The organism is Mesorhizobium sp. CNPSo 4671 (genome assembly GCF_057784245.1).
On record NZ_JBWLUW010000008.1, the window covers coordinates 1 to 52,780 of the forward strand.

Below are 52,780 nucleotides of genomic sequence, written 5' to 3' on the forward strand. Positions count from 1 at the left end.
TGAAGGAATCCGACATTATGGGCATCATCGGCTGATCATCGGCCTCACCGTCAACTGAATTCCGGGCTTACCCCAAGCCCCTGCCAGGAGCTAAAAATGGCTGCTAAAGACGTAAAATTCTCCCGTGATGCCCGCGAGCGCATGCTGCGCGGCGTCAACATCCTCGCCGACGCGGTGAAGGTGACCCTCGGCCCCAAGGGCCGCAACGTCGTCATCGACAAGTCGTTCGGCGCCCCGCGCATCACCAAGGACGGCGTCACCGTCGCCAAGGAAATCGAACTTGAAGACAAGTTCGAGAACATGGGCGCGCAGATGGTCCGCGAAGTCGCTTCGAAGACCAACGACATCGCCGGCGACGGCACCACGACCGCGACCGTTCTGGCGCAGTCGATCGTCCAGGAAGGCCATAAGGCGGTTGCCGCCGGCATGAACCCGATGGACCTGAAGCGCGGTATCGATCTGGCCGTCAGCGAAGTCGTCACGGCTCTCGGCAAGGCTGCCAAGAAGATCAAGACCTCCGAGGAAGTTGCCCAGGTCGGCACGATCTCGGCCAATGGCGACGAGTCGGTCGGCAAGATGATCGCGGAAGCGATGCAGAAGGTCGGCAACGAAGGCGTCATCACCGTCGAGGAAGCCAAGACCGCCGAGACCGAACTCGAAGTCGTCGAGGGCATGCAGTTTGATCGCGGCTATCTCTCGCCGTACTTCGTCACCAACGCCGACAAGATGGTTGCCGATCTCGAGGACGCCTACATCCTGCTCCACGAGAAGAAGCTCTCCAACCTGCAGGCCATGCTGCCGGTCCTCGAAGCCGTCGTGCAGACCTCCAAGCCGCTGCTCATCATCTCGGAAGACGTCGAAGGCGAGGCTCTGGCCACGCTGGTCGTCAACAAGCTGCGTGGTGGCCTGAAGATCGCTGCCGTCAAGGCTCCGGGCTTCGGTGATCGCCGCAAGGCCATGCTGGAAGACATCGCCATCCTCACCGGTGGCCAGGTCATCTCGGAAGACCTCGGCATCAAGCTCGAAAACGTCGGCCTCAACATGCTCGGCCGCGCCAAGAAGGTGTCGATCTCCAAGGAGAACACCACCATCGTCGACGGTGCCGGCAAGAAGGCCGAGATCCAGGGTCGCGTTGCCCAGATCAAGCAGCAGATCGAAGAGACCACCTCGGACTACGACAAGGAGAAGCTGCAGGAACGTCTGGCGAAGCTCGCTGGCGGCGTTGCGGTGATCCGCGTCGGCGGTGCGACGGAAGTCGAAGTCAAGGAAAAGAAGGACCGCGTTGACGACGCTTTGAACGCGACCCGCGCGGCCGTGGAAGAAGGCATCGTTGCTGGCGGTGGCGTGGCCCTGCTGCGCGCTTCGGCCAACATCAAGGCCACCGGCGCCAATGCCGACCAGGCCGCAGGCATCAACATCGTGCGTCGTGCGCTGCAGGCTCCGGCCCGCCAGATCGCCTCGAACGCCGGTGCGGAAGCTTCGATCGTTGCCGGCAAGATCCTTGAGAACAAGGGCGCGACCTTCGGTTACAACGCCCAGACCGGCGAATATGGCGACATGATCGCCATGGGTATCGTCGACCCGGTCAAGGTTGTCCGTACGGCTCTCCAGGACGCGGCTTCGGTCGCCGGCCTGCTCGTCACCACCGAAGCCATGATCGCGGAGGCTCCGAAGAAGGAGTCGGCTGGCGGCGGCATGCCCGGCGGCATGGGCGGCGGCGGCATGGGCGGCATGGGCGGCATGGATTTCTAATCCAGCCAACCTGGCTTATGCGTACGAAAGGGCGGCAGCGATGCCGCCCTTTTTGTTTCCGTGGTCATGTCGCCTTAGACAACCTCGGCGAGTTCGATCAGATTGCCGAACGGGTCGGCGAAGAAGGCCAGCTTGCGGCTGATGTCGTCGAGCTTGAACGGCTCGGTGACGATGGTGACGCCGCGCTTGCGCTGTTCGGCGACCGTCGCTTCGATGTCGGCCACGTTGATGCAGAAATGATGATAGCCGGAGTAGTGCAGGCTATCGGCGAGATCCTTGCAGGCCGGCGCATCGATCGGCAGCGGATCACCGCCGCCCAGCAATTCGATCATGAAATGATCGTCATTGGCCGGCGCCAGATAGGCGAGCTGCTCGTCGGCGAATGGCCATTCGTGAACGACACGGAAATCGAGCTCGTCGACATACCAGTTCTTGGCGATCTCGTAGTTGGGGACGCGCAGCGCCACGTGACCGCGCCCTACACATTCGCGACCGTGCTGCCGGCCTTCCTCACATCGCTGGCGAATGGCCCGAACCTCAGCGCCGGCGCATGCTTTCCGAACCAGGGGGCCTACCTTCAGACAGTGGCATCCGCGCGTTGCCGCACCTCACCGGCAAGTACCGCGGCTTCGATCAGCGCCGCGACCTCGTCGGCCACCGCCTGTAGCGGAGCGCGGTCGCGGGTGGCGCGGGCGATCACCATCAGCCCTTCCAGCGACGATTCCACCAGCAGCGCCAGAGCGTGGGCGCGGCGTTCAGGCACCCCTGCCCGCATGAAGGCCTCGCACAGCAGGCCTATCCACTGCTCGAATGCGGCGCGGCAGATCTCGGCCAGGTCTGGCACGTCGTTCGGCGCGTCGAGCACCACCGGCGCGATCGGGCAGCCGAGCGAGAACTCGTTCTCCTCCAGCATGCGGGCCACCGACTGGTAAATGTGATGCACAGCGACCGCCGGATCGTGTTCCGCCGCCAGCGCCGCGCCAAGACGCTCCGTCACGCCGGCCACGCTGTCGCGTGTCACCTCGATGACCAGTTGGTCCTTGCCGCCCGGAAAATGGAAGTAGAGCGAGCCTCGTGGCGCGCCACTGGCGCTCAAAATGTCGTTCAGTGATGTGCCGTGATAGCCGCGCCGCCGCAAAAGCAGCGCCGTCGCTTCGATCATACGGGTGCGTGTGTCTGTCGCCATGTCAGCCTCTGTCAGGAATGCGCATTATAGGCCTTGCTCCGAATATGACAACCGGTCTACATAATATGTAGATCGGTCTACATATTATGGAGACAACAATGCAGCGCTACCGACTTGAGGGTTTTGGCGGGATCGAGAAGCTGGCAACGCGCGAAGAGGCAATACCCGAGCCCGGCGCGCATCAGATCCTGGTGCGAGTGCACGCCACGTCGCTTAACCGCCGCGACGCGATGATCCTCAAGGGCACATACCCGCTGCCACCCCGCGCTGGCATCGTTCCATTGAGCGACGGAGCCGGGGAAGTGGTGGCGATCGGCGACGGCGTCACGCGCTTTGCGGTCGGCGACCGTGTCACCGGCAGCTATTTCGCGCGCTGGATCGACGGCCGGCTTCGTCCCGAAATCATCGACCAGCTGGGCTGCACGCTGGACGGCATGCTCAGCGAATACGCGCTGCTCGACGAGCAATGGGCCGCGCGGTTGCCCGTGCATCTCTCCTGGCAGGAAGCCGCGACCTTCACCTGCGCCGGTTTGACTGCCTGGAGCGCATTGACAGGAGCGGAGATTCCGCAGCCCGGACAATGGGTTTTGACCATCGGCTCAGGCGGCGTGGCGCTGTTCGCGCTGCAGTTCGCCAAGATGCTTGGCTGCCGCGTCGCCGCCGTCACCTCGCGCGCTGAAAAGACTGACCGGCTGCGCGCGCTTGGCGCCGATATCGTCATCGCCGCCAGCGAGACGCCGGAATGGGGCATGAAGCTGCGCGAGGCGACCGGCGGCATCGATCTGGTGGTGGAGACAGGCGGTCCAACGACCTTCACGCAATCGCTGATCGCAAGCTCCCTTTATGGCCGCATCGTTGTGCTGACCGTTCAGGATGCGAAGGGCAATTCGATCGAGATCCCGGGCGCTATCTATCAGCGAAGCCTCGCCACCATTGGCCGCGTGTTCGTCGGCAACCGCAATGGGCTGGAGGCGATGCTGGCCGCAGTCGGCAAGCACCAGCTGAAGCCGATCATCGACAGGGTCTTTCCGTTCGCCGAGGCGCGCGAGGCCTATCGGCATTTCATGCAGGGCGATGTCATCGGCAAGGTTGTCATCGACTGCGCATGATCCCGCATTCCATCAACCAGAGGAGAGCAAGCAATGACTGTTCGCGATGCATCGGCCGAATGGCGCGGCACACTCAAGGAAGGATCCGGCCGGCTCAGGCTGGGCAGCGGTGTCTTCGAAGGCGCCTACTCGTTCCCGTCCCGGTTCGAGAACGGTCCCGGCACCAACCCGGAGGAACTCATCGCAGCAGCCCATGCCGGCTGCTTCTCGATGGCGCTGAGCGCCATCCTCGGCAGCGAAGGCCACACGCCCGACAGCATCCGCACCATCGCGAAGGCGCATCTCGGCGCGACCGCAGCCGGGCCGACAATCACCCGCATCGAACTGGAGACGGAAGCCAGCGTCGCAGGGATTGCCGCCGAGGATTTCGAGCGGCTGGCGCAAAAGGCCAAGGCGGCCTGCCTGGTCTCGCGGGCGCTGGCCGGCGTCGCCAGCATCACGCTCAAGGCAGCGCTGACCTGACACCTCGACGACTGAAACGGAAGGAGCAAATCCATGGAACTGATCATCGACAGCACCGCTGCCGCGCGCTCCGGCGAGACGGCGCAGATGATGCGGCGCTTCAACGACGTCTTCCAGCACCACGACCCGTCGGCGCTTGCCGATCTGGTTGCTGAAGACTGCGTGATCGAGAACACCACGCCCGCGCCGGACGGCGCGCGCCGCGCCGGCAAGGCGGCTTGCATCGAATTGTGGTCGGCGATCGTCACCCAGCCAGGCACGCGCTTCGACCTCGAGGAGACCTTTGTTGCCGGCGACCGGGCGACGATACGCTGGCGCTACTGGCTGGCCGACCACACCTCCGTCCGCGGCGTCAATCTGATGCGCGTCCAGGACGGCCGCATCGTCGAGGCGATGGGCTATGTGAAGGGATAGTCGGCCGATCGCCGCTACCGATCAGCCAATGCCAGCTTGGCGCCAAGCATGACGAAGGCGCCGGCAAACGTCCGGCGCATCCAGGTCAGCACCATCGGCCGTGAGGCGACATGGCTGCGGATCGAAGCGGCGAAGATGCCGTAGCCGACGAAAACCACGAAGGTCAAAAGCATGAAGACGGAGCTGAGTTCCAGCATCTTCGACAGCGCATTGGGCTCGGTGGTGCTGACGAATTGCGGCAGGAAGGCGAAAAAGAAGATCGATAGTTTCGGATTGAGCACGTTGACGAGGATGCCGGTGGCGATCACCTTGCCGGCCGAGCGCGGCGCGACATCGTCCTCGACGCTGAGCCCGCCCTTCTCCTTCAGCGTGTTCCAGGCCATGTAGAGGAGATAGGCGACGCCGAGATATTTCAGCGTCTCGAAGGCGACCGCGCTGGTGTGCAGCAGCGCCGCGAGGCCGGTGATGGCGGCTGCCATATGCGGGACGATGCCGAGCGTGCAGCCGAAGGCGGCGATGATGGAAGCCCGCGCACCGCGCGAAAGTCCGGCGCTCAGCTTGTAGAGAACGCCGGTGCCGGGCGAGGCCACGACGATCAGCGACGTCAACAGGAATTCGATGCTCACGATGGTTCCTCCACGGCCCTGCCCTGACGCAGCGTAGCCAGCAAGGAGGCTTCGTCAAGCCGCCCACAATTCTAGGACGTCGGCAATCCGTGCTCCCGGCGCGCTATCAAGCACTCTTCGTCGCCAGGCATGCACGCGCGGCAGACATCCGGGCGGACGTCGTAGACGCCGCAAGCGGTCGACTTGCCGACTTCGCCCGACAGCGCCGAACAGCGCACGCCCTCACAGCGCATGCCCGACAGGTCGGCCGCTACATATTTTTCTGGGATGCGGTCGAGTTGCGCATCGTCCTCGGTGGAGAAGCGCGGCCATTCGGCCGAATAGGAACAGCACGCGCCGCAGCTCTGGCAGTCGAAGAGCGGAGCGGTCTCGTGTTGCGACGACGAAAGGCTTGCGGCAGCGACCAGGGCGAGCAGCCCCGGCGCGGCAGGATTACGATCGGCGTCCTGCGGCAAGGCGCTATTTCTTCTTGCCTGTCTTGCGCGCCGGCGCTTCGACCGGCGACTTGAACAGATCGGTCGCGGCGTCGGCGGGTTCGCCGGGCTTCGCGGCAACCGGCTTGGCCGGTTTCGCAGCGGGAACCGGCGCTGCCGGCTGGTCCTTGGCGGAGAATTTAATGGCCATGTCAGTCCTCGTCGGCGAAACGCGATGATGGTGCGCGCGGATTGCGCAAGCGGCCGATCAGCGCCGAAACCGCCGTGATGTTCATTTCCTCGGGCGACCAGTTCCTGGCTTCCGCGATGTGATGCGGCGCCAACTCACGATGCGTGCTGCCGCTGTAGGCGGCATCCTGGTAAGTCACACGCTCCTGGGTCCTTTTGTCCTCGCGGACATATTCGATCAGGTAGTTCGGGGCTTCGGCGCGGCCGCGCACGCCGACACGAACCTGTGCATCGCCATGGGCGCGCCTGCAGCGCTCGAGTTTTTCCAGCACGCGCCGGACATATTCGACCGGCTTGTCCAGGGTTTCGACCATGTCGGCGATGGTCGCATCGGCCGCGATTGGCGTTGGCGGTACGCGCTTGGTGGCCATCAGCGTTTTCCGGCTCGTTTCGGCAGCGCCGCGAGCGCTGCGGCCGCCGCCATCTCGTCCGCTTCCTTTTCCAGGCGCAGTTCGCGCAAGCGGGCGGTCTTGGCTTCCCGCGCCTCGCTGACGGCATCACGCTCGGATAGGATGCGGCCGAGCGACATCGACTGGGTCTGCGTCTTGCTGAACAGCGACACCGCCGGATCGGCGGCCTTCGGATTGGCGGTCAAAATCTTTCTCCTGTCAGGAGCCTGGTGCCGATAGGCGAGACCGGGTCTTCGGTCAGGACCACGCACAAAGCAACACTGCATTGGGGCAATACGGCAGCGGATTCAAATTGCTAAGGCGTTCCTTAGCACGTTCAGCCCGACGCGCAGCGCATTTTCGGCGGCAACAAGCGTAAAATGAAAAAGGCCAGGCACCGCCTGACCTTCCATGGGAGCACCGCGCATCCAATTGGATGCGCAGGAACACTCCTCTCATGCGCATGATGTGCCTTGGAAACTTAGGTTTCCAAGGCCACGCGCCCGAATTCGCCCTTCACCGGTGCCAGTACATCCGTGGTCACCGGGAGGACTGAATTCTTTCTTCAGGCCGCTTTCAACTGGTCGGCGGACATCTTGCCCGACTTGTTGTCGCGGACCATCTCGTAGCCGAGCTTCTGGCCCTCGACGATGTCGCGCATGCCGGCGCGCTCTACGGCCGAGATGTGGACGAAAACGTCGGCCGAACCGTCGTCAGGCTGAATAAAACCAAAACCCTTGGTGGCGTTGAACCATTTAACTGTGCCGGTGCTCATAAACGAACCCTTTCCATGGCAAATATTCGTTAATCGCAGTGCGAATGCACAACGATTTTTGTCTCGATTTTTGATGGGGAAGTTCGTCAAAGGCGCGCATGCGTGCGCGGATAACAAAAGTCAGTCAAACAAATATCGACATGTTTCTTTTAGACTGCTTTTGCAGCCGAGTCAATTTCTGGTTTTCCAACGCTCTGAGTTCAATTCTGGGTTGCTCGACGCAGGGGCCTCAACTGACGAACCGGCTGAAAGACCGTGCGTCAAAAAAAGCACCGAGCCCGGAACCAAATCAGCGCCAGCGCATTTCAATGGTGTCAGCAATTTTGAAGAGCAATCTCAGGAATGCTGGCAAAAGGACGCCTCCCGCACAATAACCGGTGCGAGGGGCGTTCTTGTATCTGACGGATGCCGGGAGACTTGGCCGAAGCCGGCCGCGTGCCCATGCCGGTTGCCTACATGATCGTGCTGATCATGGGCAGGATCTCATAGCGAAAGCCGCGACCTGACTTTGCCACTGGATCGCCATCGGTCACCGCCTTTGCCTCGGCCTCGCTGCCGGCGCGCAGGATCAGCAGGCCCCAAGGGCCGGCCGGATCGGCAACGGGACCGGCCATGATCATCACGCCCTCGCGCAGCTTGCCGCGCAGGTAGTCGGCATGCCGGCCCATCAGCTCCCTCTCCTCCTCCGTCATGGTGAAGGCAAAATCCGGCCGCGGCGGAATCAGCCGGCAATGGAAGATTTTTGTCGTTGCGGTTTCATGCAGTGCTTTGTTGCTGGCCATCGGTCCTCCTCCAGGAGCGAAACCTTATTGCCACCTGTTGTCCGGCTTATTCGTCGGGACCGGGTTCCGGCCACGGCTCCTTCGCCGCCTCCGCATACCAGTGCCGCATCGCCGGTATTGCCAGAACAGCGTCGACATAGGCTCTGGTGTCGGGCGCGAGGTCGCCGCCATAGGTGTCGAAGCGGGTGACGACCGGCGCGTACATGGCATCGGCCGTGGTGAAATGACCGAACAGGAACGGGCCGCCTTTGCCATATTTTTCGCGACACTCGCGCCACAGCGCCTCGATGCGGGCCCGCTGCACTTCCCCTTCGGCGTCGAGCGGCTTGTGCCCCTTCGGCCGGCGCAAATTCATCGGCCAGCCATAGCGGACCTCGCGAAAACCGGAATGCATCTCGGTTGCCACCGCGCGCGCCAAGGCACGGGCGCCTATATCATCGGGCCAGAGTTTCTTCCCGGGAAACAGGTCGGCAAGATACTCAAGGATAGCAAGGGTTTCCCAGATAATCCTTCCATTGTGATCCAAGACCGGCACCTGACCGGTCGGCGACACTTTCGCCAGATTGGCAAAGGTCTCGGGCGTGCGCAGCCGCACAAAGCCCTCCTCGAACGGGATCTCCAGATGCCTCATCGCCACCCATGGCCTGAGCGACCATGAGGAGAAGCATTTGTTGCCGATGTAGAGTGTGAATTCCGCCATTTTTCTCCCCGTGCGCGCGATTGGTCGGCGCGTATCTACAGCCTAGCCTGCCTGCCTAGCCGCCGGAAGCCGCCTCGCGCGTTTCGTCTGCTTCCGCGTGGGTGCCTGGAACCTAAACGATGCCAGTCCGTTTATCCGCGCGGATGAATTCCCCGGAATTCAAAGACTCCCAGGAGATGCGAAAGTGGTGAACAGGGATCAGGTTGCTGGTATGGCCAAGCAGATTAAAGGCTCGGTAAAACAGGCGGCCGGCAAGGCGACCGGCAACAGGCGGACCCAGATTGAAGGCATGGTCGACAAGGTCGCCGGCAAGGTGCAGAAGGCCTATGGCGACGTGAAGGACAAGGTCAAGAAGGCGTTCTGATCGCGCATCCAGAAACGCTCCTATCGGAAAAGGCGGTCACCAAGGCCGCCTTTTTCACGTGCTCCAGCCCTTGCTGAAAGCGTTGGTGAAGGTGACCTCGCCATGGTCATCGGTCGCCTCGCCTAACACGACGTCCATGCCATCGCTGGTCACCCTGGCCACGGCGAACCCTCCCATATAGGCGGCCTTCGGCTTGAACAGATCAATCCCGTCACGACGATAGATCAGTGAGGCGTCATGCTGGTGGCCGTGGAAGATGCCGACGACATTGTAGCCCTTCAGCGCCGCCAGCAGCGCTTGCCTGTCAGCCTCGCCCCACCAGTGCGGCGGGCCGGCGCCCTCATCGTCGTAGGTTTTCTTGGCGGGATCCCACCGCTCCGTCGAAAATGTGTCCCAGCCATAGTGCTGGAACAGGATGACCGGGCGGCCGTCCGCCGCATAGGTCGCCAGATCCTGCTTCAGCCATGGCAGGCTGCTCTCGGCGCCATGGCCGGTGTCGCCGGCGAAACGATGCGTCTGGACGAGATGCAGGCCGCCCCAGTCCCATGAATAGCAGTCGGTGTCGACATCGTAGTCGGTGGCCGGCACGGGCGGCTTGAAGAACACGCCGGGGCGGTGGTTGACCTCGACATAGTCGCGCATCTCGCGCCGGTACCAGTCGACATGGTGCGGCGGACCGTTCTGGTCGAGATCGTGGTTGCCGAGCCCGACATAGACCGGCATGTGGACGCGATCCGGGCCAACGCCTTGGCTGTAGCGCTGGCTGAACTGCAGCAATTGCGTACCCTCGCTGGGCTGGGTGATCTGGCCGCCACCATCGTCGGTGATGTCGCCGCCGACGACAAGGCCGAGCGGCATGCCGATCCGGCTGCCGGCCGAACGCAAGCCGGTGGCGACGCCGTTGATCTCGGCCGGCCAGTCCTTGTCGCCGATGGCGTTCAATGCCGCGACATTGCGCAACAGCGCGGCGTCGGTCTTGCCCTCCTGCTGGCAGTTGGGGCTCAGGCCGCTCGCCATGCGGCAGGCATGGACATCGGCGATGAACAGGAAGGTCGCGTCGATCGGCTGTATGCGCTGCCCGGTCTGGCTGAACGCCGGGCGTGACAGCGCACCAGCCGCGGCAAGACCGACGGCCTGCGTCAGGAAGCTGCGTCGTGAAAACAATCTTGGCGATCGGTGATTCATCATCGGCGGAATTTCAGCACAAGCGGCGTCCGTCCGTCCAGTTTCGGCAATATCGCGACGGCCTTGAATCGCGACTGCGTCGACCATCGACATCGCACTGCACGTCTGCCACTTCTACCTGCACTTGCATTTTATTTTGAAAGAATCGGGGGAATGCTATGAAGAGCGCGTTTATCGGCATGGCATTGGCGGTTTTGCTGCCGGCAAGTGGTGCGTTTGCCGGTCCATGCGTCGATGCCAAATCGGCAAAAAATGGGTTCATCCTGGCGAGGCCCGGTATCCAGAGCGAATTTCGGCCCGTTGCCGGAGGGATGATCTCCGTCACCAACAACTACGAGTCTCAATCACCGCAAAAGCAGTTCCTGTTTGCCGGCCTGATCGAGGTTTTTCGCGACAGCTACACTGGGCGGCTGGCAATGATCCCGTTTTCCGACCTGCGAAAACTGTTTCCGCTGAGGGCCGGAGCAAAGAGCACGATCGAGTTTGTCGAGTTGTCGCCGGACAAGCAGCCTAAGGCCACCAAGACGCTGACGCTGGTGGTCAAGGGCAAGGAGACGTTCAGCCTGGGCGACTGCAAATACAATGTACTGGCCGTCAACGAGACCTTCAAGAACGCGGCCGGCGAGACGCTCGATGCATTCACCGCGCTTTATTCGCCTGACCTGCAGGCTGCTCTTGCCCGGCGCTATGATGAAGGCACCAGCGCGCAATCGGTCAATGGCTACGAGACGATCAAGCCGCTGGCCGAATAGAGGGTCTATGGTGCGCAAGAAGCCTTTGGACTGGTCTGATCAAAAGCGGCCTGGACGGAAGTTCGCAAGCAGCGGATGCTCATTGCCGTTGGCGATCTCGCCGGCGAGCAGTTCGCCCGCAATCAGACCGAGCGTTGCGCCGCTGTGGCTGAAGGCAACGTAATATCCCTGTATATCCTTCAACTGGCCGAAGACCGGCTCGCCGTCTCCGGGAATCGGCTTGGGGCCGACACCGTAGCTCTCCAATTCCAACTTTGGATGGCCCTCGAGAACCTTCGAGGCTTCATCGAGAAGCCCCTGGACGGTTGAACCCTTCACACCATAAGTGCCGTCGGAATTGACGACCACCTCTTCTTCCGACCAGGCGGAATCGAGCGCGAGGGCTCCGTCCGGCGTCGGCCGGATGGCGACGCGCGGTGTGTTGAGCACGGCCCGAAGCGGCGAGCCCACCGGCTTGGTCCTGACGAGCAGCGCGATCGGCGTCCCGTCGGCGATATGCCGGCCGGCGTCCGCAACCATTCGCGGCACGTCGCCGCCGGTCGCCAGGAGTACAGCATCGGCAGCAAGGCTGATGCCGCTTGTCGTGATGACGCCGGTGGCGCGACCGTCGACGACAGTGACCGCAGCGCTTCCGGCATCGGTGACGACTTGCCCGCCACGCTCGACGAATTCCGCGATCAATATCTCGATCAGCGACGGCAGATCGACCCAGCCCTCGCCCGGATTGAAGATCGCGCCTTGAGGCGTGACAGCGCTTGCGGCGACACCTGGCGTGGCTGAGGCTATGGCGCCGGCGGACAGATGTTGCGCATCATAGCCGATGGCTTTTTCATGAGCGAAGACATCGACGATCTCGTTCGAGGCATTGTCCGCATCCCATGTCAGGCCACCGTCGAAACGCAGCCAGGCGGCATCCGGATATCTCGCCGATAGCGTCCGGTAGCGGTCGATGCCGATCATGCGCAGGCGATGATACTCGGCCGATCGCTTGCGCGCGGAGTTGAGCCAGGCGAGCGAGCGGCCGGAAGCGCCCTTGGCGAGCGGCCCATCATTGACCAGAACGGTTTGGATGCCGAGCCTTGCCAGATGAACGGCCGAGGAGACACCGAAAATGCCGCCCCCGACAACAACGACCTTTGAGACGAAATGTGCTGTAGCCATGGGATATTCTTTCACGGGTGGAGATTGGATTGGGCGGCCATCCCAGGGGTCATGCGGATGGTGCGACTAGAGCACTTCGGCAAGGAAGTGCTTCAGACGCGTGCTTTTCGGCGTGTCGAAAATCGCTGCAGGCGTGCCGGCCTCGATGACGCGACCTTCATCCATGAAGACGACCTGATCGGCGACCTTGCGGGCAAAGCCCATTTCATGGGTGACCACGACCATTGTCATGCCGCGCCGGCCGAGATCCGCCATAAGGTTGAGAACGCCCTTCACCAGTTCGGGATCAAGAGCGCTCGTCACCTCGTCGAACAGGATAACTTCCGGGTCCATTGCCAGCGCACGGGCGATCGCCACACGCTGCTGCTGGCCACCGGATAGGCTGCCGGGACGATGGTTCTTGCGGGCCGCCAGCCCGACATCGGCAAGGCGCGCCTCGGCGATACTCTCGGCCTCCTGCACCGGAAGGTGCTTGACCTTGGTTAGCGACAGCATGACGTTTTCCAGGGCTGTGTGGTCGGGAAACAGGTTGAACTGCTGGAACACCATGCCGACCCGCCGGCGCAGTTTTTCCGGCTTCATCGCCAGGATGCTGGCACCGTCGAGCAGCACGTCACCGCCTTTGGGTTCAACCAGGCGGTTGAGGCAACGCAGCAAGGTCGACTTGCCCGACCCTGACGGACCAATGACACAGGTGACCGTCCCCGGCCTGACCGTCAGGCTGACACCCTTGAGAACATCGAGATTGCCATAGGCCATGTCGAGATCGGTGATGGTGAGACTGCCGCCCTTGAAGCGGGGAAGCGCAGAGTTGCCCTCAAGACTGGTCTGCGCCGGTGGATTGCTGATGGCGTTTTCCAGTTCATCGACCTCGGCGAGACCGCTGGTGACGAGACCGGCCTTTTGCTTTCCGGCGCGTAGCGAGTTGTCGATGTAATTGACTACGTGGGTCAAGGGGACGGTGATGACGAGATAGAATACGCCGGCCAGAAGCAATGGAGAGAGGTTTCCGGTGACCACCGCCTGGTCCTGGCCGACACGGAAAATCTCACGCTCCGACGCGAGCAGACCGAGGAAGTAGACAAGGCTCGAATCCTTGACGTTGCCGATGAACTGGTTGACCAGGGCCGGCAAGACGCGGCGGATGCCCTGCGGGATCACGATCAGCCGCATGCCTTGGCCGTAGCTCATGCTGAGCGCCCTGCAGGCCTCCATCTGCCCGCGCTCGACGCTCTGGATGCCCGAGCGGAAGATTTCGCCGATATAGGCACCCGCGATCAGGCTGAGGGCAAGAATGCCGAGCGGATAGGGCGAAGGTCCAAAGATTTCACGGCCGATGCGGGCAAAGCCCTGGCCGATCAGCAGAATGGTGACGATCGCCGGAAGGCCACGGAAAATATCGGTGTAGACCCGGGCGGGAAGGCGCAGCCAGCGCGATTGCGAGATGCCCATGACAGCCAGGATCATGCCGAGAACGACGCCCAGCACCGTGGACGCGGCCGCGAGGATCAAGGTGTTCTTCAATCCGATGGTGATCATGCTCGGCAGCACGTCCGCCATGGCCTGCCAGTCAAGGAAACTGCGCCGCAGGTTTTCAAGCCAGTTCATTCGGTCCCCTTTTCCACTGCGCCATTCGTGCCATCAGGAAATCAGGCGCAACGGCGTGTCGTCCAGCCGCCGGCCGTCAAGGCCGGTGGCTGGAGGCGCGGTTACTTCTTGGGGAGATATTGATCGGGCATGGGGGAGCCGGGGAACCACTTCTCGTAGAGCGTCTTCCAGGTGCCGTCCTGCATGGCCGCGTGAAGGGAAGTGTTCAATGCCTCGCGGAACTTGTCGTTGCCCTTGCGCACGACAAAGCCGGCCGGCGCGTCAAAGGAAGGAATGTTGACCGCGATCTTCAGGTTCGGATAGCGAACGCCATAGTCCTTGGCGGCCTCGTAATCGAGGAAATGCGCGTCGACGGTTCCGTTGTTGAGTGCTGAAACGGCGGAGTTGTTGTCGGGGAATTTCACGAGATCGGTTCCGACAAAGTTCTTCGCCGCGTAGATTTCCTGGAGCGTCCCCTGCACGACGCCGAGGCGCTTGCCCTTGAGCCCGTCCGCCGATGTGATCGCCTTGTCCGAGGTCAGCACGGAGAGATAGCCCGCAAGGTACCCGTCGGAAAAGTCGACGGTCTTCTTGCGCGCTTCCGTCGTGCCGATTGCCGCGACCGCGACATCGAAGCGTTCGTTCGCAACCGAAGGCATCAGCGCCGAGAATTCCTGGCCGGTGAAGATCACCTGGTCCGGCTTGAATCCAAGGCGGCTCGCGACGTTGCGGAACAATTCGATATCGAAGCCGGTGAAGGTGCCATCCGCCTGGGTGAAAGCGTAAGGTTTGGCATCGCCCATGGTGCCGACGCTGATGACTTTCGCATCGATAAGACCATAGGGATTGTCCTCCGCGGCGGCGGCCGAAACCAATCCGGCGCCGATGCACACGGCCATGAGAGCCATTGCGCCGGTCCGGACCGGCGACATCAGCGACTTGAGAATTCCTATCCTGCGCATGTCTTCTCTCCACTCTGAAGGTCTGTTTCTTCTTGATCTTTGCGTCGAGCCCCGATCTCGCGCCCGATACCACCCGCCGCCATGACCACAGCATGACGCAGGAGGCTTTCGTCGCGCCTCGTGGCTCGCAATTTTCTAAAAGAGACCGGTCTCTTATTGATTGAGACCGGTCTCTTTGATAATCGTTATCGCCAGATTGACCTTCCGTCAACAACTCTTGTAGTCGTTCATCCGATGAAAAGAACCGCGCCCAAGACCCAGTCGATAACGGTCAGCGATGTCGCCCGCGCGGCAAACGTATCGAAAGCGACAGCCGCGCGCGTGCTGGGCGGATACGGTGTTGTCAGCGATACGATCCGCGCGGACGTCATGGCCGCGGCCAAGGCACTGGACTACCGTCCGAACGAATTGGCGCGCAGCATGACGACTGGCCGGTCCGGCATCATCGGGGTGGTTGTCGGCGACATCGAGAACCCGTTCTTCAGCCTCGCGGTGCGCGGCATCAGCGACGCGGCAAGGGCAGCCGGGTTCAACGTCATTCTGGCCAACTCCGGCGAGAGGATCGAGGCTGAAAAGGCAGCCGTGCGGCTGTTGATCGGCAAGCGCGTCGACGGGCTGATCGTCACGCCATCGGAATCGCGTGACATCTCACACCTGCGCGATATCCATCGTTCAGGCCGGCCGCTTGCCCTGCTCGACAGGGCGCTGCCCGATCTGGATGTCGATACAGTCACGGTCGACGATCGCGGCATCGCCATGCGGGCAACCCGCATTCTCGTGGATGCCGGACACCGCAACATCGCCTATGTGACCGCGGTCGATGCCGAAGGGCACGAGTACCGCGATCTCGGGCAAATCTACACCTCGTCGGTCCGCGAGCGCATCGACGGCTTCCTCACCGTGTGCCGGGATGCGGCCATTGATCGGCCAGAACGTTATGTTCGCCTTGGTGCAACAAGCCCCGCCGAAACGCGCAGGGTTGCCAACGAGATGCTGTCCGGGCCGGATCGGCCGACGGCGATCCTTGCTTCGGACAGCGTCATAGCACTGGAGATATTCCGGGTAATCCGCCAACGCGGCTTGCGGGTTCCCGAGGACATTTCGCTGATCACCTTCCATGATGCGGACTGGACGAGCGTGACGACCCCACCCATTACCGTCATCGACCAGCCCGTCTACGCGCTCGGCAAAAGTGTCGCGGAATTGCTTATCCGGCGCTTGAAGGGAGATCCACGCCCGGCGGAAAGGCTCATTTTGCCCACATCGATCTTCGAGCGCGGGTCCGTTGGCCCGCCCTCAAACGCCGTCGTCAAGCGCGCGTAGCGCGGCTGCGGCTCAGGCTTCGCCGAGAGCCGCCAGACAGTCATGCAGCACGGTCGCGTCCTGCGCTGTCTTGGCCATCGACATGGCGCCGGAATAGGTGGCGACGGCAAGTGCCGCAAAACGCCGGGGATCGGTGCCTTGCTCCCTGCCCGCCTGCTGGTCAGCCGTGATCTTGTCGGCGATCGCCTGGCGCCATGCCGCGAATATGCCGGCCAGGGCAGCCCGGAAATCGGGATCGGCGAGCGACAGTTCATGCGCCAGATTGTTGAGCGGACAGCCGCGCACGAAACCCTGCTGTTCCAGCTCCGCCGCCACGGCCTCGAATACGGCCCGTACTCCTTCGCGCGCCGAAGCCGCCGTCTTTACCGGCGCGATCCATGTCTCCTCGACCGCTGCTGCCACGCGCTCTTCGATCACCGCCAGGGCCAGCGCCTTCTTGGTCGGGAAATGATGATGCAGCGCGCCGCCGCTGACCCCTGCCGCCGCCATCAGGTCGCCGAGGCTGGAAGCGTGATAGCCGCGTGCCTGAAATGCCTCTTCGGCGACATCCAGGACTTTCCGGCGCATGCCCCCGGGGTCGTTGATGCGCTTTCGTGGCCTTGTGCCTGATCGAATGGTCATCTCTGCTGACATTGTTCGAGAATAGCATGTTGACAAAACAGGACAACCGGTCTGTTTATAAACAGGATGATCGCCCTGTTTTGGAGACTGCCGATGAACCTGCCGCTGAACGTCGCTTCGGAGGCCGCAGCGCTTGCCTCACCCGTCGTCGAGCTGAGGCAGTACACATTGAGGCCCGGGCAGCGCGAAACGCTGATTACCCTCTTCGATCGGGAGTTCATCGAAAGCCAGGAAGCCACCGGAATGACCATCATCGGCCAGTTCCGCGATCTGGACCGTCCCGACATGTTCGTCTGGCTGCGCGGCTTCGATGGCATGGACGCCCGCAAGGAAGCGCTGAACGCTTTCTACGGCGGCCCGATCTGGGCAGCGCATCGCGATGTGGCCAATGCGACGATGATCGATTCCGACGACGTTCTGCTGCTGAGGCCGGCATGGCCGGGTGCCGGCTTCGACCTGTCTGGGCTTCAGCGGCCGGTTTCTGCCGAGCGCGAGAACTCTAGTGATGACGACCGTTTGGCTGGCATTGTTGTGATCCAGATTCATCATCTGCGACCGGGGGCGGAGACTGAATTCGCCGATCGCTTCGCGGCCGAGGCGGCGCCAACGATGACGGCACCCGACGCAGCCTCCTTGCCGCCTTTGTCACGGAGCATGCCGAAAACAGCTTTCCGCGCCTGCCGGTCCGGACCAGCGAAAACGTCTTTATTTCCGTTACCGGCTTCGACGGCGTCGACGCGCACGCACGCCATGAAGCCGCCTTGGCCGCATCGCCAAATTGGCAGGCCTTTTGGTCGGCAGTTCAGCTTGATCTGGCCAAACCATCGGAGACTTTGCGGCTGTCGCCCACGTCGCGATCGCTGATCGGGCGTTAGATTTCAAATGCCTCGATGATGGCCCGCGCGACCAAGGCCGGGTCCTCCCAATGCGGGTTGTGGCCACACGCTTCGGCACGCACAAGGCTTGCCGCCGCCAGGCAACGCAACAGCGCCTGCTGATGCGCCTCGCCGAACAGCGGGTCGCAGGCGCCCGCGACGATCAGCGTTCGGACCCGCACCTTTCGTACCGCACTGGTCAGGTCGGCCCGGCAAATCTCCTCCAGGATGACGCGCCAGCGCACCGCGGGCATTGCCGAGGCGTCCTTCGCCAGGCCGGCGAGAAACGGCTCGGGGACGCCGGGTCGGCAGGCATGCCACCAGGCATAGAACGGGTCGGCCGGTGATATCGGGTCGCGCAGGGCCTGGACACCGATGACGAGCGGATGATCCCACGCGAAATCGGGCTTCAACGTGCCGGCCAGGACCACCAATCCGCCGATGAGATCCTTGTGCCGCGCGGCCAGAGCGATGGCCACCATGGCGCCCAACGAATGGCCGACGACAACAGGCCGATCGAGCTGCAAATGCCCGATCAGGCCCGCAATGTCCTCGGTAAAGTCGGCGATCGCGAAGCCCTTGCCCGCTTGCGATGCGCCGTGGCCGCGCAGGTCGGGCATGATCAGCCGGCGGCCGGCCAGATGCGGCGCCAGGAGTGAGAAGCTGCGGCTGGTGTCGGTGAAGCCATGCACCAGAACCAGCGCCGGTTCGGCGCCCGAAATCTCGACATAGGCGATCTCGAGGCCGCCATGATTGATGGATTGCTTGCGATCGGCCCAGGCGTCCTGTTCCGCCCAGGCATCCGCAGCCGCTTCCAGAGCGACCGATGTCACAGGCCGAGCTTCTCCTTGACCGCGGCAAGGCCGGGCTTGCCGTCGAAGGTGGTGACGCCGGCGAGCCAGGCGTCGAGGCGGTTCTTGTTGGCCGTGATCGCCTTCAGCGCCCCGTCCTCCGGCTTCATGCCGTCATTGATGAGATAGCCCATGCCGACATTCTCGAAATCGATGTCGAAGGCGAGATTTTTCAGGAACTGCGCGACATTCGGGCATTGCTGCAGATAGCCCTTGCGCACCTGCGTCGTCACCGTCGCCGCGCCGAAATTCGGGCCAAAAAACTTGTCGCCACCGGTCAGATATTTGAAATCATACATGGTGTTCATCGGATGCGGGGCCCAGCCCTGGAAGACGATGAACTGCTTCTCCTTGATCTCATAGCCGACCTCGGAGAGCATACCGGCCTCGCTCGACTCGACCACTTGCCAGCCATCGAGACCGAGCGACGGGTCGGCGATGGCGTCCATCATCAGCTGGTTCGAACCAGGCTCGATGCCGTACATTTTCCTGCCGAACTTGTCGGCGAATTTATGCAGGTCGGCGAAGTCCTTCACACCGGCATCCCAGACATAGGTCGGAACGGCGAAGGTGTATTTGGCGCCCTCGAGATTGACGCGCACGTTCTCGACCGAGCCATCCTTCTTGTAGGGCTCGTAATAGGTGACCATGGCCGGATCCCAATAGCCGAGGAACAGGTCGAGATCGTTGTTCTTCATGCCTTCGTAGATGACGTTGATGCCCAGCACCGAGCTTTGCGGCTGGTAGCCGAGCGCACCGAGCAAGACATTGGCGACGCCGGTGGTGAAGGCGAGATCGTTCCAGCCCGGTTCGGCCATGCGCACCGGCCTGCACTGCTCGGCCTCGGCCGCTGAGGCAACATGAACGCCCAGCATCAGGGCTGCAAGACAGACGCCATTTGCAAGCATGCGGACCATTTCGATTCTCCTCGTCATCGGATTTTGACCATTTGGTCTTTTTATTGTCCCACCGGTCAATTCTTGATCTGAGCGGACGAAAATGTCAACGTGGATTCTCAATGACTGGATCGAACCCATGAAACTCAAGCGTCTCAGTGACATACGCCGCAAGGAGTTGCGGCAGGCCGCCTTCGCGGTGCTGGAGCGCGAGGGCATTGCCGGCGCGACGCTGGAAAAGGTGGCTGCCCATGCCGGCGCCTCCAAGGGCATCGTGCTGCACTATTTCCGCAACAAGCAGGAATTGTTCGAGCACGCGATGCGCGAGGCCAACGCCGTGCTGCGCGACGCGGTGGTCGCCCGGCTTCGCCAGGCGCGCACGCCGATGGAGCGGCTCGATGCGGTTATCGCCGGCAATTTCGAGGAGCATCTGTTCCTGCCGCCGCTATGCCATGCCTGGCTTTCGCTGTGCGCCGAGGTGCCACGCGACGAGAAGCTGGCGCGTATCCAGAAGGTGCTGCACGCGCGCATGCGCTCGAACCTGTTGTCCGGCCTGCGCGGGCTTGCCTCGCCCGGTGATGCCGACGACATCGCGCTTGGCGTCACCGCGCTGATCGACGGGCTTTGGCTGCGGCTCGGCCTGGAGCCGGGCAGCGTGTCGCGCGAACAGGCAATCCGCCAGGTCAAGGATTTCGTCGCTGCACGACTAGCCATGCGCCAGGATGCGACTGCCGGCGCGTAAGCCAGCCCGATTTCATACCACGCAGCAGGCGCGTGCCATCAGGCCGGCCAACCGGTCGCGCGCTTGCGCCCGCTCAAGACCGGATTTCAGATTGCCGCCGGCGGCGGCGTGATCTCCCAGCAGTTTCGCCCACGCCGCCACCGCCGCCGCGCGGGTCAGGCGGGTCTGTGCGAAATGCCGCGCCTCCGCGGCTATTTCGCTTTCCAGCTTCGGATTGGCGCGCAGCCACTCGATGCGCTTGGCCAGATCACACATGTCGCGCGCCACCGGAACCTAGTGGCGAAACGGCTCGATATCGTCGAAGAACCACTCGCGCCACGGCCGATCCTGCAGCAGCACGACACGTTTGGTGTGGAGCAGCATCTTGAAGCGGCCGCTGTAACCCGCCCCTTCGACATCGATCATGTATCTGTAGGTCGCGACCTGGTCTTCCATCGTCCTGAATTTGCCGGCGCCATCGTAATTCGCCTCAGTGTCATACGCCTCGATCAGATCCGGGCGGGCCGACGCGATCTCGACAATCATTTTGCGGGCACCGTTCATGCAGCGGCCCGCCTAGAACAACCTGTCATCGCGCGGCGGCTCTTCCGATGCCGCCGCCATCGCCCGCGTCTTCTGGTCATAGTCGTCGAACTTCGCGTCCGGCCAGCCATCGAAAACGAGATCGGGCGCGGCCACCTCGCCATAGCCGTCGGCTTGAGAGAAGGCGAAACGCGTGCGGAAATAGCGACGCCTTCGGCGCGACGGCGTATCGCCGAGAAGCATGTAGAGGGGCGGCAGGCTGCGGACGCTCAGGGATGCCAATGCCTCGGCTATCAAGGTCAGCACCTGCGCATGCCTTTCAAGCCACGCGGCGCGGCAGCGCACCTTGAGCTTTCCGCCTTCGAAACGGCAGTGGATTTCGCCGCGATTGAGCCCAGGCAGAAAGCGTCTGCCGACCTCGACGACGTCGACATCCATCGGAAGCACCTTCAGACCGGTGTTGAGTGGTGCCATTTTAAAAGACGTCTCGTCGCGACCCGTTTCGATCAACGCGGCTATCGTGTTGGCGCGGCGGATGCAAGGGCAGACGATCCCAGTGTTGGCACCTCGCGAAGTTCATACCGTGGGATAGGTCAGCGGCTTGACCCGGGCGTTGGCTATGCGGTGCTCTGGCATTGGCCAAGACGATTTCGGAGCGCCCTATGAGACTTCAGGACAAGCGTACGCTGGTGACCGGCGGCTCGGACGGCATCGGCCTGGCGATCGCCGAGGCGTTCGTGCGCGAGGGCGCCGATGTCCTGATCGTCGGCCGCGACGCCGGCAAGCTCGAAACCGCACGCCGGAAGCTGACGGCCCACGGGCCGGCTGGCGCCGTGGAGACGGTATCGGCAGACCTTGCCACCAGCCTCGGCGTTGCGACTGTCATCGAGCATGTGAAAGAGACCGGCCGGCCGCTCGACGTTCTGGTCAACAATGCCGGTGTCGCCTACCTCGTGCCGTTCGAGACCGTCAACGAGGCGCAGTTCCAGCACTCCTTCGCGCTCAACGTGACGGCGGCGTTCTTCCTCACCCAGGGGCTGCTGCAGCATTTCGGCGCTGGCGCATCCGTCATCAACATCTCCTCCTATTTCGCCAGCAAGATGATCCCGAAGCGGCCCTCCAGCCTCTACTCCTTGTCGAAGGGGGCACTGAACTCGCTGACCAAATCGCTGGCCTTCGAGCTCGGCCCGCGCGGCATCCGCATCAACGCCATCGCGCCGGGTACGGTCGACACCGCCATGCGGCGCAAGACCGTCGACAATCTGCCGATCGAGGCGCAGGCGGAGCTGAAGGCCTATGTCGAACGCAGCTACCCGCTGGGGCGCATCGGCCGCCCGGACGACCTCGCCGGCATGGCGGTTTATCTCGCCAGCAGCGAGGCGGCATGGACCAGTGGCGCTGTTTTCGCGGTCGACGGTGGATATACCGCGGGGTGAGTGCCGGCCGTCGCCCTCAACCAAACAGCTGCTTCCCGCGCGCAGCCCCGTCGACAGAAATAAAATACCAAACTCTATTTATACATACCATTTCATATCAATTAACCATCCAACTAATCGACCCGCCGCACTCATTACTTCACCGGCACATCTTTAGTAACTTTTTACATACGCAATGAATATTGCCCTCACTGCCGACGGGGATGTAAATGAATCTTTTGTTTGGATTTTCCGGGCGCATCGGCCGTGGGCAATGGTGGCTGGCCCAGTTCGTAGTGCTGGCCCTGCTGGTGGTGACCGTTGCCGCCTTGGTCCATGTCGGAGCTGCATCGGCCGGACACAGGCTCAGAGCGTTTCCCTCAGACAGTCTAAGTGCCAATCTGGTGCTGCTCATCGGCGCCGCGCTTTCGCTCTGGGTCAATTTCGCCGCAACGATCAAGCGGTACCATGATCTGGACAAATCGGGCCGATGGTCGCTGCTGTTGTTCCTTCCCTATATTGGCGGGCTATGGGTGCTCGTCGAATGCGGCTTTTTCTCCGGATCGGACGGCAACAACGACTATGGCCCGCCACCCGGCACGGGGGACTCGAGGAGCGACCTCAACGCCCACATCTCCCGTATGGCGGCCGAACGCTCTGTCCAGTTGCAATCGCGATCCACCAGACTGGAACAGCAAGCCAGCGGGATGGATTCCGCGCCTCCGGCACCGCAAACGAGGCGTCCCACAGGTCCAACGGGATTTGGCCGCCGCGGCCGTTAGGTCAAGGAAGAGAGTTCCGCGCACATGCAGCGGGAAGCTACACCTCGACCAGCGGCGGCATTTTTTGCGATCGAAAGCCGGTATACGGCGGGTGAATTGCCTTGCCGCTACGGCGCGGCAACTTGACCGGCGGCGCTTTCCACAAATCCAAGAGCGTCGACAACTTCCAGGATCTGATTGCGAATCCAGCGATGAGGTGGCTCGTCGTCGTGGCGTGCGTGCCAGTACATCCTGATTTCAGGAACAGCAATGGGAAGTGGCGGTTCAAACATGGCGAGCGGCAGGGTCTTGGCCGCCCAAACCGCGAACTGCCTGGGAACCGCGGAAAGGTAATTTCCGTTTGCCACGGCCAACGCGACGGCCTGAAAGTGCGGCAGTGCCAGCCCGACACGACGCTTTCGTCCGATCTTGCCGAGCGCCTCGTCGGTGGAGCCCGACATCGAACCGTCGATCGAGCGAAGAACGTGGGGCAGTTCGCAGAAAAGCTCAAGCGGCAGCGGCTCGCCATCTGCGATCCCCGCCTGTCTGATCGCAGCGTTGTCCCGCGCCGCAATGATTGCGAATGGCGAATGGAACAGCGGTACGCTGGAGACCCAGTCCAAGACCTCAAGCGGACGTTCCAGTGCCGCATCGATTTCATCATCCTGGAGCAGCCGCGAAACATCGCCGCGCGCGCTATCGAGAAACCTCAACGACACACGCGGCGCGATAGCCGCGACGCGGGCCGCCAGCGTCGGCATTAGCAGCATGGAAAAGAAATCCGCACCCATGAGCGTGAAGGTTCGCTCGAGCTCCGCCGGATCGAACGACTGCGCCGAATGGAAGGCGCGTTCGATCTCGCGCAGTGCCAGGCGCACCGGTTCCGCCAGGCTCTCCGCGCGCGGCGTGGGCACCATGTCGTTGCCGCGCCGCACGAACAGCTGGTCATTAAGAGTGTGGCGCAAGCGATTGAGCGCCGCGCTGACGGCCGGCTGGCTGAGGCCAATCTGCTCACCAGCGCGCGTCACGCTTTTCTCCCGCAGGAGCGCGTCGAGCACCCTGACGAGATTGAGATCGAGGCCATTCAAATTCATCGCATCAATTCGCCCCATACGATCATTGGATTTCCATCGCCGGCATGTCCCTGGTTAGGTCGTTGTCGGCGCCGCCCCGTCGGCAAAAGCGACCAAAGGAACAGAGAGCCATGACAATGACCTCCGGGACAATCACAGGCAAGGAACTCTTGTGGTTCAACAACACGCTCGTCGCGATCCAAATTTCATCGCACGCAGGGGCGGACGGCATCTGCGTCGTCGAACATCGTATGCCCCATGGTGACTCTCCGCCGCTGCATGTGCATCGGAACGAGGACGAGGTGTTTCACGTCCTCGAAGGGCGGCTGCGCTTTCAGATCGATGGCCATGAGCGGATTGCCGTCGCCGGCGAGACCGTCATCGCGCCGAAAGGCCTACCGCATACCTACCGGGTCGAGTCGCCCGAAGGCGCGCGCAGCCTCACCGTCACGTGCGGCTCCGATTTCGAGACGATTCTGCGTCGGGCGAGCCGTCCAGCAGAACGGCCGGAACTGCCGCTACAGATGGAGCCAACGCCAGAGATCATCGCGGCACTGGTGCAGCTCTGCGCAAGCAATGGCATCGACATCGTTGGCCCACCCTTAGTCTGACAAGGAGCAAGGCGGCCTTGAGGTAACGATCGGACGTACGGGTAACGAGGTGCGTTCCTTCAACCGATTTGCATCCGTGCCACCCGCAATCTCCGCTTGATGCGTTTTGTGCAACGCGATACGCCGTTGCCCAAATCGACAGACCGGAGACTTGCCGTGAGCACGCCAAAGACCAGAACCGAAACCGATACGTTCGGCCCCATCGAGGTTGCGGCCGACCGCTATTGGGGCGCGCAGGCGCAACGCTCGCTCGGCAATTTCAAGATCGGCTGGGAAAAGCAGCCGGTTTCGGTCGTGCGCGCGCTGGGCATCGTCAAGCGGGCGGCGGCGGAAGCCAATATGGAGCTGAAACGGCTGGATCCTGCGATCGGCAAGGCGATCATCGCGGCCGCGCAAGAGGTCATCGACGGCAAGCTCAACGACCATTTCCCCCTGGTGGTCTGGCAGACCGGCTCCGGCACGCAGTCCAACATGAACGCCAATGAGGTGATCTCCAACCGGGCGATCGAGATGCTGGGCGGCGTCATGGGCTCGAAGAAGCCCGTCCACCCCAACGACCACGTCAACATGAGCCAATCGTCGAACGACACCTATCCGACGGCCATGCACATCGCCTGCGCCGAGCGCATCGTGCACGATTTGTTGCCGGCGCTGAAGCACCTGCACAAGGCGCTGGACGCCAAGGCCAAGGCCTTCAACCACATCATCAAGATCGGCCGTACCCACACGCAGGATGCCACGCCGCTGACGCTCGGCCAGGAATTCTCGGGCTATGCGGCGCAGGTCGCCTCGTCGATCAAGCGCATCGAAATGACGCTGCCCGGCCTGCAGGAACTGGCGCAGGGCGGCACCGCCGTCGGCACCGGCCTCAACGCGCCGGTCGGCTTTGCTGAAAAGGTCGCCGATCGCATCGCCGCCATCACCGGCATCGCCTTCGTCACCGCGCCGAACAAGTTCGAGGCGCTCGCGGCACACGATTCCATGGTGTTCTCGCACGGCGCCATCAATGCGGCGGCCGCCGCACTCTTCAAGGTCGCCAATGACATCCGCTTCCTTGGCTCCGGCCCGCGCTCGGGCCTCGGCGAATTGTCGCTGCCAGAAAACGAACCCGGCTCGTCCATCATGCCGGGCAAGGTCAACCCGACGCAGTGCGAGGCAATGACCCAGGTCTGCGTACAAGTGTTCGGCAACAACGCGGCAGTGACCTTCGCCGGCAGCCAGGGTCATTTCGAGCTCAATGTCTACAACCCCCTGATGGCCTACAATTTCCTGCAGTCGGTACAGTTGCTCTCCGACGCGTCGGTCTCCTTCACCGACAATTGCGTCGTCGGCATCGAGGCGCGGGAGGACAACATCAAGGCGGCCCTCGACCGCTCGCTGATGCTGGTGACGGCGCTTGCGCCCACCATCGGCTACGACAACGCCGCCAAGATCGCCAAGACGGCACATAAGAACGGCACGACGCTGCGCGAGGAAGCGCTGGCCACCGGACTGGTCAGCGAGGCCGATTTTGACCGGCTGGTGCGACCGGAGGACATGACGCATCCGGGGTAAGGCGTTTTTCGGCGGGAGAATTTACTCCCGTCACCGCATCACCCGACACGAATTTCGCGCTTCTTGGCCGATCACGGAAATGTACGGCCTGTGAACGATGTGTCGCCGGATAGGCGGCTTTGGTGAACAGTCGGCATCGTCTATCTCTGGGTCATTCAACCCATTCGGAGAGTCACCATGTCCATCAACACTTCCGCCGCCGGCGCCGGCACCGCGTCCAACAGCTCTGTCACCATCCTGCTCGGCCGCATCCTGCTCGCGGTCATTTTCCTGCTTTCCGGTTTCGGCAAGCTCACCGCCATTTCCGGTACCGCTGCCTATTTCGGCGGCCTCGGCCTGCCCCTTCCGACCGTAACCGCGGTTGTCGTCGGCCTGATCGAACTTCTCGGCGGCCTCGCCGTCCTCGTCGGTTTCCAGACCAGGATCGCCGCCGTGGTGCTCGCGGTCTTCACCGTCGCCACCGGGCTTGTCGCCCACACGGGCTGGGCCGACCAGATGCAGATGATCCAGTTTCTCAAGAACCTTGCCATCACCGGCGGCTTCCTGCTGCTCGCCTCCTCCGGCGCCGGCGCTTACTCCATCGACGCCAAGCGCGGCTGAACTCCCTCTCAAGCCGCCCTCCCAGGCATTGACAGAAGCGGCGCGGAATTTTCCGCGCCGCTTTTTCGTTGTCTGAAGTAGCCGGTTTCGGCCGCAGCTGCGCAGGGGTAAACTGCGCGGTAGCCGGCTCGAGTCCAATCGGGCGCAGGCAAGGGAGGTGGCCATGGCTCGCAACGCATTGCTTCTGGTTTCGCGACTGCTGTTTGCCGTGATGTTCGTACCATCAGGCTTTCAGGCACTCGCCAACATTGCCGGTACATCAGATTATTTCGCCGGCCTCGGCTTGCCGCTGCCGAGCCTCGCGGCCTGGGGCACGGGCCTGTTCGAGTTGATCGCCGGCTTGCTGATCCTCGTCGGCTTCCAGACCCGGATCGTGGCGCTGCTTCTGGCGGCCTTCTGCGTCGCGGCCGGTTTCATCGGCCATTACGGCCAGGGTGCCGGCGATGCGACGCTCGCCTTCCTGCACCAGCAGATGCTGATGAAGGACGTTGCAATATCAGGCGGGTTCATGGCGCTTGCCATGGCTGGTGCCGGGGCCTGGTCGGCCGACGGGCACGGTTTTGGTATCGGCGCGGACGTGACCTGAGCCTCAGTCTGCCAGAGCGCCCTATTTCACCGAAACACTCGGCCCACCCTCCACAGCCAGCACCAGCCGGCGGTTGGTGATGCGCGCCAGTTGCGCCAGGCGGCCGGCCGGCCGCTCGCCGTAGAGGTCGGAGAGCGAAGCCGGCAACACCAGCGCCAGCACGCCATTGGCGCGCTGTTCCCATTTCAGCCGGGGCATGATGCCGGGCATCGAGGCCGTCAGCAGATAGACGACGCGCATCATCGCCGCCAGCACGCGGGCCCGCTCCAGGTAGCGCGGCGTCGCCAGCGCTTTGATTTCCGGCGCGATGGACTCGTTGAAGATGCCGTCGTGACGATAGGCATTGGCCAAAGCCAGGAAGGCACGGCCGGGATGGTCGACGCCGAAGAAGGAGGCGTGGGCAATGATGTTGAGCGACTGCCTGCCGCGGTATTCCGGGTGCGCGCGCCAGCCGATGTCAGCCAGCAATGCCGCAGCGTGGCGGTAGCGGGCCTCGTCCTCGGTCTCGTCGATGCCGAAGGCGGCAAAGGCCTTGCCTGTCCATTCGACCAGTTCATGCGCGTGATGGACCGAGCGCGAGCGCAACAGCGCCAGCTCTTCGGCAGCCGAGATCAGCGGGTCCGATTTCTGCTCGGCCTCGTCGAGCAGCGAATAGAGGAAGCCTTCGCGCACACCGAGCGCCGAGACGATGATCTTCGACGGCTGCATCGCCGCCATGATCTCCTGCAGCACGATGGCGCCGTAAGGCAGCAGCGAGCGGCGGTTCTTCGACACGCCTTCGATCCCCTTGACCTTCTCGATCTCGGCTTTGGCCACCTGCTTGAGAAAGTTCGCCGCGCTGTCGGCCGATATCTCGTAATGATGCATGACGCCAAGCGGGTAGTTGGTCATCTCCATGTGCAGCCGGGCGAGATTTCGCCAGGTGCCGCCGACGGCGTAGAAGGGCCGGCCCTGCCCACCTTTCAACAGCTTGGCTCGCGCCAGTTCTTCGCGTGCGATCTTTTGCGCCTGGGTGAGCGAGTTCTTCGCCATGTCCTGCAGGCGCAGGCCGCCGAGCGGCAGCGTTATGCCGTCGCCGATCGCTTCGCCGTTGACGTCGACCAGTTCGAGGCTGCCGCCACCCAGATCGCCGGCGATGCCATTGGCCGGGTGGAAGCCGGAAATGACGCCAAGCGCCGAATAATAGGCCTCCTGCCGCCCGCTGATGACCCTGATCTCGGTCTTCAGCACCTCTTCGGCGCGATGGATGAAATCGGGACCGTTGATCGCCTCGCGCGCGGCGGCGGTGGCCAGGACATACATATGCTCGGAGCCGGCCTGGTCGGACAGCGCGCGGAAGCGGCGGAACTCTTCCATCGAGCGCGTCACCGCCTCGGGGTCGAGCTTGCCGGTCGAAACGATGCCGCGGCCAAGACCCGCCAGCATCTTTTCGTTGAACAGCATGGTCGGCGAGCGCGCCAGCCCTTCATAGACGACGAGGCGGATCGAATTCGACCCGATGTCGATGATGGACAGCGGTCGGCGGTCCTGCAGCCGGCCCTGGGAAACGGACAGCATCAGATGGACGCTGCGCCGTTTTTCTTGCGGCGCTTGAACTGCGCAATGCGCTTGGGTGCATGCGACTTCAGCGCGTCACCCCGTCCCGACAGGCTCGGATTGGTCATGAAATATTCCTGCGCGTTGAACGGTTCCTCGCCCTCTTCCAGCACGACGCGCCGGGAGGTTCCATCAGCCAATACGTCGAAACTTTGCTGATTGTCCATGATGTTGCCCAGCATGATCTGGCCCAAAATCTGTTCATGCACAGTTGGATTGGTGATCGGCACCATGGTCTCGACGCGACGGTCGAGATTGCGCGGCATCAGGTCGGCCGACGAGATGTAGACGATCGCTTCGTCCGACGGCAGGCCATGGCCATTGCCGAAACAATAGATGCGGCTGTGTTCGAGGAAGCGGCCGACGATCGACTTGACCCTGATGTTTTCCGACAGACCCGGCACCTGCGGCCGCAGGCAGCATATGCCGCGCACCACGAGGTCGATCTCGACACCGGCGCGGCTGGCATCGTAGAGCGCGTCGATGATGATCGGGTCGACAAGCGCGTTCATCTTCATCCAGATGCGCGCCGGTTTTCCTTCCAGCGCATGGGCGACTTCGTCGGAAATGTGCTGCAGGATACGGTTCCTGAGCGTGAACGGCGATATCGCCAGCCGCATTTCGGCGGTCGGCTCGGCATAGCCGGTAATGAAATTGAAGAGCTGGGCGACGTCGCGGGCGATCGTCGGATCGGTGGTGAAGAAGGACAGGTCGGTGTAGATGCGTGCGGTGACCGGGTGGTAGTTGCCGGTGCCCAGATGCACGTAGTTACGCAGCTTGCCGTCCTCGCGCCGCACCACCAGCGACATTTTCGCGTGGGTCTTCAACTCGAGGAACCCGAACACGACCTGGACGCCGGCGCGCTCGAGATCGCGCGCCCAGCGGATGTTGGCTTCCTCGTCGAAACGCGCCTTGAGTTCGACCAGCGCGGTCACCGACTTGCCGGCCTCTGCCGCATCGACCAGCGCGCGCACGATCGGGCTGTCGTTGGAGGTGCGGTAAAGCGTCTGCTTGATCGCCACCACTTCGGGATCGGCCATGGCCTGGCGCAGGAACTGGACCACGACGTCGAAGGATTCATAGGGGTGATGGACGACGATGTCCTTCTCGCGGATGGCCGCGAAGCAGTCCCCGCCATGCTCGCGGATGCGTTCGGGAAAGCGCGGATTGTAGGGCGTGAACTTCAGGTCATCGCGAGGAACGGACACGATCTCGGAGATCTGGCTGAGCGCCAGCGGACCGGTCAAGACGCTGATACGGCTCGAAGACACGCCAAGCTCGCCGGCGACGAAATCGCGCAATTCGCCAGGCATCAGCTTGTCGAATTCGATGCGGATGACCGAGCCTCGGCGGCGGCGCTTCAGCGCCGTCTCGAACAAGCGCACGAGATCTTCAGACTCTTCCTCGACCTCGATATCGCTGTCTCGGATGATGCGGAATGTTCCGGAGCCCTTGACCTCATAGCCGGGGAACAGCTTGCCGATATAGAGGCCGACCGCTTCTTCCAGCGGGATGAAGCGGACATGGTTCTTGCGATCCGGCAGGCGGATGAAGCGCTTCAGCGCCACCGGCAGGCGCAAGAGCGCGCTCATCTCCTCGCCATTCTTGCGGTGGCGCAGCTGCAGCGCCATCGAGAAGCCGAGATTGGGGATGAACGGGAACGGATGCGCCGGGTCGATCGACAGCGGGGTGAGCACCGGAAACACCTGGTCCTGGAAATGCTCTTCCAGCCAGACCTTTTCGTCCTTGGTCAGCGCATCTCGCGCAATGCTCTCAATGCCTTCCTTGTTGAGCAGCACGGTGAGCGCCGAGAGGCTCTTCTGCTGGTCTTCCTGCAGCCGCTCGACCTCGCGCAGCAGCTGTTCGAGCTGCTGCTCGGGCGTGCGGCCGTCAGGACTTTTCAGCGTGATGCCTTCGCGCACCTGGCCGGCGAGGCCAGCGACACGCACCATGAAGAACTCGTCGAGATTGGCGGCCGAAATCGACAGGAAGCGGACGCGCTCCAGCAGAGGGTGATGGGTATTCAGAGATTCCTCGAGCACGCGGCGATTGAACTGCAGCCAGGAAAACTCGCGGTTGACGAAGCGATCCGGGTTGCCGCCCTCTGAACTGGCCGCCTCGACGTTGACGAATTCGCTCTGTACCGGCTTCAGTTCGTTCATGGTTCCTGCCCGCAACCGTTCCTTTTGCAGCGCCGCCAGATGACGATAGGCGCTCTAACATGCCTTTGTGGCGCATGATCGGTCGCGGAATCGCTTGGCGTCCGCGGTCACACGCTTAACCGGCTCAACTTATCCTCTGACAGGCTTTTGCGACAGTTTCATTTCATCGATCTTGCAAAGAGACCCGTTATGATCCAGATGCATGCGAGACTGCGTTAAGGAGACGACGATGGCAGGCGGTTCCATTCCCCATTTCCAGAACGATGCCGGCCATCCGGCGATCGACATCGGGGTCAAGGAATTTATGTGCACGGGCGCCAATCCGCCTTTCGACCACCCGCATGTGTTTCTCGACATGGGCGACGACAATGAGAAAGTCTGCCCCTATTGCTCGACGCTCTACCGCTATTCGCCAAAGCTGAAGGCGACGGAAACGCTGCCGGCGGGCTGCCTCTACATCGACCAGGCCGCCTGATTCCTTCCCGACAGAGCTGATGGACGACACGCGCTCCCGGCAAATCGTCATCGCCGGAGCGGGCGTCGCCGGGCTGACCGCGGCACTTGCTTTCGCCAGACGCGGCTACCCCGTGCAGGTGTTCGAACAAGCGCCGCGCCTGGAAGCCGTGGGCGCCGGCCTCCAGCTTTCCCCCAATGCGACACGCATCCTGCGCGACCTCGGCGTGCTCGACCGGCTGTTGCCGGCGGCGGTGCGGCCGGAGGCCGTGGTGCTGAAGGATGCAAGGACGTTGCGCGAATTGGCACGGGTGCCGCTCGGGCAATCGGGTGAAGACCGCTGGGGCGCTCCCTATCTCGTCGCGCACCGGGCCGACCTGCAGAGCGCGCTGATGACGTGTGCGGCAGAGATGCCTGATGTCCTTCTCACGCTCGGGGCGCGTGTCGAAAAAATTGCGACTGGCAGCCATGGTGTCACGGCGACCGTCGAAATCGGCAACAAGACGGTAGAGGCGCAGGGCTGCTTGCTGGTCGGCGCGGACGGCGTCTGGTCGTCGGTGCGCGGGCTTGTCGATGCAAAAAGGATGGCATCGCCAAGAAGCCGTTTTTCGGGAGAGTTGGCCTGGCGCGCCACCGTCGCGGCCGACAGCGACGCCGGGCAAGCCTTTGTCGCGATCGGCGTGGCCGATTGCGTCACGACTTTCCTGCATCCCGGTTTCCACATGGTCGCCTATCCCGTCAGCAAGGGCGACGCCTTCAATCTCGTCGCCTTCACCAAAGGCGAGCACATTGCCGAGGGCTGGTCCGGCCATGCCGATCCCGGCATTCTCGCCGCCGCCATGCGCGGCACCGCGCCGGGACTCATGAAGCTGGTGGAAATGGCCTGCCCGTGGCTGACCTGGCCGCTGCATACCGTCGACCAAAGGCGGTGGACCAGCCCGCAAGGCATCGCGCTGATTGGCGATGCCGCGCATGCGATGACGCCGTTCGCGGCACAGGGTGCGGCGATGGCGATCGAGGACGCCGCGATGCTTGCCACCCTGTTCGCCGACTTCCCCACCGATCCGCGACAGAGCCTCACCATCTGGGAGAATCTGCGGCGGCCGCGCGTGGAGAAGGTGCTCAAGCGCGGTGCGCTCAATCGACTTGCCTGGCATGCTCGAGGCCCAGTGGCGCTGGCCCGCAACCTTGTGCTGGCGACGCGGCCGGCGGAGAAGCTCGCGGCCGATCTCGACTGGCTTTATGGCTGGGAGGAACGGAAGGTTGTGAGGCGCTGATCGTCATGGAGCTCCAAAGCTCTCGAAGGTGCGTCACGAGAACAATGCACCCGGCGTCATATTCCAATAGATGTGGTGATAGCGCGCGAAGAAAATCAGGGCGGCCGCAACGGAGCACGCCATCGCGGCAGCCAAAGTTACCGCCACAGCCACGAAAACATTCGCTCTCAATGCATGCTTCGATACGAGGACGAGTTGAACCGCGATTGCGATCGACGAGAAGCTTGAGACACCGTATGCGCTCAGCACCTGCAATCCTTTGATAAGAGGCCCAAGTACCACCACAACGGCTGCAAACAAATACCAGCCAATCGTCATTCCAGTTTCTTTTGGCAGCAGGCTCAAAAGGCCGAATGCAGCGTATTTTATGCCCAGTATCGACAGCGAAAATGCTACCGCGATGGGAAACTTTAAAATCACCCCGCGATAGATGGCCTTGAAGTCGGCACCTGCCGCTGTCACACGGGAGAATAGAAAGATGACCAAGGAAGCAACAACGGCTATCGCCAAATTTGAAATGAACTTATAGACAATCGGGAAATGCGGGACTGAATTGCTCCAGTGACCTAGGAAATCCAAGTATCCTACGCACTGTTGAGCAAGTGCGAATATAGCAGCGATGGCTGCGATCGCGCACCAGGTATCGTCTCGTTCCGATATTTTACGAATGACGGCGCCGGGTTTTATATAGAAAACGAATCCGCCAACAAAATATTTTATAAGCGCATCAAAAAAAGACACAACACTCTCCGCACCGTCGCCAAATATGTATTTCTACATACAAAAACTAACAGTGCGTGCACGCAGATCACCTATTGTACAGCTTCAGCGACCACCCTAGCGACGCCGGTAGTGGGTTCCACCAGCCTGTGCGCAGCCCGGCTGTGCGCAGCGCCGCCGCCGTCCAGGTGTTGCAGCCGACCAGCGCGTTGAAATGGCCGTTGGCTTCGAAGAAGCCATCGAATTTCGAATAGGCGGCGTTCGGGATATGGATCGGACCGTCCGGCCTCTGCTGAAAACTCGCCTGTATGAAATCGAGCAGTGCCGCGAACTGATCGTCACCAATGTCGAAGCCGGCGACATCCGGATGTGCTTGGTCGATATCGCCGGCGACATCGACATGCATGACCGACGCGTCAAGTGTCAGTGCTTTCATCACCGGCACGGCCTTGAGCTCAGACCAGGTCGGTGTTTCCAGATAGAAGGCACGGCCGCCCCAACCAAAGACGATATAGCGCACCTCGGGAATGTCGGCCGGGATGCCGGCTTCAACCAGAAAATGGAAGCGCTGGCGCACCGCATCGTCCACCGGAATGGCGATGTCTGTGTGGATCGGGTTTCTCAGCACAAGGATATGACGCGTTGCTGATTTGCCGGTGGTGGTTTGCCACAGTGGCCGTGGCACCAAAGTACCGAACGTCACGGCGAGCACCACCGCGATCAACAACAGACCAAGAAAACGGCCGAGCTTTTTCATGAATGGCGGCCCTGCAAACGCATCCGGCGCGACACGAACCGTGCGCCTCCTGCCTACCCATACGCAAAAGAGCCCGGCGCTGTTTCAGCCGGGCTCTCCTCAGTTCACTGAAAGGCTTAGTGCAGGATCTGGCTGAGGAACAGCTTCGTGCGTTCGTGGCGCGGGTGGTCGAAGAACTCGGCCGGCGTGTTCTGCTCGACGATCTGGCCCTGATCCATGAAGATCACTCGGTTGGCGACCTTGCGGGCAAAGCCCATCTCGTGGGTGACGCACAGCATGGTCATGCCCTCTTCCGCCAGACCAACCATCGTCTCCAGCACTTCCTTGATCATCTCAGGGTCGAGGGCCGAGGTCGGCTCGTCGAACAGCATGATGCGCGGGTTCATGCACAGCGAGCGCGCGATCGCCACGCGCTGCTGCTGGCCGCCGGACAGCTGGCCGGGATATTTGTTGGCCTGCTCCGGGATTTTCACGCGCTTGAGGAAATGCATGGCGATTTCCTCGGCCTGCTTCTTCGGCGTCTTGCGCACCCAGATCGGCGCCAGCGTGCAGTTCTCCAGGATGGTCAGATGCGGGAACAGGTTGAAGTGCTGGAACACCATGCCGACCTCGCGGCGCACCTCGTCGATCTTCTTCAGATCGTTGGTCAGTTCCTTGCCGTCGACGATGATCTTGCCCTTCTGGTGCTCCTCCAGCCGGTTGATGCAGCGGATCATCGTCGACTTGCCCGAGCCGGACGGCCCGCAGATGACGATACGCTCGCCGCGCATCACCTTCAGGTTGATGTCCTTCAGCACATGGAACTCGCCATACCATTTGTGCATGGCGATGATGTCGATGGCGACATCGGTGGTCGAGATGTGCATCTTGGCGGCGTTGACCTTGATCTCTTCCGCGCTGACGGCATTTTCGGTGGCCATGACAGGGTCCCCTTGTTCTTCTATCTTTGGTTATGATGCATGTCGTTATCCCAAAACCGCAACACACTTTTGGGCGACATGCATCAGCGTTTGTGGCCGGTGTCGAGCCGGCGTTCAGTGTACATTGAATAGCGCGACATGCCGAAGCAGAACAGCCAGAACACGAAAGCGGCGAACACCAGGCCGGACCTGGCCGTTTGCGGCGTCGCCCAGTTGGCGTCCGAGAAGTTCTGCTTGACGACGCCGAGCAGGTCGAACATCGAGATGATGAGCACCAGGCTGGTGTCCTTGAACATGCCAATGAAGGTGTTGACGATGCCGGGAATGACCAGCTTCAGCGCCTGCGGCAGCACGATCAACCCCATCTTCTGCCAATAGCCGAGGCCGAGCGAATCAGCGCCTTCATACTGGCCCTTGGGGATAGCCTGCAGGCCGCCACGCACGACTTCAGCCATATAGGCGGCGGCGAACAGCGACACGCCGATCAGCGCCCGCAGGAACTTGTCGAAGGTGACGCCTGCCGGCAGGAACAGCGGCAGCATGACGCTGACGAAGAACAGAACGGTGATCAACGGGATGCCGCGCACCGTTTCGATGAAGACCACGCACAATGTCTTGACGATCGGCATCTTCGAACGCCTGCCAAGCGCCAGCACGGTGCCCAGCGGCAGCGACACGGCAATGCCGACGAAGGACAGGCTGAGCGTCACCAGCAGGCCACCCCAGCGCGAGGTCTCGACATGCGGCAGGCCGAACACGCCGCCAATCAGGAGGAAAAACGAGACGATCGGCAGCACCAGGAAAAGCAGGATGGCGTTCAGCCCCTTGCGTGGCACGCGCGGGATCAGCATCGGCACCAGAAGCGCCACGAACAGGATGGCAACCAGAATCGGCCGCCAGCGCTCCTCGATCGGATAGGTGCCGAACATGAACTGGCCGAACTTGGCATTGACGAAGGCCCAGCAGGCGCCGCTCCAGCCATCCGGCTGGATACCGCCTTGTGCGACGGTCGCGCAGACGGTGCGGTCCGGCCCGGTCCACTGGGCATTGAGGAACGCCCAGCTGATGACCTGCGGCAGGACCCAGGCAACGATGGCGATGCCAAGGATGGTCATGATGGTGTCGCCGACCGTGCCGACCAGGTTCTTGCGCACCCAGGCCATCGGGCCGCGGACGCTGGCCGGCGCAGGCTGCGCCAGGGCCATTTCGGTGCGCACCCAGGACATATCGTGTTCCTGCATGGCTCTACCTCTCCACCAGCGCCATCTTGGCGTTGACCACGTTCATGACGGCGGAGGTCACCAGGCTGAGTATGAGATAGGCGATCATCATGATCAGCACGCCTTCGACCGCCTGTCCGGTCTGGTTCAGCACCGTCCCGGCTGTCGCCGTCAGGTCCGGATAGCCGATGGCGATCGCCAGCGACGAGTTCTTCGTCAGGTTGAGATACTGGCTGGTCAGCGGCGGAATGACGATGCGCATCGCCTGCGGCACGACAACCAGCCGCAGGACCGACCCGGATCGCAGCCCAAGTGCCGACGCCGCCTCGGTCTGGCCCTTGCTGACACCCCTGATGCCGGCACGCACGATTTCGGCGATGAAGGCCGCCGTGTAGCAGGACAGCGCCAGATAGAGCGATAGGAACTCCGGCTTGACCTGAAAGCCGCCGGTCAGGTTGAAGGTCGACTGTTTCGGAAGATCAAAGCTCAGCGGAAAGCCGCTCAGCACGTAAGCGAGCAAGGGCAGGCCGACGATCAGCGCCACCGAGGTCCAGAACACCGGAAATTGCTGGCCTGTCGCCATCTGCCGCTGACGTGCCGTGCGGGCGACGAACCATGCCATGGCAATGCCGACAAGCAGAGCGACGAAGATCAACCAGGAGCCCTCGCCCCAGACCGGGCGGGGAAAATAGAAGCCACGCTGGTTGAGGAAGGAGCCGAAGGGCAGATGATAGCTGTCACGCGGTGCCGGCAGCACGGCGAGGACGCCGGAATACCAGAAGAAGATGACGAGCAACGGCGGGATGTTGCGGAAGACCTCGACATACACCGTGCATATCTTCTGGATCAGCCAGTTCTGCGAGAGGCGGCCGATGCCGATGACGAAGCCGATGATGGTGGCGGTGATGATGCCGGCGACGGCGACGATGATGGTGTTGATCAGGCCGACAAGGATGGCGCGGCCATAGGTCGAATCCGACGTATAGGCGATCGGCGTATCCGAGATGTCGAATCCCGCGCGTCCCCTGAGGAAACCGAAGCCGGAAGCGATGTGCAGGCGCTGCAGATTGTCGATGACATTCTGCACAATCCACCAGACGGAGCCGAACAGAACGATGACGACCAGCGTCTGGAAGAAGAGACTGCGGACTTTCGGATCATTGATGAAGGAAGCCCCGCTGGGCCCTTCGCGAATAACTTCCTGCGATGCCATGTCACCGTCCCCTGGAAAGAGAAACCGGAAGGCAGATATCTGCCTTCCGGATCACATTTCGGTCAGCGGATCGGCGGAGCGTATTGCAGGCCGCCCTTGGTCCACAGCGCATTGATGCCGCGCGCGATCTTGAGCGGGCTGCCCGAGCCGACATTGCGGTCGAACATTTCGCCGTAGTTGCCGACGGCCTTGACGATGTTGACGACCCAGTCGTTGGAGACGCCGAGATCGGTGCCGATCTTGGTGTCGGCTTCCTGGCCGAGCACGCGCTTGATCTCCGGGCTGGGGGAATTCTTCATCTCATCGACATTGGCCTTGGTGATGCCGAGCTCTTCGGCGTCGAGCAGCGCGAAATAGGTCCACTTGACGATGTGGTACCACTGGTCGTCACCCTGGCGGACGGCCGGACCGAGCGGCTCTTTCGAGATGATCTCGGGCAGCACGACGTGATCGGCCGGCGCGCCCAGCGTCAGGCGGATGCCGTAGAGGCCCGACTGGTCGGTGGTGTAGACGTCGCAGCGGCCGGCATCATAGGCGGCGTTGACCTCTTCGAGCTTTTCGAAGACGACCGGATTGTACTCCATCTTGTTCGCCTTGAAGTAGTCGGCGAGGTTGAGTTCGGTGGTGGTGCCGCTCTGCACGCAGACCGCGGCGCCGGAGAGCTGGAGCGCCGAATTGACGCCCGGCAGCTTCTTGGCGTTGATCATGAAGCCTTGGCCGTCATAGTAGGTCGTGCCGACGAAATTCAGGCCAAGTGCGGTGTCGCGGTTGATGGTCCAGGTGGTGTTGCGCGACAGGATGTCGACCTCGCCGGACTGCAGCGCGGTGAAGCGCTCCTTGGCGCTGAGCGGCGTGAACTTGACCTTGGTGCCGTCACCAAAGACAGCGGCCGCGACAGCGCGGCAGAAATCCGCATCGATGCCTTGCCAGTCGCCCTTGTCGTCCGGCGCCGAGAAGCCGGCGAGACCGGTCGAGACACCGCACTGGATGAAGCCCTTCGCCTTGACGGTATCGAGCGTCGTCGCCGACGCGGCCGACGCCATCAATCCAATCGTGGCGGCGCCAAGAATGCCGATAGCAATATGTTTCATGACCCACAGACCCTTTTCTCTGTTTTCAGGCAAACCCTGATTCTTTTTCCCGTGTGAACGCAGCTCCCAATTCCAGCCCATTCCCCGGAATTCCACATCGCAACCGACGCGCCGCCTCCCATTCACGAACAGCATCGAAGGCGATAATTCTCGTGAGGTCAAGGAAAATGACCGAATCCGAACGTGTTTGAAAATCGATTGCCTGAAATGCCCGAATTGCAGACAAACGCGCCCGCAATTTAGTCACGGCGCGAATAAAGTCGGCAAAGCGCATTCAACGCAAATGCGGGTCGGCGGCGAAATCCATCCCTGACACAAGCGTTGCGTCACTGATCTGGATAAGGGATGAATTGGCATGTCCGAAGACTATCATCAGACGTGCGCTCTCAAAGCGCCCGAGAAACGAGCCAGGCGCCGGCCGCCGCCATCAACACACCGGAAATGTGCGGAATCAACGGCCCGGTGGTGACTGTCTTTTCCAGGAGAACGAGGATGGCGACGCGGCGATCCACAGGCCTCTCCTAGCCGCCGGCGGCAAGGCCAGGTGCCGCGTCGCTCGCTCGCGCACTGCCGCATCCGGCCAGCCGGCTTCACGACCTGATGGCGACGTCAGCTGGAGAATTGGCATATTCGAAGTCTATCCCTGGCGGACGGTGGGCGGTTGCACGGTCCCTGACACCGCACTATGGCTAGCGCCTTGTCAAACAAGGCGAAGACGAAGAATGGCTAAGGACGGCAACGAGCAGGTTTCCGGAAAAATGGGGATCAACACGCGGCTTGCCCATTCGGGCAACAACCCGCACGACTATTTCGGCTTCGTCAATCCGCCTGTCGTCCACGCCTCGACGGTGCTGTTCCGCGATGCGGCGACGATGGCCGCGCGCAACCAGAAATACACTTACGGCACACGCGGTACGCCGACGACGGACGCCCTTGCCCATGCCATTGATGCGCTGGAGGGATCCGCCGGCACGATCGTGGTGCCATCGGGCCTGGCGGCGGTGACCATTCCGCTGCTCGCCTTCGTGTCGGCTGGCGATCATCTGCTGATCGTCGACAGCGTCTACCATCCGACCCGTAATTTCGCCGACACGATGCTGAAGCGGCTCGGCGTCGAGGTGGAATATTATGATCCGCATATCGGCGCTGGTATCGCAGCCCTGATCAAGCCCAACACCAAAGTGGTGTTCACGGAATCGCCGGCCTCCAACACATTCGAGGTGCAGGATATACCGGCGATCGCCAAGGCGGCGCATGCCGCCGGGGCCATCGTGATGATGGACAACACCTGGGCCACGCCGCTCTATTTCCGGCCGCTCGATCACGGCGTCGACATCTCCATCCACGCGGCGACGAAGTACCCGGCCGGCCATTCCGACGTGTTGCTCGGCACGGTCTCGGCCAATGAGAGCCACTGGAAGCAGCTCTTCGAGAGCTTTTGCACGCTTGGCTGCTGTGCGGGACCCGACGATGTCTACCAGGTGCTGCGCGGCCTGCGCACGATGGGCGTGCGCCTGGAACATCACCAGCGCAGCGCACTCGCCATCGCGTCGTGGCTCGAAGGCCAGAAGGGCGTGGCGCGCGTGCTCCACCCTGCCCTTCCCAGCCACCCGGATTACGATTTGTGGAAGCGCGATTTTTGCGGTTCGAGCGGCATCTTTTCCTTCGTCATGGCCGGCGGCGGTCAGAAGGAGCAGCACGCCTTTCTCGACGCGCTCAGGATCTTCGGCCTCGGCTATTCCTGGGGCGGCTATGAGAGCCTCGCGGTGCCGGTCTGGCTCAGCGACCGTGTCATTGCAAAAGGCCCCTATGACGGTCCGTTGATCCGCCTGCAGATCGGTCTTGAGGATGTCGACGACCTGAAAGCCGACATTTTGCGTGGTCTGGCCGCAGCGACGGCCTAACCAGCGCGCCGCCTGACTGCCGGACGGAATCAACAAGCGGGCGCAGAGCTCTGACGCTGATGACAAAGTGCGAGCCGTTCGCAGCATCCCAGCGAGGCGTGGCGCGCAATATTATTCTCTTGGCCGACGACTTTGCGGATTTGTTTGACTTTCAAATCCGTGGGTTCGGCTGCATTGCCTGCTGCACGGCATCCCCAACCAATCCATTTGTCACAAAGCTTGCCATGGCCTTTCGCCTTTTTGTCCCCATCCTTGCCGGCGCGACGCTGCGCGAGCGGTTGCTTGCCTGCATCGGCGCCACGATCGGCATCGCGCTGACCGGGGTGATCAGCGGGCTGGCGATGGGCGGCGGCCCGCATGTGGCCCTGCTGGTGGCGCCGATGGGCGCCTCCGCCGTGCTTCTGTTCGCCGTGCCCGCGAGCCCGTTGGCGCAGCCCTGGTCGATCATCGGCGGCAATTCCATATCGGCGCTGGTGGGTGTGACCGTGGCGCATTTCATCCATGATCCGGTATTTGCCTCTGGCCTTGCCGTGGCGCTCGCCATCGCGGCGATGTCGTTCACGCGCTGCCTGCATCCGCCAGGTGGCGCGGCGGCGCTGACGGGGGTGCTTGGCGGGCCTGCCGTCGTCAGCGCCGGCTTCCTGTTTCCCTTCGTGCCAGTCGCGTTGAACTCGATCATCCTGGTCACACTGGGTTTCCTTTTCCACAGGCTGGCGCGGCGCAACTACCCACATGTCGCCGCCCCCGCAGCCAACAGCCACGGGACCGCCGATCCGCCGGCGCAGCAGCGCGTCGGCTTCCGGCCCGAGGATATCGACGCGGCGCTGACCACGCTCGACGAGACCTTCGACATCGACCGCAACGACCTCGAACGGCTGTTGAGACAAGTCGAACTGCAGGCCATGGTGCGCTCGCACCGGACCCTGCTGTGCCAGGACATCATGTCCCGCGACGTGATTTCGGTGCCCGAACAGGCTACGGCCGACGAGGCGCGGCAGCAACTGCTCGATCATAACATCCGCACCTTGCCGGTGGTCGACGGCGACGCAAGGCTGGTCGGCGCCGTCGGCCTGCGAGAGCTAACGAAGGCCATCGATACGGTGAAGGGCGTGATGTCGAAGGCCGGCACCGCCTCGCCCGACACCCCGGCGATGAGCCTGCTTCCCCTGCTGACCGACGGCCGCAGCCATGCCGTGGTCATCGTTGACGGCGAACGGCGTATTCTCGGCCTGATCACCCAGACCGACCTTCTGGCGGCCGCCGCACGCGTGCAGGCCGCAGACAACGGACTGGCTGCGGCCTAGAATAGCGAAGCCAGGTTGCCGAAATCCGGGAACCTTTTGCCGGCAGGTGCATCCAATGGAACAGTCAAGTGTCTGTTCGGGGAGATCCGGTCGCGATGAGCAAGCTCGCAATGCCCGCCACGAGGCCCGAGACGGCTGAAAGCCATTCCGCCGACCTTGTGCTGGTGCACCGCGCCCTGGCGCGCGAGGCGGACGCCTTCCGCGCCATCATCAAGACGCATAACCAGCGTCTCTACCGCATCGCGCGCGGCATCCTGCGCAACGACGCCGAAGCCGAGGACGTCGTCCAGGAGGCCTATGTCCGCGCCTTCGCCAATCTGGCGGCATTTCGCGGCGATGCCTCGCTCGCCACCTGGCTGTCGCGCATCGTCATCAACGAAGCGCTCGGCCGCCTGCGCCAGAGGCGGCGTACCGTGGCGATGCCCGCGAACCCGGAAGCGCGGATCATCCGCTTTCCCCTCAATCCAAGCGACGACCCGGAGCGGACGATGGCGCAGCGGCAGATTCTCGCACTTGTCGAACGGGCGACCGACTGCCTGCCCGACATCTACCGCATGGTCTTCGTGGCCCGCGTCATCGAGGGCCTGAGCATGGAGGAAACCGCCGATCTGCTCGACCTGCGGCCAGAGACCGTCAAGACAAGGCTGCACCGGGCGCGTACCTTGTTGCGCAAGGCGCTGGACGACGAGATCGGCCCAGTGCTGCTCGACGCCTTCCCCTTCGCCGGCCGCCGTTGCGAGCGGCTGACCAAGGCCGTGATGGGACGGCTGGGTTTCGAATGATCCTGTTCTGATTTTCGGGAACGTTTCTCCCGGCCGCGCATCCAATCAGCGTCAACTGAAAATGTAAGCCCCGGCGCTTCCTCGCAGCCGGGCGAAGGAGGATGCCATGTTCACCCGATATACCGCCGGCCTTGCCGCCCTGCTTTTCGTCAGCGCCGCCCCTTTCGCGCAAGCCGCGGACAAGCCGACCGATCCGCAGATCGCCCACATCGCCTACACAGCCGGCGTCCTCGACATCGAGGCGGCCAAGCTGGCGGTCAAGACATCGAAGAACAAGGAGGTCATTGCCTTCGCCAAGGACATGGAGCGCGACCATGAGGCGGTGAACAAGCAGGCGCTCGACCTGGTCAAGAAGCTCAAGGTGAAGCCCGAGGACAACGCCACCAGCCAGGCACTGAGCAAGGCGGCGGAAGAAGAACGTGCCAAGCTCGCCAAGCTGAAGGGCGCGGCTTTCGACAAGGCCTATATCGAGAACGAGGTCGCCTATCACAAGCAGGTCAACGGCGCGCTTGAAACGCTGCTCATTCCTTCGGCCAGCAATGCCGAGCTGAAAAGCCTGCTCGAGACCGGCCTCAAGATCTTCCAGGGGCATGAGCAGCACGCCGAACATGTCGCCGGCATGCTGAAATGAAAGCGAGTGCCTTGATCCGTCCGTCGCGGTTGGCTGCCCTGGCGCTGATGCTTACAGCGGCGCCGGCGGCGGCCGCTACGATAGAGGTCACCATCGACAAGCTTGTCTTCTCGCCGGCGACCGTCGAGGCGAAGGTCGGCGACACGATCGAGTGGGTGAACAAGGACGTGATTGCCCACACGGCCACCGTGAAGGGCGGCTGGGAAGTGATGATCCCGCCAAAGAAATCAGCGAGCCTGACATTGAAGGCGGCGGGAGCGGTCGACTATTTCTGCCGCTTCCACCCCAACATGAAGGGTCATGTGAACGTGGCGCCGTGATGCGCTTGCGGCTGGCGGCGTAGAGCCGCCAGCCCTCACGGCGTCGGTCCAATCTTGCAGGAGCCGGCGCGGCTAATCGTGATGCGCTTTGACGCGGTGACGATGCGCGGCCTGCTTTGCCCGGTTGCCGCACTGCGCCATGCTGCACCAGCGGCGCCGATGGCCGCGCGTGTGGTCGACGAAAAGCAGCGTGCAGGCCGGGCCCTCGCAGGCTTTCACATGTGAGAAATCCTCGCTGCAGACGAACCGCGCCAGCGCTTCGCCGATCGGCAGCAGAAGCGCCTCGGGCGTGCGCCACTTGCGACCCGTCTGAAGCTGAAAAGGGATTTCGCTACCCGCAGGCATGTCTCTACCGGCAAGGACGGGGGCGATCCGGGTAAAGATCTCGTCGCGGTCGAGCAGGCGATTGAGCGGCTCCAATTGCGCGAGATCCTGAGCGGCCAGCGGATGCCCCTTGTGTTCGCGTACGAACCCGCGGAACCACTCCCTGAGATGCCTTGCCCGATCGGCCACCTTATCGAGTTCGCCCGGCAGAGCGTGCATGCGAACGCTGTCGAGCGCCTCGGGCGGCGCCAGCCGCGCCTGTTCGACCCAATCCAGCAACCCCTCGCCGTCCTTGATCCAATCGACAGGGGTATCGACCAGCGTTGCGATCGAATTGAGGAAATCCAGGCCGAGCGCGTCACCGACAAAGATCGCAGGGGTCATTGTAACTCCAATCGCGCGTCGATCCCGCCGAGCGCTCTGAACACAAATCGGTGATAACCCTTTCGAGGCCGGTTGACAAGTTACGTTCATATCAAGTAACCCTTTCGGACAGCTTTAACAGGTTACTAGTCAATTCAATCCGGAAGGAGATGCCGCGATGCCCTCGAACGATGTCAGTGTTGTGCTCGTCCATGGCGCCTGGGCGGACGGCTCGAGCTGGGCCAAAGTGATCGTGCCGCTCGTGGCGCAGGGTTTCAACGTAGTTGCCGCGCCGCTGCCGCTGACGTCGTTCGCGGACGATGTGGCGGCACTCGACCGGACGCTGGAGCGCGTCGCCGGGCCTGTCGTGCTTGCCGGCCATGCCTATGCCGGCGCGGTGATCGGGGCGACACGCAGCGATAAGGTGAAGGCACTGGTCTATGTCGCCGCCCTTGCGCCCGACGAAGGCGAGACCGTGGCGGATGTCTTCTACCGCGCAACGCCGCACGCCAAGGCGCCGAAGCTTGCGCCAGACGAACATGGCCTGATCTATCTGCCGGACACTGCCTTCGTTTCCGCCTTTGCGCAGAACGCATCGGCCGACGAACTGGCGGTGCTGCGGGCGGTCCAGCGGCCGATCTCGCCGGCTTGCATCACCGTGCCGATGGCGCGGCCGCTGTGGAAGGACCGGCCGGCCTGGTTCTTGATTGCCGAGCAGGACCGCATGATCGTTGCCGAGACACAGCATTTCATGGCCAGGCGCATGAACGCCCTGGTGCATGTGCAGCCGGCCGACCACACGCCGATGGTCACCGCGCCGGATGCCGTCGTCGACATCATCGTCGCAGCGGCGCGTGCCGGCGAAGCGTGAGCCTGAGCCGCCTTCAATCGCAATAACCTTCCCAATGCCGATTTTTCGGTTACAGCAACGGAGAGCACCATGACCGCCTACCGCAACGCCGATGTCGACGGCTTCAACATCTTCTATCGCGAGGCCGGGACGCCGGGCGCGCCGAAACTGCTGCTGCTGCACGGCTTCCCGAGCTCGAGCCATATGTTCCGCGACCTCATTCCGCTGCTTGCCGGCCGCTTCCACATCGTCGCACCCGATCTGCCGGGATTTGGCCGTTCCGACATGCCGCCGCGCGAGACGTTTGCTTATACGTTCGACCACATTGCCGAAATCATCGACCGTTTCACCGAAGTGGTCGGCTTCGACCGCTATGCGCTCTACGTGTTCGACTATGGCGCGCCGACCGGTTTCCGGCTGGCGGTGAAGCACCCGGAGCGCATCAGCGCGATCATCTCGCAGAACGGCAACGCCTATGAGGAAGGGCTCGGCGAGGACTGGAATCCGATCCGCGCCTATTGGTGCGACCCCTCGCCGGCCAACCGCGAGGCGCTGCGCCCTGCCTTCAAGCCGGACGCGATCGCCTGGCAGTACACGCATGGCGCGCCGGCGGACCTGGTCTCGCCCGACGGCTATTCGCTGGACAGCTTCTATTTCGGCCGGCCGGACGCCGAGGAAGTACAGCTCGACCTGTTCGGCGACTACAAGAGCAATGTCGCCCTCTACCCCGCCTTCCAGTCCTATTTCCGCACCCACAAGCCACCGTTCCTGGCGGTGTGGGGCAAGAACGACCCATTCTTCCTGCCGCCCGGCGCCGAAGCGTTCAAGCGCGACATGCCGGACGCGGTCGTGCGTTTCCTCGACACCGGCCATTTCGCGCTGGAAACGCATGCCAGCGAGATCGCTGCGGCGATCCTCGACTTCCTGCATTGACCTGAAAAGAGGAGACTTGCCATGTCGAACTCCCTTGCCATCGTCACCGGTGCCAGCCAGGGCATCGGCCAGGCCACCGCCATCCGGCTGGCGCGTGATTTCCCGGCACTTGTGCTGGTCGCGCGCAGCCGCTCGAAGCTCGACGAAACGGCCGAGGCCGTCAGGGCGGCAGGCGCCAAAACGCTGGTCATCGATGCCGATCTCGCCCGGCCCGAAGCAGCCAAGGCGGTGGTCGATCAGACGCTTGCTGCCTTCCGCCGCATCGACGCGCTGCTCAACATTGCTGGCGCCGTGCCGCAGATCGACCTGTTCGACATGAGCGACGAACAGTGGAATGCCGGCCTCGCGCTGAAACTGCACGGCGCCCGCCGGCTGACCGTCGCGGCGTGGCCGGCGCTGAAGGCGGCCAAGGGCGCCGTGGTGCTGATGTCAGGCAATTCGGCACTGTTTCCGAAGGCACCCTATGCCGCCGTCGGCACGATCAACGCGGCGATCGTCGCGCTGGCAAAGGCCTTCTCCGACCGCGGCATTGCCGACGGTGTGCAGGTCAACAGCGTGCTGCCTGGCCCGGTGATGACCAGCCGCCGCCGCTCCTATCTCGAACACTGGGCGCCGCTGGACGAGATGAGTGTCGAGGAGGCGACAGCCAATTTCCCGAAGGAGGCCGGCATCGCCCGCTATGGCGAGCCGGAAGAGATCGCCGAGCTGATGGCCTTCCTGGTTTCACCCGCCGCGCGCTGGATGACCGGCTCGACGCTGCCCATGGATGGCGGCGAGGTGAAATCGATTTGAGGAGGATGACATGATTGCCTGGAACAGCGTGACCCGCGCCCACGTGGTGCAAGCGATGGAAGAATATGACCGGCTGGGGCCTAGGCGCTTCTTCGCCGAACGCGGCTTTGCCCCGACCACGACCTATGAGCTGGTCGCGGATAACCGCCTCTACCCGCCAAAGGCGATCCTCGGCACCGCCTACGAGTTCGCCACGGGCAAGAGATTGGCCTCGGGCGACTTCGAGGGCGGCAAGAGCGGCGCGGTGAAAGTGCTGGGGCAATTGGGGTTCATCGTCAGGGCGAAGTGACGGCCGTCAGACAGCGACGTTGCGCCCGAGATGACGAGTCACCTCGAGGCTTTGCCCTGACCCGCCGCCTGGTCGAGCCGTAGCGAGGCGCGCCTTGCCTCGTCCGGCCTCGCAATGTGCGTCCAGGAGCCGTCATAGCTGGGCTTGCGCCGCTCGATCCAGGCGCCAAGCCCTTCCCTGAGATCGGCGGTCGGCGCCATGCGGGCGAACTGCTCTGCCTCGACCTGCAACCCTTCGGCGATAGTGAGGTTGATACCGCGCGCCACCGCGGTGAGGATGCCGGCGAGCGCTGCCGGCGAATGCGTGATGATGCGGCGGGCAAGATCGTGCGCCGCCGGCATCAGATCGCTATGCGGCACGACCTGATTGACGAGACCAAGTTCGAGCGCCCGCGGCGGCGGAAACCAGTCGCCCGTCAAAAGCAGTTCGAGCGCGCGCTTGCGCCCAGCGAGCCGCGGCAGACGCTGCGTGCCGCCGAAGGTCGGCGGCATTGCGAGGTTGATCTCCGGCTTGGCGAACAGCGCGCGGTCGCTGGCGATGGCCAGCGGCACGGCCTCGGTGATCTCGCAGCCGCCGCCAAAGGCAATCCCGTTGACCGCGGCGATGACGGGCTTGCGGAAGGCTTCAAGCCTTGCCGTCAGCCGCTGGCCGCGCAGGACGAAGTCGCGCAGCGCCACATCTGCACCGCGAGCCACGCTCGCCGAGAATTCGTGGATATCGCCACCCGCCGAAAACGCCCGCTCCCCTGCTCCGGTGAGGATGACAGCCCGTATGCTGCCATCGACTTCAACGTCGTCGAGGACCGCGAGCAGGCGATCGATCAGGGCATAGTTCAGCGCGTTCAGCTTTTCCGGGCGGTTGAGGGTGAGGACGCTCACCCCGTCACGGGTCTCGTTCAGGACAAGATCGGCCATTGTTCTTCCTTTCCAGATACGACGGAAAGGGATCATGCTTTCGATTGCGTGTATATTCACTAGTTGGTATACATGCTCCATGCCTGAAGCCGCCAGCCCGACCCGCAAACGCATCGTCGATGCCGCGACGAAGCTGTTCTATGCCGAGGGAATCGGTCGTGTCAGCGTCGATGCCGTTGCCGAAAAGGCAGGCCTCACCAAGCGCACGCTTTACTATCACTTCAAGAGCAAGGACGACCTCATCGCCGCCTATCTCGACGGCCGCGACCAGCCCAATCTGCGGCAGATGGCCAGTTGGTTTGATGCCGCGGAGGGCGGCGCGGACCGCAAGGTCGAAGCGATCTTCAGCAATCTGGCGCGGGTTGCGCGCCATCCGAAATGGAAGGGGTGCGGTTTTCTGCGTACGGCCGCGGAACTCGCTTCGATGCCCGGCCATCCGGCGGTGAAGGTCGGATCACGCCACAAGTCGAATTTCGAGACATGGCTGGCGGGTGAATTGTCCCGGTTTGATATTGAGCAGCCGCAAGCCTTGGCCCGCGAGATCGTGCTGCTGATCGACGGCTGCTTTTCGATCATGCTGATCCATCGCAATCCCGACTACATCGAAGCAGCAGGACGAGCCGCTGCCACGCTTGTTGGGGCGAGATGCCGGAACAAGGACTGACCAACCGCGCTTGGAGCGTGGCCGGCAAGCATGGTATCGCAATGCCAGGAGGCGGCGATGCGTGTCATCTTTCGATGTGATCCAATGTTGGTTGAGCATTTGCCGCGCCCGATCCCGGCGCGGGGCGCTCTGCCGGAATGGCTGCGCGCCATGCCCGCCACCGCCTATTCGGCGATCCACGGCCGTGACATTCGCACGCTCAAGCAGTGCCCACCCGTTGTCGATGCGATGACCTATGGCTTCATGGTCCTGCTGCCGTGCGACGTCGTCGTCGACAAGGGCACCTTTTCCTGGGATTGGCAAATTCCAGAACCGGTCACGCAGAACCACCCCAGAGCGCCATTGAGCTTCCACACGCCGGGGCAGCTCGCGGGAAGCCCGTTTGCCACGCCCAGCCAAGCCGCCCTCAAATTCAACAGCTTCTGGACCATCGAGGTCGAGGATGGCTGGTCACTGTTCGCGACACATCCTGTCAATCGCCAGGATCTTCCGTTCAGGCTGGTGACGGGACTTGTGGATTCCGACCGGTTCAGCGACGGCGGCATCAATTTCCCGGCGATCTGGACGGAGCCCGAATTCTCCGGCGTGCTCCGGAAAGGAACTCCTGTCGCACAGTGCTTTGCGGTTCCGCGCGCCGCGCCACAGCTGGAGTACGAGGTGTTCGACGAGAAGCGGCAGGCATCCTATGCGCAGACGGTCGCGGATGTCCTGTCAACGCCCGGCGTCTACCGCAAGCGGTTTCGCGCCAGGCGGGGGCGCACCACTGGCGAGTGATCGACGCAGCGCCTCCTCATCGAGCCACAGCCTGCCGCTCGACGCCGATGTGAGTGCCATGGCGATCACGCCGAACGTGGATGGGCGCAGACGATAGGCCATCGAATACGCCGCCATAGCCCCGTCGAGGTCGCCGGTTTCTTGCAAGACGACGCCCAGATTGACGGCAGCCTCCGGTGCGTCCGGGCTCATCTCAAGCACGCGTCGGTAGGCTTCGGCGGCGCTACCGAATTTGCGCATGTCCTGACGCACCAGTCCGAGGTCGAACCAGGCAGCCCGATGCCCACCGCCGGCGACGGCGCGTTCGAGGAAGGCTTCCGCCTCCAGAGACTCTCCGCGTTCCCACGCAAGATGCCCCAGGCGTGCCATTGCCTCCTTGGATTTCGGCTCCCTTTGCAAGACAAGTGTCCAGCACACACCAGCCGCCGAGGCATCACCTGCCTGATCGAGGGTACGTGCCCGCTCGAGCATGATCTCCGCCTGCGATGATTGCCTTGCCGCGCGGTCCAGATGCTGCAACGCCGCTTCGAGCCTGCCTTGGGCCCGGGCAATCCGGCATGCGAGAATCAAGGCTGGTACATTGTCCGGACGAGCGGCAAGGCTCGCTTCGATGCGCGCACGAGCCTCCGGCAAGTCGGCCCTCGCGAAGAGGACCGCGGCCATCAGATGGCAAAGCGCCGAATCGCCCGGATGCTGCTTTAGGCCCAACTCGCACAGATCCACTGCCTGGTCATGATTGCCGGAATTGAAAGCGGCCACAGCCCGGCGAATCAGATCTCCGCTTTCACCTTGATTGGTGTTCACCATTGCTTTGCCGCTCCCTCTAGAACCCAAGCGCCAACCACGCTGTGCCGACCACGAGCGTGATCAGCGTCAGCGGCAGGCCGACCTTGAAGAAGGCACCGAAGGACAAGGGCGTGCCGGCAGTCTTGGACTGCTCGGCGACGATCAGGTTGGCGACCGAGCCGAGCAGCGTGAAATTGCCGGCGAGCGTGGAACTCATCGCCACCACCAGCCAGGCCCGTTCGGGGGTTTCCAGACCGGGTATGAACGGTCTCAGCGCCAGCACGGCCGGCACATTGCTCATGATGTTGGAAAGCACTGCGGTGAACCCCGACAGGCGCCAGACGTCGTCCAGGCCGAGATTCTTGGCCGAAGCGATGAGATCAGGCGTCAGCAGCGTCCTCTCAGCGCCGGCGACGACCACGAACAGACCGGCAAACATGAACAGCAGCGGCCCATCGATCTCACGGTAGATGCGATCCGGCTTGATGGCGCGGGTGAGCAGAAGAATGGCGCCGCCGATCAATGCGGCCTTGGCAACGGGGACGCCGGCGAAGAAGGCGATGGCCAGCCCGATGCAGACGACAACTGCCTTGAGCACCTGCCCTCGATGCATGCGGCCGCGCGAGACATGCGGCGTCAATTCGGCGGTGCGGGTGAATTCGGCGCGATAGACGATGCGCACGATGACGATGACCGCGACGAGGCCGAACAGGGCGACCGGCGCGAGTGCCGCCGAAAAGGCGGGATAGGAGATGCCCGACAGCGCGCCGATGACCATGTTCTGCGGATTGCCGGTGATGGTCGCGACGCTACCGCAGTTCGACGCGGTGGCGGTAGCGATCAGATAGGGGACCGGGTTGCGGTTGATGACGCGGGTGACATGGACGACGATCGGCGCCATGACCAGGCAGATGGCGTCGTTGACCAGGAAGGCCGACAGCACGCCGGTCAGCAGCGTCACCATCACCAGCAGCATGAACGGCGCATGCGCGTGTTCGATGGCGATGGCGCCCAGGCCGCGAAAGGCGCCTGATACCTTTAGGTGCGCCACCACGATCATCATGCCGAGCAGAAGCGTGATGGTGTCGAAGTTGATGGCGCGGTAGGCATCCTCCATGCTGATCGCGCCAATGGCGATCATCGCGGCGCCGCCGAGCAGCGCAATGCCCGCGCGGTCGAGACGCAGGCCGGGGATGCGGCCGATGGCGACGCCGGCATAGGTCAGGACCAGGATCAGCAGTGCGGCGGCACCCGTGAATGTCATCGGTGGGAAGCCCCGCTCGATCTGGTGGCACCGATGCGGTCCGACCGTTGGTTCTTTTGCATGTCAGCTTTAGCGATGTCGAGATTGATGACAACGGGTTGGGCAAACTGTCGTTCCGGGCGGTATCGCTACCGTCGATAGAAATCCAGCCGTTGTCGCAATGCCTGCGGCGAAAACAGTCGCTCAACGGTCTGCCGCGCCTTGTGGCCCACCCTCACCCGCAGTGCCGGATCGGCTTTGAGCTCGGCCAGGATTTGCGCGGCCTGCTGCGTCGTCTCGAAAAGAAAACCGTTCTCGCCGTGGCTGATATGGTCGGCGTAGCCGCCATGCGAATGGCAGACCACCGGCAAACCGCAGGCCATCGCCTCGAACACCACGCGGCCGAACGTCTCCACATGCGAACCGGTACGGTAGTAAAACACGTCGAGCGTCGGCAGGAATTGCTCGGCGGCAAACTGGCCCTGCGGCAGGAGTTCGAGTTGCGGATGCGGCGCGAGCCTGTCCTTGAGCGGCATGCCGCCCTGGATCCGCACCGCGGCGCCATCGGCCAGCAATGCCTCGTAGAGCGCCACATCGTCGGCATGATGCTTGTCCGCCGTATCGCGGCTCAGCCGCCCCACCGTGAACGGCCGATCCGGCCTTGCCGGCCGTGGTGAGAAACGTTCGATATCGATCGGTGACGGATGCACGACGCCTTCGACCTGCAGCATGCGCTTCTGAAAATCGGAGATCAGCACCAGTTCGGCGTCAGGCCAGCCCAACAGGCGTGGTATGCCGGTCGTCAGCCCGATGATCTTCGGATGAAAGGTGTTGAAGACATAGATCAGCCGGCGCGGCCGCCGGATCAGGTAGGGCCAGATCTTGTTGCGCCAGTGCGCGCCGAGGAAGACATAGGTACCGCCGTCCGGCACGTCACGCTTTACCGGTGAGACGCGGCGAATCGGAAATTGCCGCATCAGTTCGTCGGAGACGCGCGAAGAGGTTGCCCACAGACGCACCTGTTGGTCGGCACTCAACAGCCGGTACAGGTCCAGGGTTTCGCGCTCGCTGCCGCCGAACGGGTTCTGAAAGCCGTTGAACAAATGGATCATGGTAGCCGCGCTTGCCTGGCCTTGCCCGGGGCCGTCCCGTCACCCGTTCACCGGCACCGAAGAGGTCGTGGCTGCACCGGCGGCCCTG

64 protein-coding genes are annotated in these 52,780 nt (G+C 62.8%); 28 read left to right on the top strand and 36 right to left on the bottom strand.

The features are described 5' to 3' along the window. The first annotated feature begins 96 nt into the window (after positions 1 to 96). A complete protein-coding gene (groL, locus tag AC04SF_RS21765) occupies positions 97 to 1,752 on the top strand; it encodes a chaperonin GroEL (RefSeq protein ID WP_096456696.1) in 1,656 nt (551 codons plus the stop codon). A 74-nt stretch (positions 1,753 to 1,826) separates the two neighbouring features. Here groL and AC04SF_RS21770 read toward each other — a convergent pair whose 3' ends face one another. Together AC04SF_RS21770 and AC04SF_RS21775 are read right to left on the bottom strand one after the other, a co-directional pair. Beyond that, the gene (locus AC04SF_RS21770; protein WP_488479463.1) at positions 1,827 to 2,219 is read right to left on the bottom strand and encodes a VOC family protein; all 393 of its coding nucleotides are present in this window, start codon (positions 2,217 to 2,219) and stop codon (positions 1,827 to 1,829) included. A 110-nt stretch (positions 2,220 to 2,329) separates the two neighbouring features. Beyond that, the gene (locus AC04SF_RS21775) at positions 2,330 to 2,938 is read right to left on the bottom strand and encodes a TetR/AcrR family transcriptional regulator (protein WP_488479464.1); all 609 of its coding nucleotides are present in this window, start codon (positions 2,936 to 2,938) and stop codon (positions 2,330 to 2,332) included. 98 nt (positions 2,939 to 3,036) lie between these two features. Here AC04SF_RS21775 and AC04SF_RS21780 point away from each other — a divergent pair, with 98 nt between their 5' ends. From AC04SF_RS21780 to AC04SF_RS21790, 3 genes are read left to right on the top strand one after another with little or no spacing between them, the layout of a single operon-like run. Continuing rightward, positions 3,037 to 4,047 carry a zinc-dependent alcohol dehydrogenase family protein gene (locus tag AC04SF_RS21780; RefSeq protein WP_096456692.1) on the top strand — a complete coding sequence of 337 codons (1,011 nt, stop codon included), beginning with the start codon at positions 3,037 to 3,039 and terminating at the stop codon, positions 4,045 to 4,047. Between the two features lie 33 nt (positions 4,048 to 4,080). After that, complete coding sequence (locus AC04SF_RS21785; RefSeq protein WP_488479465.1) at positions 4,081 to 4,509, top strand: OsmC family protein; 429 nt, start codon at positions 4,081 to 4,083, stop codon at positions 4,507 to 4,509. Between the two features lie 33 nt (positions 4,510 to 4,542). Further along, positions 4,543 to 4,923, top strand: coding sequence for a nuclear transport factor 2 family protein (locus tag AC04SF_RS21790; protein WP_488479466.1), 381 nt, complete (start codon positions 4,543 to 4,545; stop codon positions 4,921 to 4,923). 14 nt (positions 4,924 to 4,937) lie between these two features. Here the strand turns inward: AC04SF_RS21790 and AC04SF_RS21795 are convergent, their stop codons facing one another. The 8 genes from AC04SF_RS21795 to AC04SF_RS21830 form a co-directional block, all read right to left on the bottom strand. Then, positions 4,938 to 5,549, bottom strand: coding sequence for a LysE family translocator (locus tag AC04SF_RS21795; protein ID WP_488479467.1), 612 nt, complete (start codon positions 5,547 to 5,549; stop codon positions 4,938 to 4,940). 71 nt (positions 5,550 to 5,620) lie between these two features. Next, on the bottom strand, positions 5,621 to 6,004 hold the full coding sequence (locus AC04SF_RS21800) for a YkgJ family cysteine cluster protein (RefSeq protein WP_488479468.1): 384 nt from the start codon (positions 6,002 to 6,004) through the stop codon (positions 5,621 to 5,623). A gap of 4 nt (positions 6,005 to 6,008) precedes the next feature. Further along, on the bottom strand, positions 6,009 to 6,173 hold the full coding sequence (locus AC04SF_RS21805; protein WP_488479469.1) for a hypothetical protein: 165 nt from the start codon (positions 6,171 to 6,173) through the stop codon (positions 6,009 to 6,011). Position 6,174: 1 nt separating this feature from the next. Beyond that, a complete protein-coding gene (locus tag AC04SF_RS21810; RefSeq protein ID WP_488479470.1) occupies positions 6,175 to 6,582 on the bottom strand; it encodes a hypothetical protein in 408 nt (135 codons plus the stop codon). Next, the gene (locus tag AC04SF_RS21815; protein WP_488479471.1) at positions 6,582 to 6,806 is read right to left on the bottom strand and encodes a hypothetical protein; all 225 of its coding nucleotides are present in this window, start codon (positions 6,804 to 6,806) and stop codon (positions 6,582 to 6,584) included. Before AC04SF_RS21815 ends, AC04SF_RS21810 begins: the two co-directional genes overlap by 1 nt. A gap of 359 nt (positions 6,807 to 7,165) precedes the next feature. Further along, on the bottom strand, positions 7,166 to 7,375 hold the full coding sequence (locus AC04SF_RS21820) for a cold-shock protein (protein WP_010915421.1): 210 nt from the start codon (positions 7,373 to 7,375) through the stop codon (positions 7,166 to 7,168). A gap of 452 nt (positions 7,376 to 7,827) precedes the next feature. Further along, positions 7,828 to 8,157, bottom strand: coding sequence for a YciI family protein (locus AC04SF_RS21825; protein WP_488479472.1), 330 nt, complete (start codon positions 8,155 to 8,157; stop codon positions 7,828 to 7,830). A 46-nt stretch (positions 8,158 to 8,203) separates the two neighbouring features. Further along, the gene (locus AC04SF_RS21830; protein WP_488479473.1) at positions 8,204 to 8,857 is read right to left on the bottom strand and encodes a glutathione S-transferase family protein; all 654 of its coding nucleotides are present in this window, start codon (positions 8,855 to 8,857) and stop codon (positions 8,204 to 8,206) included. Between the two features lie 184 nt (positions 8,858 to 9,041). On the opposite strand from AC04SF_RS21830, the gene AC04SF_RS21835 reads away from it, so the two are divergent. Further along, the gene (locus tag AC04SF_RS21835) at positions 9,042 to 9,221 is read left to right on the top strand and encodes a CsbD family protein (RefSeq protein WP_274608591.1); all 180 of its coding nucleotides are present in this window, start codon (positions 9,042 to 9,044) and stop codon (positions 9,219 to 9,221) included. Between the two features lie 54 nt (positions 9,222 to 9,275). On the opposite strand, the gene AC04SF_RS21840 is transcribed toward AC04SF_RS21835, so the two are convergent. Next, the gene (locus AC04SF_RS21840) at positions 9,276 to 10,409 is read right to left on the bottom strand and encodes a metallophosphoesterase (protein ID WP_202350685.1); all 1,134 of its coding nucleotides are present in this window, start codon (positions 10,407 to 10,409) and stop codon (positions 9,276 to 9,278) included. A 155-nt stretch (positions 10,410 to 10,564) separates the two neighbouring features. Between AC04SF_RS21840 and AC04SF_RS21845 the strand changes: the two genes are divergently transcribed. Then, positions 10,565 to 11,158 (top strand): hypothetical protein, encoded by a 594-nt coding sequence (locus tag AC04SF_RS21845; RefSeq protein ID WP_488479474.1) that lies wholly within the window; start codon positions 10,565 to 10,567, stop codon positions 11,156 to 11,158. A 39-nt stretch (positions 11,159 to 11,197) separates the two neighbouring features. Here AC04SF_RS21845 and AC04SF_RS21850 read toward each other — a convergent pair whose 3' ends face one another. From AC04SF_RS21850 to AC04SF_RS21860, 3 genes are all read right to left on the bottom strand, one after another. Next, positions 11,198 to 12,319, bottom strand: coding sequence for an NAD(P)/FAD-dependent oxidoreductase (locus AC04SF_RS21850; protein WP_488479475.1), 1,122 nt, complete (start codon positions 12,317 to 12,319; stop codon positions 11,198 to 11,200). A gap of 66 nt (positions 12,320 to 12,385) precedes the next feature. After that, the gene (locus AC04SF_RS21855; protein ID WP_096456668.1) at positions 12,386 to 13,927 is read right to left on the bottom strand and encodes an amino acid ABC transporter permease/ATP-binding protein; all 1,542 of its coding nucleotides are present in this window, start codon (positions 13,925 to 13,927) and stop codon (positions 12,386 to 12,388) included. A gap of 101 nt (positions 13,928 to 14,028) precedes the next feature. Continuing rightward, entirely contained in the window at positions 14,029 to 14,868 is an 840-nt protein-coding gene (locus tag AC04SF_RS21860; protein WP_488479476.1) for an ABC transporter substrate-binding protein, read from the bottom strand. 234 nt (positions 14,869 to 15,102) lie between these two features. Between AC04SF_RS21860 and AC04SF_RS21865 the strand changes: the two genes are divergently transcribed. After that, positions 15,103 to 16,191 carry a LacI family DNA-binding transcriptional regulator gene (locus AC04SF_RS21865; RefSeq protein ID WP_488479732.1) on the top strand — a complete coding sequence of 363 codons (1,089 nt, stop codon included), beginning with the start codon at positions 15,103 to 15,105 and terminating at the stop codon, positions 16,189 to 16,191. A 12-nt stretch (positions 16,192 to 16,203) separates the two neighbouring features. On the opposite strand, the gene AC04SF_RS21870 is transcribed toward AC04SF_RS21865, so the two are convergent. Further along, positions 16,204 to 16,758: a TetR/AcrR family transcriptional regulator gene (locus AC04SF_RS21870; protein ID WP_488479477.1), complete on the bottom strand. Its 555-nt coding sequence runs from the start codon at positions 16,756 to 16,758 to the stop codon at positions 16,204 to 16,206. 147 nt (positions 16,759 to 16,905) lie between these two features. On the opposite strand from AC04SF_RS21870, the gene AC04SF_RS21875 reads away from it, so the two are divergent. After that, on the top strand, positions 16,906 to 17,676 hold the full coding sequence (locus tag AC04SF_RS21875) for an NIPSNAP family protein (protein WP_488479478.1): 771 nt from the start codon (positions 16,906 to 16,908) through the stop codon (positions 17,674 to 17,676). Positions 17,677 to 17,683: 7 nt separating this feature from the next. On the opposite strand, the gene AC04SF_RS21880 is transcribed toward AC04SF_RS21875, so the two are convergent. After that, the gene (locus AC04SF_RS21880) at positions 17,684 to 18,520 is read right to left on the bottom strand and encodes an alpha/beta fold hydrolase (RefSeq protein ID WP_488479479.1); all 837 of its coding nucleotides are present in this window, start codon (positions 18,518 to 18,520) and stop codon (positions 17,684 to 17,686) included. Further along, positions 18,517 to 19,455, bottom strand: coding sequence for a choline ABC transporter substrate-binding protein (choX, locus tag AC04SF_RS21885; protein ID WP_488479480.1), 939 nt, complete (start codon positions 19,453 to 19,455; stop codon positions 18,517 to 18,519). The genes AC04SF_RS21880 and choX overlap by 4 nt, the downstream gene beginning before the upstream one ends. Positions 19,456 to 19,537: 82 nt before the next feature. Here choX and betI point away from each other — a divergent pair, with 82 nt between their 5' ends. Then, entirely contained in the window at positions 19,538 to 20,176 is a 639-nt protein-coding gene (betI, locus tag AC04SF_RS21890) for a choline-binding transcriptional repressor BetI (RefSeq protein ID WP_488479481.1), read from the top strand. Positions 20,177 to 20,188: 12 nt separating this feature from the next. Here betI and AC04SF_RS21895 read toward each other — a convergent pair whose 3' ends face one another. Genes AC04SF_RS21895 through AC04SF_RS21905 form a run of 3 tightly spaced genes read right to left on the bottom strand, consistent with a single transcriptional unit; the run spans position 20,189 to position 21,172 of the window. Continuing rightward, positions 20,189 to 20,431: a hypothetical protein gene (locus AC04SF_RS21895; protein ID WP_488479482.1), complete on the bottom strand. Its 243-nt coding sequence runs from the start codon at positions 20,429 to 20,431 to the stop codon at positions 20,189 to 20,191. An 18-nt stretch (positions 20,432 to 20,449) separates the two neighbouring features. Then, complete coding sequence (locus AC04SF_RS21900; RefSeq protein ID WP_488479483.1) at positions 20,450 to 20,719, bottom strand: glycosyl transferase family 90; 270 nt, start codon at positions 20,717 to 20,719, stop codon at positions 20,450 to 20,452. Between the two features lie 12 nt (positions 20,720 to 20,731). Beyond that, complete coding sequence (locus tag AC04SF_RS21905; protein ID WP_488479484.1) at positions 20,732 to 21,172, bottom strand: hypothetical protein; 441 nt, start codon at positions 21,170 to 21,172, stop codon at positions 20,732 to 20,734. Positions 21,173 to 21,360: 188 nt separating this feature from the next. Here AC04SF_RS21905 and AC04SF_RS21910 point away from each other — a divergent pair, with 188 nt between their 5' ends. Next, positions 21,361 to 22,134, top strand: coding sequence for an SDR family NAD(P)-dependent oxidoreductase (locus AC04SF_RS21910; protein WP_488479485.1), 774 nt, complete (start codon positions 21,361 to 21,363; stop codon positions 22,132 to 22,134). A gap of 209 nt (positions 22,135 to 22,343) precedes the next feature. Next, a complete protein-coding gene (locus tag AC04SF_RS21915) occupies positions 22,344 to 22,895 on the top strand; it encodes a DUF805 domain-containing protein (protein ID WP_488479486.1) in 552 nt (183 codons plus the stop codon). 107 nt (positions 22,896 to 23,002) lie between these two features. On the opposite strand, the gene AC04SF_RS21920 is transcribed toward AC04SF_RS21915, so the two are convergent. Further along, positions 23,003 to 23,968 (bottom strand): LysR family transcriptional regulator, encoded by a 966-nt coding sequence (locus tag AC04SF_RS21920; protein ID WP_488479487.1) that lies wholly within the window; start codon positions 23,966 to 23,968, stop codon positions 23,003 to 23,005. Between the two features lie 110 nt (positions 23,969 to 24,078). Here AC04SF_RS21920 and AC04SF_RS21925 point away from each other — a divergent pair, with 110 nt between their 5' ends. The 4 genes from AC04SF_RS21925 (at position 24,079) to AC04SF_RS21940 (ending at position 27,298) form a co-directional block, all read left to right on the top strand. Beyond that, positions 24,079 to 24,558 carry a cupin domain-containing protein gene (locus tag AC04SF_RS21925; protein ID WP_488479488.1) on the top strand — a complete coding sequence of 160 codons (480 nt, stop codon included), beginning with the start codon at positions 24,079 to 24,081 and terminating at the stop codon, positions 24,556 to 24,558. A gap of 156 nt (positions 24,559 to 24,714) precedes the next feature. Then, positions 24,715 to 26,112: a class II fumarate hydratase gene (fumC, locus tag AC04SF_RS21930; RefSeq protein ID WP_488479489.1), complete on the top strand. Its 1,398-nt coding sequence runs from the start codon at positions 24,715 to 24,717 to the stop codon at positions 26,110 to 26,112. Positions 26,113 to 26,289: 177 nt separating this feature from the next. Continuing rightward, positions 26,290 to 26,712, top strand: a complete 423-nt coding sequence (locus AC04SF_RS21935; RefSeq protein WP_488479490.1) for a DoxX family protein — start codon at positions 26,290 to 26,292, stop codon at positions 26,710 to 26,712. A gap of 163 nt (positions 26,713 to 26,875) precedes the next feature. Continuing rightward, a complete protein-coding gene (locus AC04SF_RS21940) occupies positions 26,876 to 27,298 on the top strand; it encodes a DoxX family protein (RefSeq protein WP_488479491.1) in 423 nt (140 codons plus the stop codon). Positions 27,299 to 27,319: 21 nt separating this feature from the next. Here the strand turns inward: AC04SF_RS21940 and ppx are convergent, their stop codons facing one another. Both ppx and AC04SF_RS21950 read right to left on the bottom strand, forming a co-directional pair. Then, on the bottom strand, positions 27,320 to 28,855 hold the full coding sequence (gene ppx / locus AC04SF_RS21945; RefSeq protein WP_488479492.1) for an exopolyphosphatase: 1,536 nt from the start codon (positions 28,853 to 28,855) through the stop codon (positions 27,320 to 27,322). Then, a complete protein-coding gene (locus AC04SF_RS21950; protein WP_488479493.1) occupies positions 28,855 to 31,056 on the bottom strand; it encodes an RNA degradosome polyphosphate kinase in 2,202 nt (733 codons plus the stop codon). The genes ppx and AC04SF_RS21950 overlap by 1 nt, the downstream gene beginning before the upstream one ends. A gap of 229 nt (positions 31,057 to 31,285) precedes the next feature. Here AC04SF_RS21950 and AC04SF_RS21955 point away from each other — a divergent pair, with 229 nt between their 5' ends. Together AC04SF_RS21955 and AC04SF_RS21960 are read left to right on the top strand one after the other, a co-directional pair. Continuing rightward, on the top strand, positions 31,286 to 31,531 hold the full coding sequence (locus AC04SF_RS21955; RefSeq protein WP_015318409.1) for a zinc-finger domain-containing protein: 246 nt from the start codon (positions 31,286 to 31,288) through the stop codon (positions 31,529 to 31,531). 19 nt (positions 31,532 to 31,550) lie between these two features. Beyond that, positions 31,551 to 32,786 carry an FAD-dependent monooxygenase gene (locus AC04SF_RS21960; RefSeq protein WP_488479494.1) on the top strand — a complete coding sequence of 412 codons (1,236 nt, stop codon included), beginning with the start codon at positions 31,551 to 31,553 and terminating at the stop codon, positions 32,784 to 32,786. A gap of 33 nt (positions 32,787 to 32,819) precedes the next feature. Here AC04SF_RS21960 and AC04SF_RS21965 read toward each other — a convergent pair whose 3' ends face one another. From AC04SF_RS21965 to AC04SF_RS22000, 8 genes are all read right to left on the bottom strand, one after another. Continuing rightward, the gene (locus tag AC04SF_RS21965) at positions 32,820 to 33,527 is read right to left on the bottom strand and encodes a hypothetical protein (RefSeq protein WP_488479495.1); all 708 of its coding nucleotides are present in this window, start codon (positions 33,525 to 33,527) and stop codon (positions 32,820 to 32,822) included. Positions 33,528 to 33,594: 67 nt separating this feature from the next. Continuing rightward, the gene (locus tag AC04SF_RS21970; protein ID WP_488479496.1) at positions 33,595 to 34,263 is read right to left on the bottom strand and encodes a TIGR02117 family protein; all 669 of its coding nucleotides are present in this window, start codon (positions 34,261 to 34,263) and stop codon (positions 33,595 to 33,597) included. A gap of 116 nt (positions 34,264 to 34,379) precedes the next feature. Continuing rightward, a complete protein-coding gene (locus AC04SF_RS21975) occupies positions 34,380 to 35,129 on the bottom strand; it encodes an amino acid ABC transporter ATP-binding protein (protein ID WP_031240865.1) in 750 nt (249 codons plus the stop codon). A 137-nt stretch (positions 35,130 to 35,266) separates the two neighbouring features. Next, a complete protein-coding gene (locus AC04SF_RS21980) occupies positions 35,267 to 36,424 on the bottom strand; it encodes an amino acid ABC transporter permease (protein ID WP_488479497.1) in 1,158 nt (385 codons plus the stop codon). 4 nt (positions 36,425 to 36,428) lie between these two features. Then, positions 36,429 to 37,616: an amino acid ABC transporter permease gene (locus AC04SF_RS21985; RefSeq protein WP_488479498.1), complete on the bottom strand. Its 1,188-nt coding sequence runs from the start codon at positions 37,614 to 37,616 to the stop codon at positions 36,429 to 36,431. Between the two features lie 62 nt (positions 37,617 to 37,678). Continuing rightward, positions 37,679 to 38,707 carry an amino acid ABC transporter substrate-binding protein gene (locus tag AC04SF_RS21990; RefSeq protein WP_488479499.1) on the bottom strand — a complete coding sequence of 343 codons (1,029 nt, stop codon included), beginning with the start codon at positions 38,705 to 38,707 and terminating at the stop codon, positions 37,679 to 37,681. A gap of 25 nt (positions 38,708 to 38,732) precedes the next feature. Further along, positions 38,733 to 38,981, bottom strand: a complete 249-nt coding sequence (locus tag AC04SF_RS21995; protein WP_488479500.1) for a hypothetical protein — start codon at positions 38,979 to 38,981, stop codon at positions 38,733 to 38,735. Between the two features lie 112 nt (positions 38,982 to 39,093). Then, on the bottom strand, positions 39,094 to 39,219 hold the full coding sequence (locus tag AC04SF_RS22000; protein ID WP_488479501.1) for a hypothetical protein: 126 nt from the start codon (positions 39,217 to 39,219) through the stop codon (positions 39,094 to 39,096). Between the two features lie 210 nt (positions 39,220 to 39,429). On the opposite strand from AC04SF_RS22000, the gene AC04SF_RS22005 reads away from it, so the two are divergent. From AC04SF_RS22005 to AC04SF_RS22025, 5 genes are all read left to right on the top strand, one after another. Beyond that, the gene (locus AC04SF_RS22005) at positions 39,430 to 40,611 is read left to right on the top strand and encodes a cystathionine beta-lyase (RefSeq protein WP_488479502.1); all 1,182 of its coding nucleotides are present in this window, start codon (positions 39,430 to 39,432) and stop codon (positions 40,609 to 40,611) included. A 224-nt stretch (positions 40,612 to 40,835) separates the two neighbouring features. Then, complete coding sequence (locus AC04SF_RS22010; protein WP_488479503.1) at positions 40,836 to 41,915, top strand: HPP family protein; 1,080 nt, start codon at positions 40,836 to 40,838, stop codon at positions 41,913 to 41,915. 95 nt (positions 41,916 to 42,010) lie between these two features. Beyond that, positions 42,011 to 42,697 carry an RNA polymerase sigma factor gene (locus AC04SF_RS22015; protein ID WP_488479504.1) on the top strand — a complete coding sequence of 229 codons (687 nt, stop codon included), beginning with the start codon at positions 42,011 to 42,013 and terminating at the stop codon, positions 42,695 to 42,697. A gap of 106 nt (positions 42,698 to 42,803) precedes the next feature. Then, the gene (locus tag AC04SF_RS22020; RefSeq protein ID WP_488479505.1) at positions 42,804 to 43,328 is read left to right on the top strand and encodes a DUF4142 domain-containing protein; all 525 of its coding nucleotides are present in this window, start codon (positions 42,804 to 42,806) and stop codon (positions 43,326 to 43,328) included. Further along, the gene (locus AC04SF_RS22025) at positions 43,325 to 43,648 is read left to right on the top strand and encodes a cupredoxin domain-containing protein (RefSeq protein ID WP_488479506.1); all 324 of its coding nucleotides are present in this window, start codon (positions 43,325 to 43,327) and stop codon (positions 43,646 to 43,648) included. Before AC04SF_RS22020 ends, AC04SF_RS22025 begins: the two co-directional genes overlap by 4 nt. A gap of 72 nt (positions 43,649 to 43,720) precedes the next feature. Here AC04SF_RS22025 and AC04SF_RS22030 read toward each other — a convergent pair whose 3' ends face one another. Further along, the gene (locus AC04SF_RS22030) at positions 43,721 to 44,356 is read right to left on the bottom strand and encodes a CGNR zinc finger domain-containing protein (RefSeq protein WP_488479507.1); all 636 of its coding nucleotides are present in this window, start codon (positions 44,354 to 44,356) and stop codon (positions 43,721 to 43,723) included. A gap of 157 nt (positions 44,357 to 44,513) precedes the next feature. Here AC04SF_RS22030 and AC04SF_RS22035 point away from each other — a divergent pair, with 157 nt between their 5' ends. From AC04SF_RS22035 to AC04SF_RS22050, 4 genes are all read left to right on the top strand, one after another. Continuing rightward, on the top strand, positions 44,514 to 45,206 hold the full coding sequence (locus AC04SF_RS22035) for an alpha/beta fold hydrolase (RefSeq protein WP_488479508.1): 693 nt from the start codon (positions 44,514 to 44,516) through the stop codon (positions 45,204 to 45,206). Positions 45,207 to 45,275: 69 nt separating this feature from the next. Next, positions 45,276 to 46,118, top strand: a complete 843-nt coding sequence (locus AC04SF_RS22040) for an alpha/beta fold hydrolase (protein ID WP_488479509.1) — start codon at positions 45,276 to 45,278, stop codon at positions 46,116 to 46,118. Between the two features lie 21 nt (positions 46,119 to 46,139). Then, positions 46,140 to 46,910 carry an SDR family oxidoreductase gene (locus AC04SF_RS22045; RefSeq protein WP_488479510.1) on the top strand — a complete coding sequence of 257 codons (771 nt, stop codon included), beginning with the start codon at positions 46,140 to 46,142 and terminating at the stop codon, positions 46,908 to 46,910. 10 nt (positions 46,911 to 46,920) lie between these two features. Continuing rightward, the gene (locus tag AC04SF_RS22050) at positions 46,921 to 47,199 is read left to right on the top strand and encodes a ScoMcrA-related endonuclease (protein WP_488479511.1); all 279 of its coding nucleotides are present in this window, start codon (positions 46,921 to 46,923) and stop codon (positions 47,197 to 47,199) included. 38 nt (positions 47,200 to 47,237) lie between these two features. Here the strand turns inward: AC04SF_RS22050 and AC04SF_RS22055 are convergent, their stop codons facing one another. Then, on the bottom strand, positions 47,238 to 48,113 hold the full coding sequence (locus AC04SF_RS22055) for a crotonase/enoyl-CoA hydratase family protein (RefSeq protein WP_488479512.1): 876 nt from the start codon (positions 48,111 to 48,113) through the stop codon (positions 47,238 to 47,240). A 79-nt stretch (positions 48,114 to 48,192) separates the two neighbouring features. On the opposite strand from AC04SF_RS22055, the gene AC04SF_RS22060 reads away from it, so the two are divergent. Continuing rightward, positions 48,193 to 48,777, top strand: coding sequence for a TetR/AcrR family transcriptional regulator (locus tag AC04SF_RS22060; protein WP_488479513.1), 585 nt, complete (start codon positions 48,193 to 48,195; stop codon positions 48,775 to 48,777). Positions 48,778 to 48,861: 84 nt separating this feature from the next. After that, entirely contained in the window at positions 48,862 to 49,551 is a 690-nt protein-coding gene (locus tag AC04SF_RS22065; protein WP_488479514.1) for a hypothetical protein, read from the top strand. Here AC04SF_RS22065 and AC04SF_RS22070 read toward each other — a convergent pair. From AC04SF_RS22070 to AC04SF_RS22080, 3 genes are all read right to left on the bottom strand, one after another. Beyond that, positions 49,489 to 50,358, bottom strand: a complete 870-nt coding sequence (locus tag AC04SF_RS22070) for a tetratricopeptide repeat protein (protein ID WP_488479515.1) — start codon at positions 50,356 to 50,358, stop codon at positions 49,489 to 49,491. The genes AC04SF_RS22065 and AC04SF_RS22070 overlap by 63 nt on opposite strands. Positions 50,359 to 50,374: 16 nt before the next feature. Continuing rightward, a complete protein-coding gene (locus AC04SF_RS22075; RefSeq protein ID WP_488479516.1) occupies positions 50,375 to 51,601 on the bottom strand; it encodes an anion transporter in 1,227 nt (408 codons plus the stop codon). A gap of 128 nt (positions 51,602 to 51,729) precedes the next feature. Continuing rightward, positions 51,730 to 52,692 carry a glycosyltransferase family 4 protein gene (locus AC04SF_RS22080; protein WP_488479517.1) on the bottom strand — a complete coding sequence of 321 codons (963 nt, stop codon included), beginning with the start codon at positions 52,690 to 52,692 and terminating at the stop codon, positions 51,730 to 51,732. Between the last annotated feature and the right edge of the window lie 88 nt (positions 52,693 to 52,780).

What these genes read in the sequence shown, in the direction of transcription:
- AC04SF_RS22075 (WP_488479516.1), bottom strand. Translation starts at nt 51,601, where the DNA reads ATGACATTCACGGGTGCCGCCGCACTGCTGATCCTGGTCCTGACCTAT.
- ppx (WP_488479492.1), bottom strand. Translation starts at nt 28,855, where the DNA reads ATGCTGTCCGTTTCCCAGGGCCGGCTGCAGGACCGCCGACCGCTGTCC.
- AC04SF_RS22030 (WP_488479507.1), bottom strand. Translation starts at nt 44,356, where the DNA reads ATGACCCCTGCGATCTTTGTCGGTGACGCGCTCGGCCTGGATTTCCTC.
- AC04SF_RS22080 (WP_488479517.1), bottom strand. Translation starts at nt 52,692, where the DNA reads ATGATCCATTTGTTCAACGGCTTTCAGAACCCGTTCGGCGGCAGCGAG.
- AC04SF_RS21860 (WP_488479476.1), bottom strand. Translation starts at nt 14,868, where the DNA reads ATGCGCAGGATAGGAATTCTCAAGTCGCTGATGTCGCCGGTCCGGACC.
- AC04SF_RS21995 (WP_488479500.1), bottom strand. Translation starts at nt 38,981, where the DNA reads ATGCGCTTTGCCGACTTTATTCGCGCCGTGACTAAATTGCGGGCGCGT.
- AC04SF_RS21985 (WP_488479498.1), bottom strand. Translation starts at nt 37,616, where the DNA reads ATGGCATCGCAGGAAGTTATTCGCGAAGGGCCCAGCGGGGCTTCCTTC.
- AC04SF_RS21975 (WP_031240865.1), bottom strand. Translation starts at nt 35,129, where the DNA reads ATGCACATCTCGACCACCGATGTCGCCATCGACATCATCGCCATGCAC.
- AC04SF_RS21925 (WP_488479488.1), top strand. Translation starts at nt 24,079, where the DNA reads ATGACAATGACCTCCGGGACAATCACAGGCAAGGAACTCTTGTGGTTC.
- AC04SF_RS21915 (WP_488479486.1), top strand. Translation starts at nt 22,344, where the DNA reads ATGAATCTTTTGTTTGGATTTTCCGGGCGCATCGGCCGTGGGCAATGG.
- AC04SF_RS21935 (WP_488479490.1), top strand. Translation starts at nt 26,290, where the DNA reads ATGTCCATCAACACTTCCGCCGCCGGCGCCGGCACCGCGTCCAACAGC.
- AC04SF_RS22040 (WP_488479509.1), top strand. Translation starts at nt 45,276, where the DNA reads ATGACCGCCTACCGCAACGCCGATGTCGACGGCTTCAACATCTTCTAT.
- AC04SF_RS21850 (WP_488479475.1), bottom strand. Translation starts at nt 12,319, where the DNA reads ATGGCTACAGCACATTTCGTCTCAAAGGTCGTTGTTGTCGGGGGCGGC.
- groL (WP_096456696.1), top strand. Translation starts at nt 97, where the DNA reads ATGGCTGCTAAAGACGTAAAATTCTCCCGTGATGCCCGCGAGCGCATG.
- AC04SF_RS21955 (WP_015318409.1), top strand. Translation starts at nt 31,286, where the DNA reads ATGGCAGGCGGTTCCATTCCCCATTTCCAGAACGATGCCGGCCATCCG.
- AC04SF_RS22060 (WP_488479513.1), top strand. Translation starts at nt 48,193, where the DNA reads ATGCCTGAAGCCGCCAGCCCGACCCGCAAACGCATCGTCGATGCCGCG.
- AC04SF_RS21970 (WP_488479496.1), bottom strand. Translation starts at nt 34,263, where the DNA reads ATGAAAAAGCTCGGCCGTTTTCTTGGTCTGTTGTTGATCGCGGTGGTG.
- betI (WP_488479481.1), top strand. Translation starts at nt 19,538, where the DNA reads ATGTCAACGTGGATTCTCAATGACTGGATCGAACCCATGAAACTCAAG.
- AC04SF_RS21870 (WP_488479477.1), bottom strand. Translation starts at nt 16,758, where the DNA reads ATGCGCCGGAAAGTCCTGGATGTCGCCGAAGAGGCATTTCAGGCACGC.
- AC04SF_RS21910 (WP_488479485.1), top strand. Translation starts at nt 21,361, where the DNA reads ATGAGACTTCAGGACAAGCGTACGCTGGTGACCGGCGGCTCGGACGGC.
- AC04SF_RS21960 (WP_488479494.1), top strand. Translation starts at nt 31,551, where the DNA reads ATGGACGACACGCGCTCCCGGCAAATCGTCATCGCCGGAGCGGGCGTC.
- AC04SF_RS21990 (WP_488479499.1), bottom strand. Translation starts at nt 38,707, where the DNA reads ATGAAACATATTGCTATCGGCATTCTTGGCGCCGCCACGATTGGATTG.
- AC04SF_RS22005 (WP_488479502.1), top strand. Translation starts at nt 39,430, where the DNA reads ATGGCTAAGGACGGCAACGAGCAGGTTTCCGGAAAAATGGGGATCAAC.
- AC04SF_RS22035 (WP_488479508.1), top strand. Translation starts at nt 44,514, where the DNA reads ATGCCCTCGAACGATGTCAGTGTTGTGCTCGTCCATGGCGCCTGGGCG.
- AC04SF_RS22045 (WP_488479510.1), top strand. Translation starts at nt 46,140, where the DNA reads ATGTCGAACTCCCTTGCCATCGTCACCGGTGCCAGCCAGGGCATCGGC.
- AC04SF_RS21845 (WP_488479474.1), top strand. Translation starts at nt 10,565, where the DNA reads ATGAAGAGCGCGTTTATCGGCATGGCATTGGCGGTTTTGCTGCCGGCA.
- AC04SF_RS21875 (WP_488479478.1), top strand. Translation starts at nt 16,906, where the DNA reads ATGAACCTGCCGCTGAACGTCGCTTCGGAGGCCGCAGCGCTTGCCTCA.
- AC04SF_RS22055 (WP_488479512.1), bottom strand. Translation starts at nt 48,113, where the DNA reads ATGGCCGATCTTGTCCTGAACGAGACCCGTGACGGGGTGAGCGTCCTC.
- AC04SF_RS22010 (WP_488479503.1), top strand. Translation starts at nt 40,836, where the DNA reads ATGGCCTTTCGCCTTTTTGTCCCCATCCTTGCCGGCGCGACGCTGCGC.
- AC04SF_RS21820 (WP_010915421.1), bottom strand. Translation starts at nt 7,375, where the DNA reads ATGAGCACCGGCACAGTTAAATGGTTCAACGCCACCAAGGGTTTTGGT.
- AC04SF_RS21855 (WP_096456668.1), bottom strand. Translation starts at nt 13,927, where the DNA reads ATGAACTGGCTTGAAAACCTGCGGCGCAGTTTCCTTGACTGGCAGGCC.
- AC04SF_RS21830 (WP_488479473.1), bottom strand. Translation starts at nt 8,857, where the DNA reads ATGGCGGAATTCACACTCTACATCGGCAACAAATGCTTCTCCTCATGG.
- AC04SF_RS22070 (WP_488479515.1), bottom strand. Translation starts at nt 50,358, where the DNA reads ATGGTGAACACCAATCAAGGTGAAAGCGGAGATCTGATTCGCCGGGCT.
- AC04SF_RS21840 (WP_202350685.1), bottom strand. Translation starts at nt 10,409, where the DNA reads ATGATGAATCACCGATCGCCAAGATTGTTTTCACGACGCAGCTTCCTG.
- AC04SF_RS21865 (WP_488479732.1), top strand. Translation starts at nt 15,103, where the DNA reads ATGAAAAGAACCGCGCCCAAGACCCAGTCGATAACGGTCAGCGATGTC.
- AC04SF_RS22015 (WP_488479504.1), top strand. Translation starts at nt 42,011, where the DNA reads ATGAGCAAGCTCGCAATGCCCGCCACGAGGCCCGAGACGGCTGAAAGC.
- AC04SF_RS21900 (WP_488479483.1), bottom strand. Translation starts at nt 20,719, where the DNA reads ATGAACGGTGCCCGCAAAATGATTGTCGAGATCGCGTCGGCCCGCCCG.
- AC04SF_RS21920 (WP_488479487.1), bottom strand. Translation starts at nt 23,968, where the DNA reads ATGAATTTGAATGGCCTCGATCTCAATCTCGTCAGGGTGCTCGACGCG.
- AC04SF_RS21825 (WP_488479472.1), bottom strand. Translation starts at nt 8,157, where the DNA reads ATGGCCAGCAACAAAGCACTGCATGAAACCGCAACGACAAAAATCTTC.
- AC04SF_RS21895 (WP_488479482.1), bottom strand. Translation starts at nt 20,431, where the DNA reads ATGTGTGATCTGGCCAAGCGCATCGAGTGGCTGCGCGCCAATCCGAAG.
- AC04SF_RS21940 (WP_488479491.1), top strand. Translation starts at nt 26,876, where the DNA reads ATGGCTCGCAACGCATTGCTTCTGGTTTCGCGACTGCTGTTTGCCGTG.
- AC04SF_RS21905 (WP_488479484.1), bottom strand. Translation starts at nt 21,172, where the DNA reads ATGGCACCACTCAACACCGGTCTGAAGGTGCTTCCGATGGATGTCGAC.
- AC04SF_RS21785 (WP_488479465.1), top strand. Translation starts at nt 4,081, where the DNA reads ATGACTGTTCGCGATGCATCGGCCGAATGGCGCGGCACACTCAAGGAA.
- AC04SF_RS21810 (WP_488479470.1), bottom strand. Translation starts at nt 6,582, where the DNA reads ATGGCCACCAAGCGCGTACCGCCAACGCCAATCGCGGCCGATGCGACC.
- AC04SF_RS21775 (WP_488479464.1), bottom strand. Translation starts at nt 2,938, where the DNA reads ATGGCGACAGACACACGCACCCGTATGATCGAAGCGACGGCGCTGCTT.
- AC04SF_RS22065 (WP_488479514.1), top strand. Translation starts at nt 48,862, where the DNA reads ATGTTGGTTGAGCATTTGCCGCGCCCGATCCCGGCGCGGGGCGCTCTG.
- AC04SF_RS21980 (WP_488479497.1), bottom strand. Translation starts at nt 36,424, where the DNA reads ATGCAGGAACACGATATGTCCTGGGTGCGCACCGAAATGGCCCTGGCG.
- AC04SF_RS22050 (WP_488479511.1), top strand. Translation starts at nt 46,921, where the DNA reads ATGATTGCCTGGAACAGCGTGACCCGCGCCCACGTGGTGCAAGCGATG.
- AC04SF_RS21805 (WP_488479469.1), bottom strand. Translation starts at nt 6,173, where the DNA reads ATGGCCATTAAATTCTCCGCCAAGGACCAGCCGGCAGCGCCGGTTCCC.
- AC04SF_RS21950 (WP_488479493.1), bottom strand. Translation starts at nt 31,056, where the DNA reads ATGAACGAACTGAAGCCGGTACAGAGCGAATTCGTCAACGTCGAGGCG.
- AC04SF_RS22025 (WP_488479506.1), top strand. Translation starts at nt 43,325, where the DNA reads ATGAAAGCGAGTGCCTTGATCCGTCCGTCGCGGTTGGCTGCCCTGGCG.
- choX (WP_488479480.1), bottom strand. Translation starts at nt 19,455, where the DNA reads ATGGTCCGCATGCTTGCAAATGGCGTCTGTCTTGCAGCCCTGATGCTG.
- AC04SF_RS22020 (WP_488479505.1), top strand. Translation starts at nt 42,804, where the DNA reads ATGTTCACCCGATATACCGCCGGCCTTGCCGCCCTGCTTTTCGTCAGC.
- AC04SF_RS21790 (WP_488479466.1), top strand. Translation starts at nt 4,543, where the DNA reads ATGGAACTGATCATCGACAGCACCGCTGCCGCGCGCTCCGGCGAGACG.
- AC04SF_RS21780 (WP_096456692.1), top strand. Translation starts at nt 3,037, where the DNA reads ATGCAGCGCTACCGACTTGAGGGTTTTGGCGGGATCGAGAAGCTGGCA.